Here is a 56354-nt window from a genome sequence, read left to right as displayed (position 1 = left end):
GGCCTGGCTGGCAATCTCTACCTGATCTCGGCCGCCGTACTGGGCGCTATCCTGGTCTGGGCTGCCTGGCAGGTGCTGCGCGGCGAGGGCAACAAGATCTCTTGGCGTATGTACCGCTATTCCAGCATGTACCTGGCGCTGCTCTTCCTGGCGCTGGCGCTGGATGCTTTACTGTAGCGCCTCCTAACCGTCATTGCGAGCCGCAGGCCGTGAGCGACCTGCGCGGTGAGGCTATCTTTAACTTAATGGATCTGCAAATGGGATTGCTTCGTCAGGCTGGCTTTGCCAGCCACGCCTCGCAATGACGTTGTGAGGTCGGGCGAGTCACCTGCCCATAATTTTTTGACTATTCGCGAACCGTTACCGTCACGGTGATGTCTTGCGTATTCTCAAAGTGCAGCACCATCTCAAAGCTCTCGCCCGCCACCAGGTCCTTTTGCAGGTCGATCAACATGATGTGGTAGCCGCCCGGCTGCAGCGTGGCCATCTCATTGTTGGGGATCTCAATACGCTCCACGGGGCGCATGGTCATCACATCACCCTCTTCGTGACCGTGGCCCAGGGCTTCTTCGGCCGCATGGCCACTCATGTCGTGGCCCATGTCATGGCTGCCCTCGGCCTGCATGGCTTGCATGCTTACGTTTTCGTGGATCTCCACGGCGCGCGCTACAGCGCTGCTTATGCCAATCAGGGCATCGTCCGTGCCCGTGCTGTTGTGCAGCTGTAAGTATGCCGCAGCCGTGCTGCCGGCTGGCGTGGCCCGAGCCCAGGGCTCGATCACATGCATTTCACTAGTTGCCGGGGCGCAGGCAGTTAACAAGATAGCCAACACGGCAAAAATCAGCGTTTTTGGGATCTTCATTCCTTACCTTGTGAACGGAGGCGCAATAGCCGGATTGTATCACCGGCTAGAAGACGACGATGCGCGTGCCGTGCCCCGGGTTGGCCATCTTAGGCGGCGAAGCTTCCGGCAGCAGCCAGCGGAACAACCACTTGGCCTCGTCGGTGCGCATGTTTACGCAGCCGCGGCTCATATCATTGCCAAAATTGTCGTGCCACCAGGTGCCGTGGAAGGCCACGCCCCATTCGTGGAAGTACGAGACCCAGGGGACGCCGGGCAGCTCGTAGGCGGCGATGTCGCTGGTCATCTGGCCGTCGCCCATATGGCGCACCGGCATCTTGGAGAAGACGTGGAAGTTGCCTTTGGGCGTATAGGTGGGGATGCCGTTGGTGCTCTGCAGAGTTGGGATGCCGGTGGAGATCTTGGTATCCAGCACCACCGCACCTTCTTCGTAAGCCCACAGCCGCTGTTCGGCGATGCTGACTTCCACGCGCTTCTGCTCCGGCGCCACACGCGTCGAAATCGGCGTCAGTTCGCTGGCTGGAATTTTGCGTAGATGGTTGGCCAGCACACAATATTCGATCTTGAGCAGATCGTCCAAAATACGGTACCAGGTGGCCCCGTCTGGGCCTTCGATGACGCCTGTGACCCAATGGATGGAGCCGTAATACAGGCGATAGAGCTTTTCCCAGCCATAGGTGCGCGTCAGCCGGTAGGATTGGGTCAGCGGTACAGTGACCTCAAAAAGCTCACCCTCTTCATTTTCCACGGGCAGGATTTCATTCAGTCGCGTGTCCACCGGCTGCAAATACGCAGTGTGGGCATAGCCTTCGTCTAGCCGGTACCACATCGGGTTGAAGTCCGGCCCGGTCTCGGACTGAAACTTCTCGTAGACGTACAGCAGTTGGTCGCGCTTGCGCGTGCCCACCACCTTGACCTGGTCGTTGTAACGCGGGTACTGCGGCTGGTCGTAGATCTGGATGCCGTTGATGTTGGCCACCCGCACCAGCCCCTTGGCCTCCGCCGGCTTGTAAAGGTCCAGCGGCGTATCGGTCAGCGCCAGCCCGCTCAGGGCCAAGCCGCCCAACTTGAGAAAATCCCTGCGGGACACCTTCAACATAAGAGAATTCTACCAAGCCCGCCTGAGTACCGCCTTAAAGCCGGAGCGGCGGCCGTCTGGCCCGCTGGTTATTGTCTCGCCAACAGCTATAATCCGCTGGCATGACCATTTCACTGGACTTGGAAAGTTTTCTGTTGACCAGCACGGCCGTGTTGGTTTTCTTTGGGTTGTATACGCTGTGGACTGGGCGGGCACGTATGCAGCAGGCGGGGGAATTGCCCTACCATCGCCTGCGCCAGCAACGCTTGCTGCAGGGCTGGGCCACCGTTTTCTGGGGCCTGGTGCTTTTCGCCTTGGCAGCCTTGCTGCATTGGTTTGGCCGCCCGGTGGTCTACAGCGTTTTCCCGGTCACGCCCACATCCAGCCAAACCAGTACGCCGACCTTGTCACCCACTCCCAGCTTGTCTCCCACGCTCACGTTGACGCCTTCAGAGACCCCTACGCTGCAGTTCACCTATACGCCTTCGCCTACGCTGCCGCCCCAGCTGCCCGATGAAGTGCGCAGCCAGTTCACCTCAGTGGTGACACCCAACCCGGCGGCCGTCTTCAGCCCGCTGACCTTCAGCCGTGATCTCAACTTCCGGACCTACACCGCCATCGAGCCGGGCACGCTGTTTGAGAGCCCGGTCGAGGGCATCTACGCCACGTTCAGCTATGACGGCATGCTGCCGGACTCGCAATGGTCTGCGCTCTGGTACCGGCAGGGTCAGCTGGTGCATTTCGAGACGATGCCCTGGGATGGCGGCACCGGTGGTTTTGGCTACACGGAATGGCTGGCTCCCAGCCAGGAATGGCTGCCGGGCATCTACCAGGTGCAGATCTTTGTGGGCGATCAGCCCAAAGTGGTTGGTGAATTCGAAGTCAGCGGTCCAGCAGGCACACCGACCCCACCGGCCGGTACCCTGACCCCGACCCCTTAGACCCGCGGGGCCTTCCCTTGGTTCACTTCTGGTGCGCGCTTGAAGCTGGCGGGCAGGGGTCTCATCAGTCTGCCGAGTAAGGGTGCTCGTAAATATGGAATACCAAGTCTTGCGGGCCGGTCCTTTGCCCCAGATCATTCAACAAGCGCAGGAGTTGGGCGCGGTGGTCCGTGCCGTGATTGATGACATGCAGCAGCACCTGCCAAACCGTCAGGTCGGCATCTTCCCCGGACAGCGGTTTGTCGGAGAGCATGTCGTCTTGCAGGGTCTCCAGATACTGGCGCATGCCGGCTTCTATTAGGTCCCAGCCGGCGCGGATCTGTTGGCGGTCGGCAGAGCTCATCGGCTCCAGCCACTCGGTCGGGCCGTCCTGCCCGCGCAAGTCACTGAACCAGACGTCGTCCACATCAGCCAGGTGCACCACCTGATCACGCACCGAGCCGATGGAGTACTCGACAGGTTTGGTGAAGTCTTCCTGGCTCAGGGCCATAACGTAATTCCATATTTTGCGGTTTTCTGCGAAGTGGTAATTGTATAAATATCGAAATGCGTCTGCGTTCATGGTTTTACTCCTGACTTTAGTATAACCATCTGGAGGCGTTAGAATTCACTGATCACTATGCTCACCATCGAAACCCACTGTCATACGCATGCCTCGAAGGACAGCCAGGTCAAGCCCGCCGACCTGGTGGCTGCCTGCCGCCGGCGCGGCTTGGACCGCGTGATCATCACTGATCACAACAGCATCAGCGGCGCCTTGGAAGCTCAACAGCTTGACCCGGACCTGGTGATTGTCGGCGAAGAGGTGCTCACCGACAAAGGGGAACTGCTGGCCGCCTATGTCACCGAGCTGGTGCCCAAACGCACTCCCTACCGCCAAGCCATCGCCCAACTGCGCCAGCAGGGCGCTTTCATCAGCGTCTCTCACCCTTGTGACCCGCGCCGCGGCCTGTGGTCCGGCGAGGAGCTGGAGGAACTGGCCGAGCTGGTGGACGCTTTCGAGACCTTCAATGCCCGCAATTTGCGCCCGGCTTACAACCAGGCTGCCGCCCAACTGGCCGCCCGCCACGGGCTGCCCGGCACCGCCGGCTCCGATGCGCACACCCTGCTGGAAGTGGGACGCGCTACGATGCGCCTGCCGCACTTCCACGACGGCGAAAGCCTGCGCCGGGCTGTGGCGCAAGCTGAACTGCACGGCAGCCCCAGCGGCCCGCTGGTGCGCCTGGCCAGCCGCTGGGCGGCCTGGTTCGGATAGAGACGGAGGTTGATGTGCAGCGCATCAAGATCTTGCAAAAATTGGGCGTCTGGATGTTCGCGCTGATGTGGATCCCCTTCACCTGCATCTTTGTGGGCATCATCGGCGAAGAAGGCGGCTGGGGCGCCGATTTTGCCCGCTGGGTGGACCAGCTCCTCCCCGGTTTGCTGATGGGGCGCGGCTCTGGTTTATCCATTCTGGCCACGGTTTCCATGACACTCACGTTCACTATGTCCATCGTCAGCATGCTGTTGATCTTTGGCACTCCGTTCTTGAGCAGCCGCCTCAATAAACGCATTCTGCAAACCGGCAGAGCCGCCACTGCCGAGATCCTTTCTGTCGAGAATACGGGCACTTATATCAACGACGCCCCTGTGGTGCGTTTTGGTCTGGAGGTGCGGCCGCAGGGCGAAACTCCTTTTACTTCTGAGACGGAACGCTTGCTGTCCTTCTCACGTCTTAGTGCTCTGCAGCCCGGCACGATCATCCCGGTGCGCTACGACCCAGAAACCCTGGATGTGGCCATGGAAGAGTAGGGCGGTACTTGCGATAGAATTACGCCCAAGGCGCGGTGGCGGAACTGGCAGACGCAGGGGACTTAAAATCCTCCGAGGGCAACCTCTTGTGGGTTCGATTCCCACCCGCGCTACCTTCAAAGAGAGAATAGCGAGCTCAGCTCGCTATTTTTGTTGGCGCTGCAACCATTCCGCCAGCCCCAGCGTCACCAAGACGAATACCAAAAGCAGCACGCGCAGCTGGCCGCCTTGATCCGGATTGGTCAGACCGGCCTGCGCCAGGAAGGCCAGGTTCAGAGCGAGATAGGCGCCAATCACAGTCAGCTGGCTGGCGCGGGTTTGCGCCTGGCCGCGGCTGCGGGCAGCCAACCAGCCCAGGATGATGAGGCTGGCCGCGATGCGCAGCGGCTCCACCTGCTCTGTAGCGACATGCACGGCAATATCGGCTACCTGCACCAAACCCAATATCGCCTTGCTCCATTTATTTGACATGCCCGCTCCTGCAAACATAGAATGCACAGGAGTATAAACTGACATGGTAGCTATGCTATAATGCCAAAATGCATGCAAGCCTGCTGAACAACAATAACGAGGACAATAACGCCCTTTTCCGGGCGGGATTGACCTTGCTTGGGCACTAAACCCAACCAAGTCTCCTCTCGCCCGGCACCCGCCGGGCGTTTTGTTTTTCTGGGCCGCTGCACACTAAGGAGAACTTATGTATAAGACACACACCTGCGGAGAGTTGACCGCCGCCAACGCCGGCCAGACCGTGACCCTGGCCGGCTGGGTGCACCGCCGCCGCGACCACGGCGGTCTGACCTTTATTGACTTGCGTGACCGTTTTGGCCTGGTGCAGACCGTCTCGGACCCGGAGGCGGCGCCTGAAGCCCACACGGCTTTTGAGCCTGTGCGCAGCGAATGGGTGCTGCAGGTTACCGGCGTGGTGCGCCCCCGCCCGGAGGGCATGACCAACCCGGAGATGAGCACCGGCGAAATCGAAGTGGCGGTCAGCGAGGTCAAGATCCTCAACCCGTCCAAGACCCCGCCCTTTTTGATCAATAAAGAAGAAGAGGTCGACGAGAACACGCGCCTCAAATACCGCTATCTGGATCTGCGCCGCCCGCGCATGCAGGCCAACCTGGAATTGCGCCACCGCGTGATCAAGTTCATCCGTGACTATCTCGACAAGGAAGGCTTTCTCGAAATTGAGACGCCGATCCTGTTCAAGACCACGCCGGAAGGCGCCCGTGATTACCTGGTGCCTTCGCGTGTGCACCCTGGCGAATTTTACGCCCTGCCGCAATCCCCACAGCAGCTCAAGCAGCTGCTGATGGTCGCCGGGTATGAGCGTTACTTCCAGATCGCCCGCTGCTTCCGTGACGAGGACCTGCGCGGCGATCGCCAGGCGGAGTTCACCCAGCTCGACATTGAGATGTCTTTCGTTGAGCGCGATGACGTGATGAACCTGATGGAGACCATGTACACCGCTATGGTGCAGGAACTGCTGCCGCACAAACGCTTGCTGGCCACGCCCTGGCCGCGCCTCAGCTACAAGGAGGCCATGCAACGCTTTGGCAAAGACAACCCGGATATGCGCTTTGGCATGGAACTGCAGGACCTCAGCGGCTGGGCGGCCGGCTCCGGCTTCAAAGTCTTCGAAGATGCCCTGGCTTCCGACGGGCACGTGCGCGCCATCAATGCCCGCGGCCTGGGCGGCTACAGCCGCAAGGAGATCGACGCCCTTACAGATTATGTCAAGGACTTCGGCGCCAAAGGCCTGGCCTACTTGGCGATCACGCCCGAAGGCGAAGAACGCTCCTCGTTCAGCAAGTTCCTCGCCCCGGAGAAGCTGGCCGAGCTCAAGACCCAGCTGGATGCGCAACCGGGCGACCTGCTGCTCTTCGTGGCGGACAAGCCGGAGGTGGTCTTCACCGCCCTGGGCCGCCTGCGCGTGCACCTGGCCGAAAAGCTCAACCTGCTGGACCCCGACCTGCTGGCTTTCTGCTGGGTGATCGATTTCCCCTTCGCCTTCTGGGACGAAGAGGAGAGCCGCTGGGAAGCCAGCCAACACCCCTTCACTTCACCGATGCCGGAAGACATTCACATGGTCGAAAGCGACCCGGCCAATATGCGCGGGGCGCAATACGACATGGTGCTCAACAACATCGAAGTCTGCGGCGGTTCCATCCGTATCCACGAGCGCGAGCTGCAGTCGCGCATCTTCAAGCTGATCGGCCTGACGCCCGAAGTGGCCCAGGAGCGCTTCGGCCACATGCTGGACGCTTTCGAATACGGCGCGCCGCCGCACGGCGGCATCGCCTCCGGCCTGGATCGCCTGGTGATGCTCTTCGCCGACGAGCAGAGCATCCGCGAGGTGATCGCCTTCCCCAAGAACCAGGCCGCCCGGGATGTAATGGCCGACGCGCCGACACCTGCCGACGAGCAGCAGCTCAAAGACCTGCACATCAAGGTGGTGGCGGCCAAGTAACCGCGACACTGCGAACCGAACAAGAGCCTGCATGATCTTCATGCAGGCTCTTTGTTTTAATCCGCGCGTGGGTTGTTTTTAATCTCAGTATGCTATAAAGGAATTGCCCTGCTGTACGTGTGACCTTCTACGTTTGGAACCAACACGAACCACACGGGGGCCGGCTTCCGTGACGAACCATCCCAGGCAACTGCGGACCCTCACGGAGAGGACCCCACTTGCACCATCCGGTTCAAAACCCCGTTGCACGTGCAGCGGGGTTTTATTGTCCAGCTTGTTTGTCGGGCGCCAGGTAGATCAGCGGCAGACTGAGCAGGGTGATGCCGTACTTGACCAGCAAGTTGACCAGGAAGATGCTCCACACTGTGGGCCAGGGCAGCGCCCAGCCAAACGCACCGATCGAGAAGATCAGGTTGTCCACCGGCACGCTGACGCTGTTGCTCAGTAGCACCCGCGCCCATTGGTAGCGCTGCGTAATTCTGGTCACGAACCAGTGATAGATCTCGGTATCCACCAGCTCACTGACCACTTCCGCTGCAATTGAGGCCAGTACGATGCGCCACACTGGCCCCAGCAGGGCACTGAATTCGACGCCCAGGCCCCAGACTGGGTCGCTGGGGAAGGCTGCCGCCCACATCAGGTAGGCGGCCATCAGCAGGTTAATGCCGCCGGCCGCCAGCACCAGGGTGCGGGCGGCCTGGCGACCCAGCACCTTGTGTACCAGGTCACGCAGGGTGAAGGTGATCGGGTAAATGAAGGTGCCCATGTCGACCGCCAGGCTGCCCAGCAGGCCGATCTTGATGCTGGCCACATCCGCCAGCATTTGAGCGGCGATGTAACTGGCGATCACGATGATCGCCAAGGTCGATAAGCTGTTTTGAGTCTCTTTGGTCATCACATGCTCCAGCCAACAAAAAAGCGCCTGTGACAGCGCTGACTTGCTCGATCGCTGGCTCAACCAGCGATCGAGCAAAGGTGCAGTTTTGATCAGCCGGGTGCGCTGCGACCGGCAACTATTTGCTTGTGCGTCACATTATAATCGCCCCAACGTTGCCCTGTTTATGACCAACTCACTGCTTACCCAACAGACCTGTGTGCCTTGCCGCGGGGATGAGTCCTCGCTCAACCCCCAGCAGGCGCAGGAGATGCACACCCAGGTGCCCGATTGGAACCTGGTAGACGAAAAGGACATTCTGCGTTTGCGCCGCGCCTTCAAGTTCAAGGACTTCGCCAGCGCACTAACCTTCACCCAGCAAGTCGGCGAACTGGCCGAGGAGCAGGGCCATCACCCCGTGCTGCGCACGGAGTGGGGTAAGGTCACCGTCACCTGGTGGACGCACAAGATCAAAGGCTTGCATAACAACGATTTCGTCATGGCCGCCAAGACGGATGCACTCTACCTCAATTTGGGTTAGCTGGTGCTGCGTCTGCGTTCTTTCGCCCTGCTAGCCGCCTTGTGTCTGGCGGCCTGTACTCCGCTGAGCTCGCAGACGCTGCCCACGCCGGTGGTCAGTCTGCCCACTGTCGGTTTGCCCACTTTGCCGGGGTTCCCGGCCATTGGCAGCCTGCCTCCGCCCACGGCCAGCCCAAGCCCTAGTCTCACTCCGGGCGGTCCCACACCCACGCCGCTCCCCGACTACAGCGGCCGGCAGGTGACCGTCTTGCACTTCTGCCCGCGGGGTGAACCCTTTGGCCTGGCCTACAGTGGCTGGTCACGGGCGCTGGAGGAGCGCAGCGCGGCACTCAATGCCGCTGGCGGCCTCTTGGGGGCTGAACTGGTTCTGGTGCGCGGCAATGCGGATGGCCCTCCTGAACAGACCGGGGCTGAATTGGGCCTTTTACTCGACCGCCATCCGCAAGCCGTGCTGGCCTTGATCTGCGACCCGGCCAGCGAAGCCGCCCTGGCAGATGGCCTGGCCGAAGCCGGCCTGCCGGCGCTGGGTCCGGGGGCCTTCGGCGGCGATACGCTTTTCCCTCTGGAGCCGGACCCGCAAACTCAGTTGGACTTTGCGCTGCAGGCCTTGTTGGCCCAGTGGCCCAGCCTGCGCCCCCAGGGCGCCGGCCCGGAGCTGCGCCTGGCCCTACTCACCTGGCCAGCGGATGTGGCCGGTGAACTGGCCCTCAGCCCGGCGCCCCTGCCCACGCCGGCGCCCACCGGCGATGGCACGGCGCTGCCGGTGCTGGTTGAACCCCACCTCAATCTGGTGCTGCAAGCCGAGCTGGACGCCGACCCCTTCGCCAATGTATTTGACTTTGTCTTCGCCGCCCGCGAGGCGCATGCCAATGTGATCTACACCAATGCGCGTGGTTTTGGCTTGGCCGCTCTGCTCAACGCGCTGCATGACCTGGGCGTGCGCGATCGCTTTGTGCTGGTCGCCCCGGCTGCGGCCTATAATTTGCAGCTGTACGAATATCTGGCAGACCCCGCTCGGGCGCAGGGCCTCTATCTCACTTCCGCCTGGGACTGGTGGAACCAGTCCCAGCAAGCGGACTTGCAGGCATGGGCCGCCGAAACGGAATTCCTCGATTGGGGTGCCTTGCACGCCGCCGGCGCGCTGGATCTCACCCAGCATGTGCTCGAACAGGTCATGCTGGAGCAGGGGCTGGACAGCCTGACTGCCGTGCGCGTCCAGCGCAGCTTACGAGAGTTGCGGGGGTATGCGATATTGGATGGGCTCAGCCAGTTCGGCCAAGGCCAGGCACAGGGGTTGCGGTTATGGCAGGTGGGTGAAGTGCTGGGGGAAATGCAGCCCGTCTATCCGCCAGAATAGCCAGCCGCCTCTAACGCGCTGCGCAGCACCGCGTCCTTTCGGATCGGATCCCCCAAGCGCACGCTCTCGGCTCCCAGGTACTTGGCGAACTCTTGAATGCACTCGCCTAACGCCACAACCAGAGCAGGGTCTCTTTTGTCTACTCCGGCTTCCCACCACCAGTTCTGAATGACGAAGGTCTTGCTGCTGCGCTCAAAGGCCGGGTCCAGGCGGGCCGCAAAATTTTCCCCGAACAGGACTGGCAAGACATAGTAGGCGTATTGTCTCTTTGGGGCGGGCACATACACTTCCCAGCGGTAATAAAAGTCAAAGACTTTTTCCAGCAGGGTGCGGTCCCAAATCGCATTGTCCAGTGGGGCAATGAAGGCGGCCGCCGGCTGGCCGCCCGCCGCCGCTTCGGCTTTGTGCAAGGCCGCCAGGTCCTGGCTTCGAATATAGAAGGCCTGCTCGGGCCACTCGCTGATCTGCACCTTTCGGATCGCACCGGCGGCCAGCAAGCGTTTCAAGGCTGCTGGGCGCCCGCCAGGCGCCTTGAGCATGGAAAGCCAGTGGTCCGTGCCGGATCCGCGGGCCAGCCCCAGGCTGCCGATGCGGCGCAGCACATGCCAGTCCAGGTAGGCTTCCGGGCTGGGGTGGGGGTCCGGCTGGCTGTGCAGCTCGCCCAGGGCGCGTTCACTCAGCTCAAAGTAGCGCCGGCTGCCCACCCGCCGGTGCACCACCACGTCGCCGCCAAAGAACAGCATGTCCAGGGCCACGCGTGCGGCGCGCATGTGCGTGCCCCAGCCGCCAAAGACCCGGCTGTCCTCTTCCATTTCAAGCGAAGACAGCGGCCCGCGGGTTTCCAATTCCTTACGCACGCCTTCGATCAGCTTAGCCGCCTCGGCGTAGCCGGGGTTGCCCGCATATCGGCTCCCCATCGTGCGGCGATACAGATGAAAATACGGCCAGTCCTCGCTGGGATAAATGCACATGACCTTGTCGAAACCCTCTACCAGGCTGCGTTCCTGGTACAAGGCGGTTTCCAGCATGTCCCGCTTGTAATTGCGGATGCGGGCCTGCAGCACCAGGTGCGGGTTGGGGCCAACCACATTGATCGGGTCGTATTGGATGCTGTTGAGTTGGCGAACGGCCCGGAAGACGGCTTGCTTCCCGGTCAATTTGCGCGCAGGCAACAAACCCTGATAGCCAAGCAGAAAGCGACGCGCCTGGGCCTTGTTAATGGTCAGCGCCGGAACGTTCATGGCAGCCACGGCTCCAGGGCCTCGGCAACTGCCGCGGCGATCAGCGCGTGCCCGTCTGGGGTGGGGTGCAGGCCGTCGCTGGTCAGCGCCGCGGCGCCGCCGGCCTGCTCGAAGCGCGGCTGCAGCGGCACATAACCCCAACCGTGTTCTGCGGCGCTGCGCTGCAGAACAGCGTCATAGTCGCGCCCCGCCGCCTCGGCATAATACAAGTCTTCGGCAATCGGCATGGTGCGGCTTTCGTCCAGCGGTGTCAGGCCCACCACCAGCACGCGCGTCTCGGGCAGCGCCGCCCGCACGCAGGCGGCAAAACGCTGCAGCCCGCCGGCAAAGGCTTGCTGCGTGACTTCAGGCACGCCGGACCAGGTGCGGCTGTCGTTGATGCCCACCGCCAGCACGATGACCTGCGGCTGGTGCGCCAATACATCGCGTTCCAGCCGCTCCAGGATCAGGGTGATCGTGTCGCCGCCCACGCCGGCATGCACGGCCCGCCAGCTGGCCGGCAGCTTGGCTGCCAGCCGGCGGCTCCATCCGCCTATTTCATGGTCTGCGGCGCCCTCAGTGATCGAGTCGCCTACAAATACGATCGTTCTCATCGTTCCAGAACGGTATTATAGTGGCCCTCTACTTCAACAGCCATAAGGATCACATGGAAACCAAACGGATACTCGCTCTCGGCACAGATCTCTTCTTCATGCCCCAGATCGGCGATGCAGCCCAGGCGGCTGGTTTCGGCTTCGACTGGGTAGAAGGCCCTTTAAGCGCCGAGGCTTTTGTGGAAGCTCTGGCTGCCGCACCGACCGCCTTGGTGGTGCTCGACCTGACCTGCACGCTACCCTGGCAGGAGTGGCTGCCGGCGGCCAAAGGCCACCCGGCCACGGGCGACATCCCCTGGATGGCTTTTGGCCGCCACGACAACCCGGCCAGCTTGAAAGAGGCCCGCGCGGCCGGCATGGACAAAGTCGCCGTGCGCGCCCAGCTCGGCAAGGCGCTGAGAGAAACGCTGGCTGAGGTTGGCTAAAATACCGGACAATAAAAAAGCGGCACGCTAGCGTGCCGCTTTTTTATTGTTGTTTTTGCAAAAGAGCTTGGTTTACAGACCCAAACCGGACAGTACCGCGCTGCCGACACCCAAGAGGCCACCCACCACGAAGTTGATGATGAAGATGGCCACCCAGGCGACGATGATGGTCACGATGGTCTGGCCCCATTCCAGGTCCAGCGCTTCCTTCACCGCCACGGCGGAGGCGGCGATGCTCAGGATCGACGCAGCGAACAGCAGCGGGGAGATGGCGCACAGCAGCAGCGGCACAAAGCTGAACAGAATGCCCAGCAGGCCTACCAGACCCCACACATTGGCCAGACCCATGGTGCGCACGACCTCTTCAAAGGTCACGTCGGCTTTGAACATGGTCTTGCCGACCCAGGCCACCACGAAGCAACCCACGGCAAAGGCCACCACGGCAACCAGCGTGCCGGAGATGATATTGAACGGCGAAACCGTCATGTCCAGCGCGCCGAGGTCCGTCTCAGCCAGGAAGTCTGCTGCGGCCGCGCTGGCGGACTGCGCAGCAAAGAAACTGCTGATCTGGTTGACCAGGGCAGTCACCGCCACGATCGCCCAGGCGGTGGTGGTGAAGGAGGTATCCTTCTCAACCTCAGCGTACACGCCCTTCCGGAAAGTAAACGCTCCAATGATACGATCCATCAACATATGAAATCTCCTTTTATGAAATGTGGATTAATATCCTTACTATAAACGAAATGCTTTTCCAAATGCTACTGTTACAAAGGATTGTTTTCCACAAAAAAAGACCTGCCACTGGCAGGTCTTTTTATGAGGCTTGGTTTACCAGCCCTGCTTCTTGACGAAGTCAGTCACCACAGGGATGTTGACCGATTCGCCCTGGAAGGCTTTGTAAGCCCAGTAGAGCTGCGGGATCCAGGCCAACGGAGCCAGGCAGGAAATCAGCCCGAAGGTCACGATGCCCAGCACAAACAGGATGACGAAAAGCGCCACTGCCCAAACCAGGGCTTGCATGTTGTGTTCTTTGATGAAGGGGCGGTTCTTCTTGTCCTCCAACAGCAGGATGATGATGGGGACTACGGGAGTGAAGACATAGGCCAGCGCGGCCCATAACTTGTCGTCACTGCTTACGGTGTTTGAAGCCATAATGAGATCTCCTATCTACAAAGCGATAATTTGGCGAGACGCCTTATTATAAAACGAGATAGGCTTTCAAGTTGCTACAGGTCTTGTAAGGCGGGTACGCCGCCCAGGCCCCAAGCCGTTTGCACGGCCCGTATGACCGCCTGCGCCACCACTTCGGCGGCGAAGGCCCCCACGATGTTCACATCGGCTTTGCGCCGGCCAGTTGCCAGGGTGAAGAGCGTGTCGCCGTCCAGCATGGTGTTGGCCGGCCGCGTGCTGCGCGCCAAGCCGTTCATGGCCATGGCCGCCATTTTGTTGGCGCCGCTCTTGTCCAGCTGGGCGTTGGTCGCCACCACGCCGATGATCGTGTTTTCGCGCTGTGCCGCGCCAAACACGGTGCGGCCCACCTGGCTTTTCATCACCTCCAGCGTGTCGGCGAAGCGGCCCTTGCCGATCTTGATCGGCCCTTTGCGCAGGCTGCGCGCCCCGGCCACGATCTCGCCCGTATGCGGATCGACCACATCGCCAAAGGGGTTGACCGCTATCAGCGCGGCGACCCTCACGCCGCCGCCAATATCCATGGCGGCGGAGCCGATGCCGCCTTTGACCGCCTGGCCGATGCCCAAGATCTTGCCCACTGTGCAGCCGGTGCCGGCCCCCAGGCTGCCTTCCGCCACCGGCTCACGGCTGGCGTTCAGGCAGGCCTGGTAGCCCATCTCGGCGTCCGGCCGGCGCTTGGCGGAGCCGATGCCCAGGTCGAACAAGATCGCCGCCGGCACGATCGGCACGCGCGCCACGCCCACGTTGAAGCCGGCCTTCTTCTCCTCTAGATAGCGCATCGCGCCGCTGGCGGCGTCCAGGCCAAAGGCGGAGCCGCCCGCCAGCATAATGGCGTGGGCCTTGTCCACCAGGTGCATTGGGCGCAGCGCGTCGGTTTCCCGCGTGCCAGGCCCGCCGCCGCGCTGGTCCACGCCCGCTACGGCGCCCTTTTCGCACAGCACCACTGTGCAGCCGGTCACCGCGGCATCGTCTTGGGCGTGACCGACGCGGATGCCGTCGATCGAGGTTAGGGTGTGGTTCTCAGTCATCGTCTTCCAGCTCCTCGCGTTCTTCCTGCAGGCGGCGCAGGAAATCCGGAATCCTGCGCTCGTATTCGGCACGCATCAGGTCGGAGGTGATCAAAAAGTCTGCCGTGGCCCGGTTGGAGGCCGTCGGGATGTTGTGCAGCACGGCCAGGCGCAGCAGGGCCTTCACGTCGGGGTCGTGCGGCTGCGGCTGCAGCGGGTCCCAAAAGAAGATCAGGATGTCAATATCGTTGGTGGCGATCGCCGCCCCGATCTGCTGGTCGCCGCCCAGTGGGCCGCTCAGGAAGCGGCGCACTTTCAGGCCGGTCTCCGCAGCGATCAGCGTGCCGGTGCCGCCGGTGCCATACAGCTTGTGTTTGGCAAGTTCTTCGCGGTTGTGGGTCGCCCATTCCACCAGGTCTTCCTTGCAGCCGTCGTGAGCCACCAGGGCGATGCGCTTTTTCGTGGGCAGGCTTTCGATTGGCATGGCTTATCTCTTCAGGATCAACTCGGTTTGCGGGGTGCTGAGGAACTCGGCGCCGGTCTGCGTTACCACGATGTCTTCTTCGATGCCGATGTAGCCGTAGCCTTCCACCGCCAGACCTGGTTCGATCGTGTACACATGCCCAACCTCCAACGGGACGTTGGGCATCTCGCCATACTTCTCCCACAGCGGGCCCAGCATGCCTGCCCCGTCGTGCACGCTGCGACCCATATGGTGGCCGGTGCCGTACATGTATTCGGGGTAGCCGGCGTCCGTCACGGCTTGGCGGGCGGCGGCGTCCACCTGGTGGCCCAGCGCGCCGGGCTTGATGGCCTTCATCGCCGCTTGCACGGACTTCATGATCGTTTCGAAGCCGCGCTGCACCGGCTCGGGCGCCTGGCTTTCGCCGGGCCGTAGCAGGTACATCACCCGCTGAATGTCGGAACAGTACTCCTCTTCCATCACGCCAAAGTCAAAGTGCAGAATGTGGCCGGGTTCGACGCGGATATCCGTCGGCGCGGCGTGGCCCACCGGGCTGTCTGGCCCGGAATTGACCGCCGGGCAGGCCAGCGCCTCCCAGGCCAACTCAAGGCCGCGCGCCTGGGTCTGGCCCTGCATATAGGCGGCAATTTCACGCTCGGTCTGGCCCACCTGCACAAAATCGAAGGTTTCGGCGTAGATCTCCTCGGCGCTGCGCACGGCTTTCCTGATCCGGCGCAGTTCCTCGGCGGTCTTGCGGCCGCGCACCGCCGACACGATCGCTTCGGCGCTGGTCAGCCGTTCAGCATAGGGCTCCCCCAGGTATTCGCGCAGCAGCTGGTACATGCCGTGGGTCAGGCCATCCGCAAAGGTGTCGTTCCTGGAGGTGTTGACCGCAATGGTCTGTGGGTCCAGCCGTGCCACGCTGTCCCTCAACACCTCACGCACGGAGGTGTGATAGTCGATCACTTGGCTGAAGGCTTGGGTATTCTGGGCTGTGTCGGCTTCGTAATGGCCGACGATGGCAATGCGCTCGCCGTTCTTGCTGATCAGCAGGGCGCTTGGCCAGGTCAGGTCAGTGCCAAACAGCAGCGGCAGCATCGGGTCGCCGCCGGCGCGTGTCTCGCGCACGAAGGTGATCCACAGGTCAATGTTTTGCTCCTGCAGCACAGCCACCGCCTGCTGCACCTTTTCCTGAATCAAGTTCGTCATACTCAACCTCTGTGTGGTTACAAGCCTACCAGGCGTAGGCCTCCGGGGCTGCACCGCCCGGGCCGGGCCAGATCTGGTCCAGGGCTTTCAGGGCTTCCTCGTCCAGCGTGATCTCCAGCGCGTGCAAATTGCCCTTGAACTGCTCGGCCGTGCGCGGGCCGATGATCGGCGCGGTCACTCCCGGCTGGTGCAGCAGCCAGGCCAGGGCCACATCCGCCGGAGACTCGCCGCGTTGGGCGCAGAAAGCCTCGTAGGCTTCCAGCTGTGGCCGGTGCTGCGCCACGATCTTTTCCACGTCGTCCGCCGCGCGGCGGCCGGCCTTGGCCTTTTGCAGCGCGCCGCCCAGGGTGCCCCGGTTCAGCGGGCTCCAGGGGATGATCCCCAGGCCGTAGTGCTGGCTGGCCGGGATGACCTCCAGTTCGATGCTGCGCTCCATCAAATTGTAGAGACTCTGCTCGCTCACCAAGCCCAGGAAGTGGCGGGCAGCGGCCGTCTCCTGCGCCTGGGCAATATGCCAGCCGGCGAAGTTGCTGCTGCCTACGTAGATCACCTTGCCTTGCTGCACCAGCACTTCCATCGCCTGCCAGATCTCCTCCCAGGGCGTAGTGCGGTCGATGTGGTGCATTTGATACAGGTCGATATGGTCGGTCTGTAGGCGCTTTAGGCTGGCTTCGCAGGCTTCCCGGATGTGCAGGGCCGAAAGACGGCGTTGGTTGGGCCATTCGCCCATGCGCCCAAACACCTTGGAGGCAATCACCGTCTTTTCGCGCCGCCCGCCGCCTTGGGCGAACCATTCGCCAATGATCTTTTCGGTAATGCCTTCGCCCATCTTCCATCCGTACACATTGGCGGTATCAAAGAAATTGATGCCGACCTCCAGCGCCTGGTCCATTACAGCAAAACTGTCCTTCTGTTTGGTGTGCGGACCAAAATTCATGGTGCCCAGGCACAGACGGCTGACTTCCAAACCGCTACGTCCCAATTGTGTGTATTGCATGGTTACTCCTTAGGCAATCATAAACCCGCTTGCTTGGGCTGCGTGCGGCGCAACACGCGGTTCAGCATAAAGGCTTCGATCAACAAAGCGATGGTCAAGCCGGCGGCGGCGACTGGCACGCCGGGCAGTCCCAGCCACACGCCGGCCAACTGCACGCCGGCCAGGGCGGCCAGCTCCACCGCCATGGCGATCGCCTGAGGCTGCGTGCGGCGCTGCGCGGTCAGCAGCCCGCGCGAGACGACCACAGAGGCCATCGCCAGCGGCATCAGCAAGGCCACCTGCACGCCCAGCCGGGCCATGGCCGCCAGTTCGCTGGAGACGCCGATCAGCTGGTGGAAATAGATCTCGGCCAGCGGGGTGAAGCTCAGCGTGAACAGGAACACAGAGCAGCCCACGCCGACCAGCCAGCCAAAGCGGCGCATGGCTGCCTGGTGATGTTCCTCATCACTGAGGGCGATCGTCACCTCGGGCAGCGCCATTTCCGGCGCCCGGCTAATGAACAGCAGGCCGCTGGTCACCGGCCAGGCCGCCAGGCTCAGCTCCGGGTGCGGGCTGCGCGCCAGGGCCGCGGCAATGATCGGCTGGGTGAACAGATACAGCAGGTTGCTGGCCGCCAGCGGCCAGTGGAAGTTCAGCAGCTCTTTGTAGCCTAATTCTGCCTGGCGCGGGTTGGCGCCCGGCGCCAGCCGTTCGCGCACAATCGGGGCGCTGAGCCAATGGGAGTACAGCGCTTCCAGCACGACGCCAATGCTCAGGGCCAGGGCGCCTACGGCGATGCCCGGCAGCGGGGTCAGCACGGCCAACAGGGTGGCCGAACCGGCTGAACTGAGCAAGCGCAGGATGCTGCCGCGGCCCACCAGGTTGCTGTGGCCGTAGCGGATCAGAATGCCCTGGCGGAAGCGCCGCCAGGCGATCGCTGCGCTCCAGGGCAGCATCAGTTGCAGGCCCAGCTGCACCGGTTGGTGCAAGCTGGGCGGTGCATTTAGCCAGCCTTTGACGATCACATCAAACAAAGGCGTCCAGGCCAGCAGCGCTTGCAGCAGCGTGGTCAGGATCATGAGGTGCCAGGTGAAACGCCGCAGCATCAGGTAATTCTGGTAGCTGCGCGCCAGAGCGGTCGCCGTGGCCAGCAACGAGATCACCGGGCTTTCGATGGTGATGCTCAGCGAGGCGGCCAGGCCGAAGGCGGCGATCATGCGCTCCGCTTCGTTCATGCGCGCCAATGCAGCGCTGATGTACGGCATCTCTACGGCCATTAACAGCCAGCTGGCCGCCAGTGGCAGCCAGAGGGCAAAAATACGTTTTTGTGAAAGGTCGGGGGAGGGGATTGGGGTGGCTTGCATAGTGGTTGGCATCCAGTCTACCATTCGGCGGGTATCGCCAGCAAACGCACGGTAGAATCAGGCTTCATGTTGTTCACTCGTGAATCCGGCATCTTGCTGCCCGTGTCCGCCTTGCCGGGCCGTTTTGGCATTGGCGACCTTGGCCCCGGCGCGCAGGCCTGGCTGGACTTTGTGGCTGCCACGCGCACGCGTTGGTGGCAGGTGCTGCCGCTGGGGCCTACCGGTTACGGCGATTCGCCTTATGCGTCCTATTCTTCTTTTGCCGGTAACCCCGACCTGATCAGCCCAGAACTGCTGGTGCAAGATGGCCTGCTGGATGAGGCCCATTGGCAAAGTGCGCCCAGTTTCTCCGGCGAGCGGGTCAATTACCAGTTGGTGCATTACTGGAAGCGCAGTTTGTTCCAGGTTGCCTACTTGCGTTTGAAGGACCACGCGCAGCTGCAAGCGGATTTTGATGCCTTCCGTCAGGAACAGTCTGGCTGGTTGGATAACTACACCTTGTTCATGGCGCTCAAAGACCAGGAGGCTGAGTTGCCCTGGTCTGCCTGGCCGGCTGGGGTGCGAGACCGCCGGCCTGAAGCCCTGGCGGAGGCCCGCCAGATCCATGCCGCCACAATTTCGTTCTACGCCTTTGAGCAGTTCCTCTTCTTCCGCCAGTGGAGCGCACTGCGCGCCCGCGCTGGCGAACTGGGCATCGGCATCATTGGCGATTTGCCGATTTATGTCTCCGAAGACAGTGCGGATGTGTGGGCGGCGCGTGAACTCTTCGAGATCGATGAAGCCGGCAAGCCGCTGCGCGTGGCCGGGGTGCCGCCAGACATGTTTTCAGAGACCGGCCAGCGCTGGGGTAACCCGCTCTACCGCTGGGAGACACACAAACAGCAGGGCTATGCCTGGTGGCTGGCCCGCCTGCAAGCGGTATTAAGCTTGGTGGACGTGCTGCGCTTGGACCACTTCCGCGGCTTTGCCAACTATTACGCCATCCCGGCCGATGAACCCACAGCCGTGCATGGGACCTGGGAGTTCGGGCCGGGAGCCGATTTCTTTGAGACCGTGCGCGAACGGCTGGGCAATCTGCCCTTGATCGCGGAAGACCTGGGGGGCGAAGGCGAGCCGATCGTCACCAGCTTGCGCGATCGTTTCCATTTACCTGGGATGCGCGTCTTCCAGTTCGCTTTTGACACCGACATGGACCACATCTTCCTGCCGCACAACTACCCGGTCAACTGCGTCGCCTATACAGGTACCCACGACAATGACACGGTGGTAGGCTGGTTTGCCAAGGCGCCGGAGAGCGAACGCAGGTTTTGCCTGGAATACCTCAACAGCAACGGCATCCATGTTGCCTGGGATATGCTGCACAGTCTGTGGGCCTCCCCCGCTGCTTTGACAGTGGCCCCCATTCAGGATTTTCTGGAATTTGGCACTGAAGCCCGCTTCAACCTTCCCGGTACCTCGTTGGGCAACTGGGCCTGGCGGCTGGACGGCGACCTGCTGACCGCAGACCTGGCCGCCCGCATTGCCGCGCTGAACGCCGAGGGCGAGAGGGCGGTTGGCTGATGCTCATCTGAGACGGAGGCATCCAATGACGCTCAAACCCACAAAGCCCAGCAGCACCGTTCTCGAATGGCTGCTGGATTCCGACCCCTCGCTGCGTTGGCAGGTGATGCAAGACCTGGTCGGTGCGCCGGCAGAGCAGGTGGCTGCCGAGCGCGCCCGGGTAGCCGGCGAGGGCTTCGGCGCGCAGCTGTTGGCCCTGCAAGGTGAGGACGGGGCTTGGGCCGGCGAGGCCTGGAACCAGGGCTGGAATTCCACCATGCATGTGCTGACCCTGCTGCACGCCATGGGCCTCGACCCGGCCAGCGAACAGGCACAGCATGCGCTGGAGCAAGTGCGCGAGCGCGTCCACTGGCGCGGCTGGGATTGGGACGGCAACTGGAATGGCTGGGACTTTGTGGGCAACCCCTATTTTGCCGGCGAAGTGGAGCCGTGCATTAACGGCCAGGTGGCCGCCAGCGCCGCCTACTTCGGCCAGGATATTGGGCGCATCCTCGAACGCCTGCTCAAAGAGCAGCTGGCCGACGGCGGCTGGAACTGCGAAGCAGAGAACGGCTCCACGCGCTCTTCATTCAATACCACCATCTGTGTGCTGGAAGCTTTGCTGGAATACGAACTGGTCCATGGCGCCAGCCCAGAGGTGACCGCGGCCCGCCTGCGCGGACAAGAATACCTGCTGGAGCGCGGCCTGTTTCGCCGCAAGAGCAGCGGCGAGGTGATCGACCCCGATTGGGCGCGCTTCTCCTTCCCCAACTGGTGGCACTACGACGTGCTGCGCGGGTTGGAGTACTTGCGCAAAGCTGGCATCGCGCCCGATGAACGCCTGGCGGAGGCGATTGAACTCGTCGAGTCCAAGCGTGACGCCGAAGGTCGCTGGCTGCTGGAGAACCAATATCCCGGCACAATGCCGGTGGACTTGGGCGAGAGTGAGGGCCAACCCAGTCGCTGGAACACGCTGCGCGCCCTGCGCGTGCTGGATTGGTATTCAGGGCCAGGCAGTGATTAGGGATTGACCTGCATTTTATGCCGTCTTACCTACCTGTTGTCATTCCGAACGAGGGCCTTTAGGCCCGAGGAGGAATTCCTGCTGGGATTGTTCTACAGACAGCTTAGGGGATAAAGCACTGCCAGTCCTATAATCTTTCTCGTGATGCGTACATTCTTCGTGTACATCATGTCCAACAAAGCAGGCATCACTTATGTTGGCGTGACCAATGACATTTTTCGCCGGGTTGAGGAACATAAACGCGGAGTATTGCCCGGATTCTCGCGCCGCGAAAAAACATACAGGCTGGTGTATTACGAAGAATTTGCCTACGTGGAAGATGCCATTCTGCGCGAGAAGCAAATCAAGAGTTGGCGCAGGGAGAAAAAGCGCAAGTTAATCGTTTCGGCTAACCCTAAATGGGAAGACTTGAGCGAAGCTTGGTTTATGGATTGATTGCCTACCCGCAAGCTCGAGCTGTTTATAGCTTTATCAGGAATTCCTCGTCGGGCCTGCGGCCCTCACTCGGAATGACAAGGAGTGTATAGGCTGTTCTCGGATCGTTCATAACTTCCGAAAAGTAAAACGACCCCGTTCGGGGTCGTTTTTTGTAGCTTACTTTTTCTTGGCCGCCGTCTTTGCCGCAGGCTTCTTGGCGGCTGGTTTGGCCGCGGTCTTCTTGGCCGCCGCGGCCTTGGCCGGAGTTTTGGCCTTGCTGGCCGGTTTGGCGGCCGTCTTTGCCGGGGCTTTGGCAGTAGCCTTGGCCTTGGTGGTTGCTTTGGCTGCGGGCTTCGCCGCCGTCTTGGCGGGTGCCTTGGTTGCCTTCACCGCCGGTTTGCTGGCTGCCGGTTTGCTGGCTGCGGGTTTTGCGGTTGCGGGTTTCGCCGCCGCGGGTTTTGCGGCCGTGGGCTTTGCGGCCGCGGGCTTTGCGGCAGCTTTCTTCGTGGTGGCCTTTTCGGCGGCGGCCTTCATGGCCTTCTCCACCTCAGCTTTGGACGGCTTGGGCTTGCTGGCGGCCTGGCGCGCAGCGGTTGCGGCGGCGGGCTTGGCGCCGGCGGCCGGTTTGGCCGCAGGGGCTGCGGCCGCCTGCCGGGTCTCAGCGGGCACTTCCCGCATCAGCTGGGCCATGGCCACGGAGTTCGGGCGCCCACAGCGGGGGCAGTGGGCGTTGTAATACTTGTAATTGTTGGCCTGTACTTCCGCCAAGGCGGCAACTGCGCCTTCCTGGCTGAGGGTGAATGGGGTGTAACAGTGTTTGCAGCGAATTAACATAGCACTCCTTCCTAAGGGTACAGCACAACCGGATTAATTATACTCAGCCACCCTTTTTGGCGCTGGGCTGCACGGTGGCGATGAAAATGCCGGCCAGGATCAATGCGCCGCCCAACAATTCCAACAGCCCGGGCGTCTCCCCCAGCAAAAAGAACGCCAGAATGATGGCGCCTACAGGTTCGCCCAGCAGCGCAATCGATACGAAGGAAGCCGGCAGGTGCGCCAGCGCCCAGTTGAAACTGGAATGGCCCAAGAGCTGCGGCAGCAGGGCCAGTAGCAGCATGTAGAGGTAGATCTCGCTGGAAAAACCGCTCACCGGCAGCCCGGAGAAGGCCAGCATGGCCGCCAGCACCAGCGCCGCCATGCCGTACACCAGAAAGATGTACGGCGTCAGCGGCAGCACGGGGCGCAGCCGCCGGCCGATCAGGATATACCCCGCCCCGGTCCAGGCGCCTACCAGCGCCAAAAAGTTACCCAGCAAGGGCTGGCTGCCGGCCGCCAGATTGCCGCTGCTGCTCAGCCCAACCAACAAGCCGCCGCTCAGGGCCACCAGCATGCCAAGCAGCACCGCTGGGGTCAGGCGCTCTTTGAGGAAGAGCGGGGCCAGCAGGGCCACCCATAGCGGATTGGTGGTCACCAGCACCACGGAACTGGCCACGCTGGTGTACTCCAGCGAGAGGATCCAGCTGGCGAAGTGCAGCGCCAGCAAGCCGCCGCCCAGGGCGGCCAGGCCCAGCTCGAACCGGGTCAGCCGGCGCAGCTCAGGCGCATGACGCGGCAGGGTCAGCGGCAGCAGGATCAGGGCTGAAAAGCCCATGCGAAAGGCCGCGATCACCAGCGACGGCGCCTCACGCTGGGCATAGCGGATCAGCAGCGCCGAGGACGAGACCGCCAGGATGCCCACAAAGAGCACCAAATGCGGCGGAAGTTTGGTGCTAGGGGGCGAAATAGCGCTCAAATTGTGGTTTTCTTGACAAGGGGTAAGGGGCTAATTACAATGAAAGAGTTCGTTCGTATTGTAACGCAGGAGTTTCCTGCCCGTTTTCAGCTTAACCACAACCAACCAAGGAGCTGCAGCTATGGCATTTTCGCTTCCCAACCTTCCCTATGAACCCGCTGCGCTGGAACCGCACATTGATGCGCGCACCATGGAAATCCATCATGGCAAGCACCACCAGGCGTATGTGAACAACCTCAACGCGGCCATCGAGAAGCATCCCGACCTGGCCGATAAGTCCATCGAGGACTTGCTCAAGGATCTCAACAGCATTCCCGAAGACATTCGCACCGCCGTGCGCAACAACGGCGGCGGCCACTACAACCACACCCTGTTCTGGGAGATTATGTCCCCCAACGGCGGTGGGGAGCCGGAAGGCGACCTGGCCGAGGCCATCAACAAAGCCTTTGGTGATTTTGCCAGCTTCCAGGACAAGCTCGCCAAGGCCGGCGTCGGCCAGTTTGGCAGCGGTTGGGCCTGGCTGGTGAAGAAGTCCGATGGTGGCTTGGACGTGGTCTCCACGCCCAACCAGGACACGCCGCTCTCGAGCGGCCACACCCCCATCCTGGGCGTCGACGTGTGGGAACACGCCTATTACCTCAACTATCAGAATCGCCGCCCCGATTACATCACTGCTTGGTGGAACGTGGTCAACTGGGCTGAGGTAGCCAAGCGCTTCGCTGGCTAAAACAGGCTGGTAAGAGTAAAATCAAGCTCAACGAAGGAGTAATCCATGACTCACATCATCACAAGCTTGTGTCTACGCGATGGCGGTTGCGTTGAAGTGTGCCCTGTGGAATGTATCGTTCCCGGCATGCCTCAGGACAAGTATCCGCTCTACTACATCGACCCGGCCACCTGCATTGACTGCGGCGCCTGCATCCCGGAATGTCCTTACGAGGCCATTTTCACCGAGGATGAAGTGCCTGATGCCTACTCCGCCAAAGGTGGCGAGAGCCAGGCCAAGCCGGTTGGCACCCCTGGCTTCGACCAGGTGTTCTCTGGCAGCAATCACCACGGCCATGCGGTGGAGATCGCGAGCACCAAGACCCTGGCAGCTGGCGAGACCGTCAACCTGCGTGATGATGTTCAGTCGAACTACGACTACTTCGAAAACGGCCCGGGTTACTGGGACGGTTGGCAGCAGCACGCCAAGTAAACGTTGCACAGCAAAGAGCCCGCCATTTGGCGGGCTCTTTTTTTATAGCCCTCCGTCATTGCGAGGAGTACAGGCAGGGGGGTGCCGCTGTCCCCTGACAACAAAATCTCTCCAGCCATCCAGCCCGTGTCACCCCTGAAGACCCGGATCCATACCCTCCGTCATTGCGAGGAGTACAGGCAGGGGGCTTGCCGCTGTCCCCTGACAACAAATCTCTCCAGCCATCCAGCCCGTGTCACCCCTGAAGACCCAGATCCATACCCTCCGTCATTGCGAGGAGTACAGGCAGCGGCAGACCTGCCGCTGCCTGACGGACGAAGCAATCTGGTTTTATGCAGCCATCCCAGTGCACGACCCTTACCAGGAGGCGAACCCACCTCCTTGACACGCTCCACCAAACTCACCTCAGCCGCCAAGCCTATGCTTTAATCGGCTTGTCTTGGGCCAGGTTGCCGGGTGCACAACCCAAAGTTTGATTAAACCCCTTGCCCCCCGCACGATTAATATATCTTTTGTCCTGCCCACCTTAACAAATCACCTAGACCGGCACAGTCGCAACTGCGCCTGTAGTTGCCCGCCAGCAGATGCATTAAAATAGAGAGCAGAACCAACTCATTCGGAAAAGGAACCCATGAGCACAGACTTCCGCATTGAAAAAGACTCACTCGGCGAGGTCCAAGTCCCCGCCAATGCGCTCTACGCCGCGCAAACCCAGCGCGCCGTAGACAATTTCCCCATCTCCGGTCTCAAGCCCTGGCCGGCCTTCGTTTGGTCCATGGCCGCCATCAAGCGCGCCGCGGCTGAGGTCAATGCCGACCTGGGCCTGCTGGACAAAGACAAGGCCCAGGCCATCGCCACCGCGGCCGCCGAAGTGATGGACGGCCAGTGGCGCGACCAGTTCGTCGTCGATCCTTTCCAGGCCGGCGCCGGCACCAGCCACAATATGAACGTCAATGAGGTGCTCTCCGCTCGCGCCAACCAGATCCTGGGCGAGAAGTTGGTCAACCCCAACGACCATGTCAATATGGCCCAGTCGACCAATGACACCATCCCCACCGCCATCCGCCTGGGCGCCCTCTGGCGTCTGGAGGAATTGCTGGGCGTGGTGGATGGCTTGACCGCCGCCCTGAATGCCAAGGCCAAGGAATTCGACGATATCGTCAAATCCGGCCGCACCCACCTGCAGGATGCGGTACCGGTGCGCCTGGGCCAGGAATTTGGCGGGTATGCCAAGGCCGTGGAACGCGATGCCGCCCGCATCCGGCGCAGCGCCGAAGGGCTGCGCCGCCTGGGCATCGGCGGCACCGCCACCGGCTCCGGGCTCAACGCCCACCCTGACTATCATGCCGGCATGGTCAAGCAGCTTTCCGAGATCACCGGCCTTGAACTGCACACCTCGGACGACCTGTTCGAAAGCATGCAATCCCTGGCCGATGCGGCCGATTTCTCCGCCAGCCTGCGCACCCTGGCGGTGACCCTCACCCGCATCGCCAATGACTTCCGTTTGCTTTCCTCCGGCCCCTCCACGGGCCTGGATGAGATCCGCCTGCCGGCCCTGCAGCCTGGTTCCAGCATCATGCCGGGCAAGGTCAACCCGGTCATGGCTGAAATGCTCAACATGGCCATGTACCATGTGATGGGCTGCGACACCACGGTGGCCCTGGCCGCCGCCGCCGGCCAGTTGGAGCTCAACGTGATGATGCCGATCATCGCCCACAATCTCTTTGAGGAGATGCAGGTCATCATCGGCTCGGTGCGCGCCTTTACCGACAAATGTGTGGTCGGCCTGACTGCCAACCGCGAAAAGGCCGAGGGCTGGCTCTCACGCAATGCCATCATCGTCACCGCCCTCAACCCGGTCATCGGCTACCAGGCCGGCGCCGCGCTGGTCAAGCAGGCCTTGAAAGAAGACCGCACCGTGGGCGAAGTCGCCGTGGAGCAGGCCGAGGCCGGCGCGCTGAAGCACGTCAGCCAGGACCGCCCCGTAACCGGCGCCGAGATCCAGGCCGCGCTGAGTGACCTGCGCAAGCTGACCGACGGCGGCATCGTCAAGTAGGCGGCATGACTGGAGAGATGCTCCCCGAAGTCCAGCAGACCTTGCAAACGCTGGAGCGTATACGCGGCCAGGTGGGCGGCATCATCCACAGCACGCCGCTGGCAGGCCTCAATTGGCGGCCCGAACTGCCGGAGGGTGCCGATGGGGTCAATTCCCTGGCCGTGCTGGGCATGCACACCGCCGGCTCGGAGCACTTTTGGATTGGGGAGCTGATCGGCGGCCTGCCGCACACCCGCCGGCGTGAGGCGGAGTTCGCCTTCGTCGCCGGTTCAGCCGATGAGATCCTGGAGAGGCTGGCCGCTGTGGCTGCCCAGAGCCACCAAGTGCTGTCCGCTTTGGATGCAGAGCGGCTCGCATCCAGCCTGACCTATGACGGGCATGTCCACCCGGTGCGCTGGATCCTGCAGCATGTCATCGCCCATTACAGCTTGCATGTCGGCCATATGCAATTGACCTACCAATTGTGGAATCAGGGCAAAGCCAATACGGCTCCGCCCTGGTCACCCAATTCTTGAACATAAAAGGCCCGCCAATCGGCGGGCCTTTATGTTTAGGAACACAGACAGCTAGGGGATATGGTAGCTCTGCATCTCGACGACCGAGTTCATCGCCTCGCCGCCTTCGATGGCCAGGCCGCTGTCACTGCGCACCCAGCCCACGTTGCGAGCCAGCCAGGATGTGGTTTGCGAGTCGATGCTGAAGGGCAGAGTGACGCCCATCAGTTCAACTTGCAGTTGCAGGTTGGTCTCCACCAGAATCCGGATGGTCTGGAACTCGCCGGCGGGCACCGTGACCGTCTCTTCCGCCTGGGCGGTGTAGATATGCGTGACCAGACCGGTGGTATTGGCGCTCAGCCCATCGGCCATGTTCATCACACCTTGGATGTTGTAGCTCTGCTGCCAGGTATCACCGATGTGGATCGTGTTCGGGAAGCTATAGCCGCTGGAACCGGTGGTTTCGAAAGTGGCATCCACTCCGGTGGCCATCACCGAGGCTTCCGGGCCGCCGCCAAACTGCAGGGCAGCTACACCTTCATTGGTGCAGCTCCACTGCTGGGTGGCAACCACGGTGTCGCCGTCCACGTTAAAGGTGTTGGTGAGGGTGAAGCCGTTGTCGCTCACGCCGCTCATGCTGGCCGTCCAGGTGTAATCCCCGGTGCTGCCAGTGCCGGCATAGGTCCAGGTGGCCCCTTCCGCTACGGGGTAGTACTCATTGGCGCACTGGCCGCCACCGATTACTTCAGGTTCCGCCGGTTCAAGCGGCTGGCTGGTGGCTTCGCCTGCTTCAGGCGCCACGGCTTCCTCAGCGGGGGCCGGGCTGCCACCACAGGCGGCCAACAGCAACATCAGCGCCAGCAGGGCGCTCCAAACAGCTTTACGCGATCTCAGCATTTTCATCGTCTTCAGGTTCTCCTTGTAGGGATAAAACGAACAGCGCCACAGAGTATCACGTACTGAAACAAGCTGCAATCGAGTTTGCCCTTGACGTTGCTCTCTATCCGCTTTACGCTTTCCAGCATGCCCATCCAAGTGCTGCCTGATGAGTTGGCTTCCCAGATCGCTGCCGGCGAGGTGGTGGAGCGGCCGGCTTCGGTCGTCAAAGAACTGCTGGAAAACGCCCTGGACGCGGGCGCCAGCCAGATCAGCATCCGGGTTCTGGGCGCCGGCCAGGAGCTGATCGAAGTCAGCGATGATGGCCGCGGCATCCCGGCGGATGAATTGCCGCTGGCCTTGCAGCGCCACGCCACCAGCAAACTCAGCCGCGTGGAAGATTTGGCCGCCATCCGTACCTTGGGCTTTCGCGGCGAAGCGCTGGCCGCCCTGGGTTCGGTCGGCCGGCTGACGCTGATCTCCCGCCCCGGCGACAGCGCCGGCGGCGCACAAGTGCAAGCCGACGGGGGCCGCCTGGGCCAACTACAGGCCATGCCTGCCGCGCCCGGCACGGTGGTGCAGCTGGCGGATCTGTTCTTCAACACGCCTGCCCGGCGCAAGTTCCTCAAAAGCGAGCCCACTGAGCGGCGCCACATCAGCACCCTGGTGGCTTGCTATGCATTGGCCTATCCCCAGGTGCGTTTCTCTCTGGAGTTGGAAGGTCGTCCCACCCTGCACACCAGCGGCAACGGCGACCGGCGCGAGGTGCTGGCCGTGCTCTACGATGCCCAGCTGGCCCGCCGCATGCTGCAAGTGGATGCGCCCCAGGGCGCCATTCATATCGAAGGCTTCATCAGTCCCTTGGATGTCACTCGTTCCAACCGCTCGGAGATGACCTTCTTCGTCAATGGCCGTTGGGTGCATGATCCGGCGCTCTCCAGCGCCGTCCTGCAAGCCTATCGCGGCATGCTGATGGTGGGGCGCTTCCCGCTGGTGGTGCTCTTCCTTCAATTGCCGCCGGAGATGGTGGATGTGAATGTACACCCCACCAAGGCCGAAGTGCGCTTTGCCGACCGCGATGCGGTCTTCAGCGCCTTACAGCGCGCCGTGCGCCGCGCGTTGCTGGCTTACTCGCCGCTGCCCACCCTGGAACCGGTGCAGGCTGGCTTGGCCTGGCGGCCGCTGCCGGCCCAGCCAGAACCACTGATGGAAGAGCCGGTCTCGTTGGGCTTGGCCGCCCCCGAAGACGGCCAAGCTCCCCCGCAGGCGCAGCCGGCCCTGCCGGGCAGCGGCGTGCCCTTGCTGCGCCTGGTGGGCCAGGTAGGCGCCGCTTACCTGGTGGCCGAAGGGCCAGATGGCCTCTACCTGGTGGACCAGCACGCCGCCCATGAGCGCGTGCTCTTCGAGCGCTTCCAGGCGCAGAGGACGCAGATCGCCTCGCAGGCTTTGCTGGAGCCGGCCACAGTGCAGCTGAGCCCGGCCCAGGCACAGCTGCTGGATCCGCAGTTGGATGTGCTCTCCGGCCTGGGCTTTGAGATCGAGCCTTTCGGCCCGCAAACCTACCGGGTTCGGGCTATTCCGGCCCTGCTGCTGGGCAGTGACCCTGAAGCCGCCTTGCGTGCTGTGGTCGAGGACTTCGAGGAAGATGAAACCCCACTGGAAAAAGAGATCGAAGCTCGCTTGATCGCGCGGATTTGCAAGCGCGCCGCCGTCAAGGCCGGGCAGTCACTCTCCCCCGAGGAGCAGCGGCAATTGTTGTTGGACTTGGAGGCCTGTCAGGCGCCGCGCACCTGTCCCCACGGGCGCCCGACGATGATCCACCTGGCGATCGACATGCTCGAGCGCCAGTTTGGGCGGCGCGGCGCGCGCTAGTTGCGCGGCACGCCCTGAGTGAGCAGCTTGGCCAGCTTGTCGGCTTGCTGGCTGGTGAAGCTGGCGCCCTCCAGGCTGACCATCGGCTGGTGAGTGCGGGCGGCCTGGTAAGCCAGTTCCGGGGCGGGGGTGAACACCGCTTCCAGCTCGATCCCCAGTTCTTTTTGCGCCTCGTTGGCGTTCATCATCATTTCGGTGCGCACCCGGCTCATCAAAACGCCCAAGATGCGCGATTTGGAGATGCCCAGGTCCAGCAGATCTTGCAGCAGCGCTTTGGTCTGCGGCATAGTGTGCACATCCGGCTCCACCACCAGCAGGACCCGGTCGCAGAGCTGCACGGCGCGCTGAATGCCGAGGGGCATGCCCACGCCCAGGTCCAACACGGTGTGGGCGGCCAGCTTGGGCAGTTGGCTGACCACCGCCTCCAGTTGGGCATGGGCGTTGATCAGGCTGGCGTCGCTGGGGCGGTTGGAAGCCAGCAGCAGTTTGAGGCCGGATTTGTAGGCCACCAGGGCTTGTTCAACCCGGCTGGCGGTGATCATTGAAGGCTCTATGCGCAGCAGGTCGTTCATGCCCTGGGCGTTGGTGTAGCCCAGCCAGGCACTGATGTCGCCATGGCCCGGGCGCATTTCCGCCACGATGACGCCCTGCTCGCTGTATTGCTGGTGCAAGGTGGCCCCGAGGTTGATGCTGAGGCTGGAGACGCCCTGGCCGCCCTTGGCCGCAATCACGCCATACATTTGGCCGCGGCCGCTGTCGAAGTGAGCCGGCGGCAGGCTGCTTTGCAGTGGCGCAGGCGCAGCCGCAGGGCTTGGCGCGCCGCCCGTGCTCTGCTTGAGCAGGCTGCGCACGCGGGCCACCAGCTCGGCCGGGTGGGTGGGCTTGGTCAGATATTCGTTGGCGCCGGCTTCCAGGCCGGCGACCTTGTCGTCTACCTGGGCTTTGGCGGTAAATAAAATGATGGGGGTCTTTGCTGTGCGCGGTTCCTGGCGTAAGCGGCGGGTGACCTCATAGCCGTTGATGCCAGGCATCATCACATCCAGCAGGATCAGGTCTGGGGCGTCGATTGCGGCGCGTTCCAAGGCTTCCACGCCGTCTTTGGCGGGAATGATCTGGTAGCCCTGTTTTTCCAGGGTAGTGCCCACCAAACGCAGGGTATCCAAGTCATCGTCCACGACCAGGATCTTGTAAACCGCTTGTTCAGAACTCATAGATTTTTGTTGTGCGTATTTTAACCTGCCTAAGTATACAGGCGGCCGCGAGATTCTGCCCACAGCTATAATTTGAGCCATGCTGCTGCCACAGGTTCTGCAAAGCCTCACAGACCAGGGCGTTGGCCCCGCCGACCGGCTGCTTTTGGGCTTTTCGGGCGGGGTGGACAGCCTGGCCCTGCTGCACGCCCTGCGGGCGGCAAACCAGGCTGTGCTGGCTGCCCACCTGGACCACGGCCTGCGCCCCAGTTCGGCGCAGCAAGCCCGCCAGGCCGGGGAGCTGGCCCGCAGCCTGGGCGCCGGCTTCATCACCCGCCGGGAGGATGTGGGCGCATACGCTGCAGAGCACAAGCTCTCCATCGAAGAAGCGGCCCGAAAACGGCGCTATGCTTTTTTGTTTGAGGCAGCCGCCGCTGAAGGCGCGGCGGCTGTGCTGAGCGCCCACCAGGCCGACGACCAGGCCGAAACCGTGCTGATGCACTTGCTGCGCGGGGCCGGGCCGGCGGGCCTGCGCAGCATGCAGCCCCGCTGGCTGCCCAACCCCTGGAGCGAAACGATCCCCTTGCTGCGTCCTTTGCTGGGCGTGACGCGTGCCGAGCTGGAAGCCTATTGCCTGGCTCATGATCTGACCCCCATAGAAGACGAATCGAATGCGGACACGCGCTTCTTCCGCAACCGCGTGCGCCATGAACTGTTGCCTCCCCTGGAGGCGGCTGCCCCTGGGGCCGCGCGGCGTCTGACCCAGACTGCTGACCTGCTGGCCGCCGAGCAGGCCGTGCTGGATGCGCTGAGCCAGGCGGCCTGGCAGCGCAGCCTGGCGGCGCGTGGCGCAGAGTACCTGCGCCTGAGCCGCGCCGCTTTGCGCGGCGAGCCGCTGGCATTGCAGCGTAGCCTGCTGCGCCGCGCCTGGAGCGAACTGGGCGCGCCGGGCGAGCTGAGCTTTGAGACGGTGCAGGCCAGCCTGGAGCTGGCCACTGGTCCCAGCTCGGTCGGCCGGCTGGACTGGCCAGGCGCCTTGCAGCTTTGGCTGGAAGGCGATGCGCTTTGGCTGGCGGCTCCCGAAGCCGACCTGCCCCTGGAGTGGCCGCAAGCTGAGGCACAACCGCAGCCACTGCCGGTGCCCGCGGCGCTGGACCTGCCGGCTGGCTGGCGCCTGCAGGCGGGCTGGGCCGCCGCCCCGGCGGGCTGGGCCGCTGCTGACGGCTTGCAAGCCTGGCTGGATGCGGATACTTTGCCTGGTCCGCTGACTGTGCGCCGCCCGCAGCCCGGCGACCGTTTTCAGCCGTTGGGGCTGAAGGGTGGCCATCAAAGGCTTTCGGATTTCTTCATCAACGCCAAGCTGCCCCAGCGGGCGCGGGCGGCCTGGCCGCTGGTTTGCAGCGGCGAAGCGATCGTGTGGGTGGCCGGCTACCGCCCTGCGCACCCGGTGCGCTTGCAGGCCGCCAGCCAGCGGGTGCTACACTTGCAGCTCACGCATTCCATGCCATAAAGGTCGCCCATGCATATTGTGATCCATTCCTCCAAGGCCATGCGGACGGATCCGCAGGCCGGCTTGCGCAAGCCCCAATTGATCGCCCAGGCGCAGGAGCTGGACCGCTACCTGAAAGGCATGCCCGCCCAGCAGCTGGCGGCGATGATGAAATTGTCGCCGGCGCTGGCGGAGAAGACCCAGGCGCTGATCGCTGACTGGCATGCCGACCCCGGCGCACAGACGGCGGCGATCGACGCCTTTATTGGCGATATTTACAGCGGCATGCAAGCCCCGACGCTGGATGCCCGGGAGCGGGCCTATGCGGACGAGCACTTGCACATTCTCTCCGGCCTGTATGGCGCCTTGCGGCCGCTGGACGGCATCACTCCCTACCGTCTGGAGATGGGCTACAAGTTACCCGGCTTGGCCGTCAAGACCCTGTATGCCTATTGGGGTGAGCGCATCGCCGCTTTGCTGCCCGCCGCTGGCCTGTTGGTGAACCTGGCGGCCGCCGAATACTTTGATGCGGTCGGCAAATATGTCGATATGGAACGCGTGGTAGCCCCCAAGTTCCTGACGGTAAGCCCCAAGACCGGCCAGCCCGGCTTTGTGGTGGTGCATGCCAAAGTTGCACGGGGCGCCTTTGCCCGCTGGCTGATCACCCACCAGGTGGCGGACGCCCAGAGTTTGCAAGACTTTGCCGAGATCGGCTACCGCTTCCGACCGGAGTTGAGCACCCCGGCGGAACCTGTATTTGTCTGCGAGGAATTTGGCGGCATCGGGCTGAGCATCCGCATGCAGGACAAAGACTAGGCGTTAGAGCAAGCTGAGCTGCTCATGTCCGCGCAGCTGGTGCAGTTTCATGCCCAGTTCGCGCCATTGGATCTCAGACACACCCAATTTTTGGCGAATTTTGTTCTCTTCCATGCCGGCGCGCAGGTCATTCAGCGCGCAGGTCCAACGGCACATCAGGAAGGACAGCTGCGCGTCCAACCCGGCAGATTCACCCAGGTCTTGCAGCAAATATTCCAGGCGGCGCGGCGACCAGGGAAACAGACGCTCGCTGAGGTCGTATTGGCCGCGGTATTCCTGATAGGCTTCGACCCAATCGGCGGGCAGGGCGATCTTGCGTTCTTTGTAGCGGTCGTTGGGATTGGCGTAGCGCACGAAGACCAGCGGGCCGTTGGCGGCTTCCAGGTCAATGTGATTGGTGGTCAGCGCCAGGGTTTCGCCCTTCTTGATGCCGGTGCTGAGCAAGAGCGAGAGCAGCACATAGCTGCGCGCGTCCGGCTTGCGGCCGCGGCGCAGACGTCCGGCGGCCTTGAGCACCTGGGCCTGCTGCTCCTCGGTCAGCACGCCCGGCAGCGGGCTGAGCACAGATTTCTGCACCACGGCTTCGGCCGGGTCCGCCTGGGTCACGCCGGCGGCCTGCAGCCAACGAAAGAAGGCTTTGAGGGAGGTGATGCGGCGGGCAAAGGTCTTGGGGCTGCAGGGCACGCCGCGCTCGGTTTGCATCCATTCCAGGAAGTTGTCCAAATCCTTGGTGCTGATGCCGCCCAGGCTCTGGTCTGCCGGCAGCCAGGTGGCCAGCAGGCGCACATCTGCGGTGAAGGCCTTGACTGTGTGGGTGGAGGAGCCCTGGTCTTGCAGGTAGAGCGCCCAGGCAGCGATGGCTGGCGGCAGCGGGCTGCGGGCGGTGAGCGATTCGGCGTTGCGTATAGTCATGCTTGCGAGTGTAGAGGGGGTGGTTGCGATTGTCAAATGCTTTTGCGGGCCGGTTGTCAAAAAGATATATTAACGCGCTGGGGGGCGGGGGTTTTGGGCCGATTAATATATCTTTTTGGCGGTGAGTGGTTGGCTAGGCGGATTATCGCACGCGAGAGTGCAAGTACGCGAGAAGGTGGGCAGGATGTCAAGCGTCTTGCAGAATGAGGCTGGTTGGCTGGGAGGGTTGCAGAGCTTTTTGCGAGCCGGGCTTGAAGGAGCCATTGGCACAGTGGGGTTCCTTCATAACGCCTACGCCGTTCAGGATGAGGTGTGTAGAAAGATCCTTCGCTGCGCTCAGGATGGGGAGTGCGGAATGCTGAAGGCTAATTGCTGCTGGCGGAGGCCACGTTGAGCGACTGGCGCATGATGTTGAGTACTTTGGCGCGGTCGGGCAGCAGCACGGCGGCGCCGGTGGAGGTGCGGAAGCTGCTGACATCCTCCGGCCCGACGGCGTAGTGGCCGGAGTGGCCGCCGCCGGCGCCGAGCTTGGCGGCCAGAGGCAGCAGCGGCAGGATGTGGCTGAGGCTGACATCTGTGGTGACGCTCTGGCGGTATTGATCGTAGAGCTGGGGGGCGCGGGCGATGGCGTCAATGCTGATCATGCGGTAGAAGATGGCCTGCAGCACTTCCTGCTCGCGGCGAGTACGGTCAAAGTCGCTGCTGGTGGCGCGTGAGCGCACATACCAGAGGGCGGTCTCGCCGTCCATGAAGACGGACCCGGCCGGCACCGAATAGATGCCGTGGCCGTCACGCTGGTCGCTGAGCCCGCGGGCAGACTGCACGGTGATGCCGCCCAAAGTGTCGACGATGGATCTGAAACCCCAGAAGGTGGCGAGCACATAATGGTCCGGGCGCACGCCAAAGTTGTATTCCATCGTGTCGGCCATCATTTCGAAGCCGCCGCGCACGAAGGCGGCATTAATGCGGTCCATTTTCCAGCCTGGCACATAGACATACAGGTCGCGCGGGAACGAGGTGAGGTTAACCAGTTCACCGGCCGGGTTCAGGGTGGCCAGCAAGATCACGTCAGTGCGAAACCCGCCGTCATTGGGCCGTTGGTCAGAGCCGAGCAACAGGATATTGACCTGCCCTTCCGGTTGGATGAAGCGGCCCACCGGATCCGGCAGGGCGATGTCCGACTGGGCAGTGGGGGCGGGGTAGTTTTCAAAAGGGATGGGGATCAGGTCACGCGTGTCTGGCGTGGGGCTGGTTTCAGACCCGGCGGGCTGGCCGGCAAAGTTGGGCAGAAAAGGCGTGGCGGTCGGCGTGGCCTGGGGACCCAGCGGGCTCATGCCTGGGGCGCAGGCGGCCAAAAGCAGACAGAGCAAAATGCTGGCAAAGAGACGCGTCTTCATCATTGGGGTGCGATGCAATAATCGGGCCACTTAATAACCATAACGTATCGACAGGGAAAATGGTTCCCTGCGGAATTATGCGTTTGCTTGGGGGTTGAGGGGTAGCAGGATGCTAAAAGTGGCGCCCACGCCGCTTTCGGTTTCCACCCAAATGCGGCCGCCCAGGGCCTGGGTCAGCGTTTCGGCGATGGTCAGGCCCACGCCGGTGTCGCCTACGCCGGGGATGACCGGGTTGCTGGCGCGGTAGACGCGTGAGAAGACGCGCGGCAATTCCTCTTCGGGGATGCCGCCGCCGCTATCGCTGACTTGGAGCAGGGCAAAGTCGCCCAGTTCCACCTGGCTGTCCACCAGGGCGCGCAGGGTAATCTCCCCGCCGCTGGGCGTGGCGGCATCGGCGTTTTGCAGCAAATGGTAGAGGATCTGCTGCAGCGCGTCCCGGTCGGTGTTGAGCTCGGGCAATTGATCCGGCAGGTCCACGCGCAGGGCGATCTGTTTTTCTTGCAGGCGGGGGCGCATCTGACTGATGGCGTCGTCGATCACGCTGCCCAGTTCGACCGGCTTGCGCTGGGTGCTGTAGCCGCCTTCATCCAGCTCGGCAATGTGGATCAGGTTGTCGATCAGTGTGTTCATGCGCTCGGTGGAGTGGCGCACGCGCTCGAGGAACTTGCGCTGCAACGCCCCGAGGATGCCCACCGATTCGCCGAGCAGGAGGTCGGTGTAGCCAACCACTGAGGAGAGCGGCTGGCGCAGCTCCTGGGCGATCGAAGCGATGACCTCCATCTGCTTGGCGTTGATCGGCTGCGCGGGCAGCCCGGCTGGCAGCAGGGTGGTTTGCTGCGCGTGGGCCAGTTCCTCATGCAGTGCAGCGATCTCTTGCAAGGCGAGGCGCAGTTCTTCGCGGGCCTGGCGGGTTTCGGGCGTGTCGTCGCTTTGCGCTTCGAGGGTGGACCGGTTGGCGGCCAGCGACTGTTTCAGGGTTTCGTTCTCTTGCTGCAGGGCCGCCACCAGCTCATTGCTGTGCAGCGCCTGGGCATCTTCTTGCACGCCCTCGTTTTGCAGTTCGTCAATATGAGTCAGCAAGCGCTGCACGTCCTGGCGGTAGCGCTCATTCTCATGGCTGAGGTTTTCCAACTGGCTCAGCAGAGTTTCGACCTCTTCACTGGCGGGGGCGGGCAGCAGCTCCACCGCAGGGCTGGCGGCCCGCAGGCCGTAGTGCTGCAGGCTTTCGGCCAGGCGATCCGCCAGTTCACCGGCGTCGCTTTGCAGGGCGCGCTCATCTTCGGGCTGCCAGGCGCTGGTCAGGTTCAGAAGCAGAGCGGTCCATGGCTTGGCGTCCAGCAGGCCAGCCAGCGGTTGGGCCATGAGAAAGGCAGGGAAGGACAGGCGCAGGGCCTGGGAGAGCGCGGTGAGCTCTTCCGAATCCGTGTCTACGGAGAGTGTGAGGGGCTTGCTGTTCAGCAGGGCGTCGGTCAGCAACGGCATCTCCACCAACGGCAGATCGGCAGGCTGGGTGGCCTGGTCGCGCAGCAAGTTGTAGCCGCTGACCAGCTCCAGGTAGCTGTCTTCGGTATTGGTCTGGGCGAAGACGCATAAGTCCGCTTTGTAAGCTTCGGCCACCTGCCTGGCTAGATCTTCCAGGTTGAGCGGGGCTGCCGCCAGGCTTGCAGGCTCTTCGGGGACGGGGGGCAGCTCAAACCCTTCTGGGATGTATTCTTCGATCTCAGGAGAGGGCTCCAGCACCAGGCCTTGCGGGGCTGGGGTTGCTGCCGGGGCAGGCAAGCGGCTGAGCGCCAAGAGGCTGAGCAGGTGCGCCGCCTGGGTAATGAAAGGCATATTGCCGAATGGCTCGGCGAGAAGCATGTGCAGCACCTGACCCAAGGTGAGCAGCACGACAATGCCCAGCCCGGCGCGCTTTTCCTGACGCCAGACCAGGGCGGCAGCCACGGCCAGCGCCAGCAGGCTGGCGGCGCTCCATATGTAGTCCAGACCCGAATAATTGAAACGGGCACCCTCCGGCGCGTTCATCCAGCTGGCCATTAAGCCACCTGCCACGGCGACGGCCGCCAGCAGGCCCACGGCCAACCAGCGTGACCGCGGCTGCCTGGCCCACAACCAGGCCAGCGCCACCAGGCTGATCAGCTGCACGCCGCGTTCCAGCGCCGGCAGCGCCCAGGCCGCAGTAGGCTCACCCCACCAGGCGGTTGCGGACACGACGGCCTGCAGCAGGCGCAGGGCCATCAGCCAGCCAAAGGCGCGGCCGGCCCCGGCGGAGAAAACCTGCTCCCGGTGGCTTTGCAGCCACAGGCTGCTGCCGGTGAGCAACAGAAGCGCCAGCAATACGTAGACTGTGCTGGCTAAGGGGCTTTCCAAGAGGGCGGCGATGCTGGGCCAGGAAAATTCCATCGCTTCAAATTATAGACCAGGTATTTTCGCGGCACAGGCAGCGCGGGCCAGGCAGTTTGCCAGGATATGTTGACAGGCGGCACATTCCGGTTAGAATATCGCCTCCAGCCGAAGTGGCGGAACTGGCAGACGCGCTACGTTCAGGGCGTAGTGAGCGAAAGCTCGTGTGGGTTCGACTCCCACCTTCGGCACACAGCGGGCGCATTTTGCGCCCGTTTTTGTTTCCAGCTGGCCTGCAGCTTGCACCTGCTTGTGCAGCAAGGTAGACTTCTGTCGTGGAAAAGATCGTCAAGTTCGTACAGCGCTTTCCGCTGGTGGTAGGCGCCATGCTGCTGGTGTTCGTGCTGCTGGCCTTTACACAGCGCGTTTCAGAGTACCTGCGGCTGAGCGAGCAATTGGAGAACCAGCAGGCGCGCCTGACCGAGCTGGCTGCCACGCAAACCAGCCTGGAAGACCAGATCGCTTATGCCACCTCCCAGGCCGCGGTGGAGGAGTGGGCCCGCGAGGATGCACGCTGGTCACGCGACGGCGACTTTGTGGTGATCCCCATCGCGCCGGCGGACGCAACTCCGGAGGCGGTGGTGCAATTCCAGGCCACTCCGGCTGTTTCCAGCCCCTGGGATGCGTGGATGAACTGGCTTTTTTACCCAGGCCCTTGACGCAGTCCAAGGGGACGTGATAATATCTTTGTCTGCCGCGGGGTGGAGCAGTGGCAGCTCGTCGGGCTCATAACCCGAAGGTCGCAGGTTCGAGTCCTGCCCCCGCTACTCGAAAAAACAGCCAGCCTTCATGCGCTGGCTGTTTTTGCACATACGTCAGGTATTGCTGTTTTCTCTAGGTGATTTAATGCAGCTCGATTCATTCCTCGCCCACCCTGCCTACCGTATTGTAGCGTTTGTGCTCAAACGCAGCCTGACGGTAGGACTCACCGTATTTTTTGGCATATGCCTGACTGTGATTGTTGCCAACACCAACGGAGTGCTCGAGGCCAACCTAGCCCGGCAGATTGAACTGCAGGCCACGCGTGAGTTCCGCGCACAGACATTTTCTCAAGACCGCGTGGAGTTGCAGGTGATCGAAGCTCACCTGTTGGACGAAGCGGGCTTTAATGACCCTTATTTAGTACGCCAGGTGCGCTTGGCTGTTCGAGCGCTGACCCTTGACTGGGGCGAGATCACTCACCGTCAGCTGCGAGCCCAGCTGCCCACCAATTCTCAGGCGACCTCGGTCAACGCGATCGTGAAGCAGGCCCTGCCCAATACGCTGCTTCTGGTGGGTCTTTCAAACCTGATCGTATTTTTTGTCGGCCTGCCACTGGCCTTGCGCTTGTCCCGCCAGCCCGGCTCCAGGCTGGACCGCGTGATCTCCTTCCTGGCCCCGCTGTCTACATTTCCCAGTTGGGTGATTGGCCTGCTGCTGGTGCTGATCTTTGCCGTGCAATTGCGCTGGCTACCTGCCTCCGGCATGGGGCGGGTGGTGCCTGGGGCCGACGACTGGCAATTGTTTACCTCCAACCTGCGCTACTTTGTGTTGCCAGTCAGCGCGGTTGTGATCAACCTATTCTTCCAGTTCGTGTATACCTGGCGCTCTTACTTGCTTTCCTTCGCCCAAGAGGATTATGTGGAGCTGGCCAGGGCGCGCGGCTTGCCCAACAGAGTATTGGAAAGAACGCATATTCTGCGCCCCTCGCTGGCTTTCATTATCACCAGCTTCATGCTGTCCGTGGTGGGCTTCTGGCAGATGGCGATAGCACTGGAAGTGGTCTTCGAGTGGCCGGGCATCGGCTTGCTCTATGTGGATTCGCTACCTAACTTCTGGGGCGAGTCGATGTTCCCTGGGGATATGGTGATCACGGTGGCCCTGGTGACCGTGTTTGCCTACCTGCTGGGCGTCACGGTTGTCTTGCTGGAGGTGTTCTACGCCCTGGTGGACCCGCGGGTGCGGGTGGATGAACCGCTCCGTTTGCGCCTAGCTCGCCCGCGGCAATCTTCAGTGCCGGTGGAGGTGCGACGGGCGGGCCAACCCAAGCGCACTTTGGGGTTGGCCGCGCTCTGGCAGGGTTTCCGGCACTGGGGACGAGATCTACCCCGCCAGCTAAGCAGCATGAGCAAGCAGGTTTGGTCGGTTGTAGTGCAGTTCCGCGAGTTTCCCGCCGCACTGGCCGGCTTGGTGATCATTGTTTTCCTGGTGGCAGGCTCACTCTATGCGGCAGTGGCCCTGCCGCTTAATAAAATTGGCCTGGAGTGGTACAGCAACTCTGTGACGGGTCGTACCTATCGTCCCAAGGCGGCCATGCCCACTTGGGCCAATTGGCTGGGCGGCGGTAAACCGTATCTCTCCCATATCTTGCTGGACAGCCAGGAGGAAGGCCCAGGCGTAATCAAAACTTTGGCCACGGATGCTGACGGCAACCGGATCGTCAAGATCGTATACGAGTTTGACTTCAATTACCGCCAGATGCCGGAGGAAATCTTCCTGTATTTTGAGTCGCAATACACCAGTAAGCGCCCCTTTATTTTGTGGACCTGGTCCACGCCCGATGGGCGCGAATTGGATCTGGTCGCCCTGGGTGACCCCGGCTACCTAAAGGTGCCGCTCACCGACAAGGTCTTCACTGGCCCCAGCGCGGCGCGGCGGGCCAGTGCCATTTACCCAAACCTGGACAACCTGAAGCCGGAACAGTTGGCTTTGTATTATTTGTTCACTGATCCGGAGAGCGCCAACGCGACCCCAGTAAACGGCCTCTACCGTTTAGAGATCGAGGCGCGCTTATTTGAGCCGGAAGCGGACCTGAACGCTCAGCTGGTCATGCTGGGACAAGTGTATGGCGCAGGCGGCACCGATGGCTATCGCCGCGATCTGCTGGTTCCGCTGGTGTGGGGCATGCCATTTGCGTTGCTGTTTGGCCTGGGCGCGGCCATCTTTTCGGTATTTGTGGCCCTCTTTTTGGGGGCTGCCGCCGTTTGGTATAGCGGGTGGATCGATTGGTTTGTTCAGCGCCTTTCGGACTTGAATATGGTCTTGCCGGTGCTGGCGATTGGTGTGCTCTTCTATTCTTTCTATGGGTTGAGCATCTGGTCTGTGCTGTTTGTGATCGTGCTGTTCAGCTCGTTTGGCAGCCCGGTGAAGACGTTCCGTTCAGCCTTTTTGCAGCTCAAGCAGGCCGGCTACATCGAGGCGGCGCGCACTTATGGTGCGTCGGATGGACGCATTATCTTTCGGTACATGATCCCGAAGATCATGCCGCTGCTGATCCCGCAGCTGATCTATCTGATCCCGACGTTCGTTTTTCTTGAAGCGACCCTGGGGATGTTCAATATCCGCATGATCTATCCCACCTGGGGCCGCATCATTTATGAGGCCTTGAACTCCGGGCTGTTGTATGGGTCACGCTTCTGGGTATTGCAGCCGCTGGGCCTGGTCTTTCTAACTGGCATGGCTTTTTCGATGGTGGGCTTTGCCTTGGACAAGATCCTGAACCCGAAAGTCGGGTCCAATCTGGGCCATTAAGCCTGTTCGTAAGCCTGCTTTAGCCAGCTGTGTACTTCGGCGTCGAAATCTGCGGCGCTGCCCAGGCGCACTTTATGTGTGCACATGCCGCCCCAGGCTTCCAGACGGCCGGCGGGCGGCACGCCCTTAAGGATCAAGCCCAGGTCAATGCGGTCCTTGGCGCTGACCTGCACTAGGCCGAACTGTTTGCTGCGCCGCAGGCTGACGTAGGTCTTCTTGGGCGAGACGTCCACATCACTGCCCAGTCTCTGGCTGGCTTGAATGATCTGCTCGTATAACGGCTTCATCGCCGCTTTCGGACCGCTGAAGTAAGCCGCCACCAGGTCCTCGTCGGCACTCGGACCGCCCTGGGCCTGCTGGCGGTAGAGGATGGCGATGGTGTTGGCAAAGCCGTGGCTGACGCCATGTTCACCCTTGAGTAGCTTCATGATCTCGCCGTGCGCTTCAAGCCCGTTGGATTGAATCAAGGCGAACCACTCCTGCAGGCTCTTGCCAGTCTTCTCGGGCATATTATTGATCATGCTTTGGATTTGTTCTTCAGGTGAAGTAGCCATGATGCCTCCATAGATATGGGTGATTGTAGGGCAAAGGTTTGAGCGAGTATTGTAAAAAATTCACCGTTGGCCATCAAAAAATATAACCAAAATAAAGCGATCAAGATGCACCACTGACCCGATGTATAATTTTTGTTTATGACTGAGCTTAGCCAAATTAGCGTAATCATCCCTGCTTATAACGAGGAAATTGGATTGGCGACTGTGCTGGCTGCGCTGACGCAGCATTCTGCATTGCAGAGCGCTGAAATTATTGTTGTGGATGATGGCTCGAAAGATAAGACAGCTGAGGTTGCTGCGCGAAATCCTAAAGTACAGATAACACGTCGAGAGATCAATATGGGATACGGCGCATCTATCTCAAGAGGTATCCGGCTAGCGACCCGACCCTATGTAATTTGGTTTGATGGAGATAACCAGCACCGAGTTGAAGACTTGATTCTGGTCGCCCAAACGTTAATCGCTCAAGACCTGGACTATTGCATTGGTGTGCGTACCGGTGATTCTTACCAGGAGCCATCTCGCTGGCTCGGCAAGCTCGTTTTGCGTTGGGCGGTTAACTATGCGGTGGGCTCATCTGTCGCCGATTTCAACTCAGGTTTACGGGGTTTTCGGCGCTCGGTGATCCTGAAGTATCTGAATTTCCTGCCCAAAGGCTTTGGCGCGTCTACGGTGACGACCTTGTTGATGTTGGAGCGCGACCATGTGGGTGCGGAAGTGCCGATCGTGGTGCATGCTCGCCAGGGCCGTAGCCAGGTGAAACAACTGCGGGATGGCTCGCGCACTTTGCTGATCATTTTGCGAATTTTTTTGTTGTTCAAACCACTGCGTTTCTTTGGGGGTATTGGCGCTGCCTTGATCTTGCTTGGCCTGGTTTATGGCCTGTATCGGGCATTTGCCGAGGGGTTAGGCTTCCCCACGTTGGGACTGTTGTCTATCGTGGCTGGTTTGCAATCCTTCTTCTTTGGCCTGCTCGCCGACCAGATCAGCATGGCGCGGCTGGACAATTTAGATTGACCAATTTGGCATGACCCAATTGACCTGCCGGCTGTGCGAGCACGGTGACTTGAAGGAGCACTTTGTAGCCAAAGGGTTTCACTTGTTGGCTTGCCATCGCTGTGGCTTTGTCCAAGTTGCAGAAGCCCCCCAAGAGCACAATATTGCCCTATACGATCAGGAGTATTTTTCGCACAACAAATACCAGGATCTGGATATTCTGGAGCGGGAGAACCGGCGCAGGCTGGATTTGCTGAAACGCACTTTGCCCTTGGAAGGGGCGCGGGTCTTGGATGCTGGTTGCGGCGTGGGTGATTTTGTGGCCCTGGCGGCTGCGGAGACCGGTGCAGAGTTGGTGGGCACAGATATTGCTGAAGCTGCCATTCGCATCGCGCAGGAGAGTTACCCGCATTTGGACGCGCATTTTCATGCGGGTTTGCTTGAAGAACAGGACTTCGCCGCAGAGAGCTTTGATGTGATTTGCAGTTGGGACGTGATCGAGCATATTTGGCAGCCTGTCGCCACCTATCAGCGTCTGTTCAAATTCCTAAAACCAGGCGGGTCACTGTTGCTCTCAACGCCCAACATTGGTGCCCCCATCGCCCGAGCGATGGGCCGTTATTGGGCTTTCATGACCCCGCCGGAGCACCTAAGCTTCTTCAACAAGCAATCCATGCGCTGGTTGGCCGAAGAGACTTTGCGGGCGGAAATGACAGACTGGTTCAGCCGAGGCAAGTGGACGAATGTCGGCTTTCTGGTGTATAAGGCCCACCGCGTGCTGCCATCCGCTTGGCTGGCCAAGCTGCGAGACTTTTTGCATCACAGCCCACTCGGCAAGCTGCCAATTTACGTACCCACAGGGGACGTTCAGTACGCGGTGATTAGGAAACCCCAATTAGCAGGGCTTGAGCTAGAATTGCGGCCTTGAGGCAGGTATGTGCGGCATCTTCGGTTTTTTAACCACTACAACTTCAGAGTTTAACCAGGCGAAAAATCATCGGGTTGCGGATTACTTCTTGAAGCTTTCGGAGGCGCGCGGCAAAGATGCTTCTGGCCTGGCCTTGATCGATGCCGAAAAAACCCGCGTGCTTAAGCGGCCGGTGCGCGGACGCGATTTGTCCCGCACGCATGAATATCGCGAATTGTGGCAGCACAGCCCAAGGCTGAACGGCTTTCTTGGTCACGCTCGCATGGTAACCAATGGCAGCGAAGAGACCCACGACAACAACCAGCCGGTCTTGAAAAGCGGCTGTTTGTGTTTGCAGAACGGTATCTTTGTGAACGATAGCGATATTTGGCCCCGTTTCCCAGAGCTCCGCCGCGAACACGAAGTGGATACGGAAGTGCTGATTAGCCTGTTCCAGCACTTCCGCTCCCAGGGGCACCTGCCTGTTTCAGCCCTGGTTCGTTCGTTTCGGGAGACCAAAGGCGCTAATTCCATTGCACTAGCTTGTGAGGACCTGGATGGTATTCTGATCGCCACCACTAATGGATCGCTGTATTTCGCCCTGGGTCACTCAGGCCAGGAATTGATCTTTGCCTCAGAAAAATATATCCTCAAAAAAATTATCTCTCACTCTGCCGTAGCCCAGTACTTTTTAGGCGTGCAGCCAGTTCAAGTTCGCCCCGGTGAGGGTTATGTCATCGCCTATGACAATTTGTCTCCCCAATTGTTTGGGCTGGATGATGTGCAGCCCACAGTGGAGCTGAACGCTACTAGCCCGCGCCAGCTGGTTGACCTGCGCCCAGCCGTAGAGGCTGCACCCCGTCGGCCGGACCACAGCGGAAAATTGTTGGCCTACGAAAAACTGCTAGCGATAGACGAACGCCCCATATTGGCGTTGCGCCGTTGCAGCCGCTGTCTATTGCCGGAAACATTCCCGTTCATCCAATACGATCAGGAAGGCGTGTGCAATTTTTGCCACAACTATGCTCCTTATAAACCCCAGGGGCATGATGCTCTGCAACAGTTAGTAGACAGCCTGCCGCGCAAGGGTTCAGATTCCCCCAATGTTTTGGCTCCACTGAGTGGCGGGCGGGATAGCTCATACGCGATCCATTATATGAAAACCAAGTTGGGCATGAACCCAGTGGCCTATACCTATGATTGGGGGATGGTCACTGACCTCGCCAGGCGGAATGTGTACCGGGTTTGTGGCGAGCTGGGGATTGAACACATTTTGATTTCAGCCGATATACGTGGCAAGCGGCGTAATATTCGGAAAAATGTGTTGGCCTGGCTGCACCGCCCTGAATTGGGAACCGTTCCGCTGTTCATGGCGGGGGATAAACAGTTCTTTTACTACGCCAACATGCTCAAAGAGCAAATGGATCTTGATCTGATCTTGTTCAGCATGAACCCCCTGGAACGTACAGACTTCAAGTCCGGCTTTACCGGCACCAATGAGAATTATTCCAAGCAAAAGCATTACCATCTCTCGGCGCGCAGCCAAATGCAGCAAGTTTTCTATTACGCCAAGCAAGTGGCGTTAAACCCAGCCTTTATTAATAGCTCAGTGGCAGACACCTTGTTTGGCTATGTGTCTTACTATCTGATCCCCCACGAGTATGAAATCTTTTATGACTACATTCCTTGGGATGAAGCCGAGATCGAGCAGACGTTGCAAGCAGAGTTGGATTGGGAAACGGCCAGCGATACGGAAACAACCTGGCGAATTGGTGATGGCACTGCTTCGTTTTACAATTACATTTATTATCGTATGGCGGGTTTTACCGAGAACGACGCGCAGCGTTCAAATCTGATCCGGGAAGGTGTGCTCTCCCGCGATAAGGCTTGGGAGTTAGTGCACCGGGATAACCAACCACGTTTGGAATCGATACTTTGGTACTGCGATACGATAGGGGTCGATTTTGCGCATGCAATCGAGCGGATCAATGCCGCGCCGCGGTTGTATTGAAATGGATAATAAGGCAGACTTCAGCCGGAAGGTTCGACCCCGCTCTGATATGGCCAACACGCGAAACTACATCTTGCACGGGTTGTTTTTTCTGCTGTATTCGCTGTTCAAGTACTGGTCTTTTCCCTTCTCCAATCTCTTTCGTTTTGCCGTGATTAGATTATTTGGGGCAGAGATTAAGTCCACTTACATATCGGATGGAGTCACGATTTGGTTTCCATGGCTGGTTAAGGTGGGACGGAATTGCTCGCTAAACCAAGGCGTGAACATAGATGGATATGGCGGTGTTACATTGGGTGACGGTGTTCGAGTGGCTGCTTATGTTTGCATCAATTCGTCAGACCATGATTTCTCGCAGCCCGATGTGCCGATCAGCGAGCAGGGGATGATCACCGCCCCTGTGGTCATTGAGGATGATGTTTGGATCGGCAACCATGTGGTCATCAATCGAGGAGTGCGTATTGGCCGGGGCTCGGTGATCGGTAGCTCTTCTGTGGTCACGCGTGATATTCCTCCCTATTCAGTGGCGGTTGGCGCGCCCTGCAAAGTCATCCGCTCTCGCAAGCCGGCTAAAGCCTGATTGCAAACAAGCGTTTTGCTGCAAGTCGCAGGTATAACGCTTCAAGCAGATAAGTAGTCGCGGTTACGATTGCCGCGCCAGTTACTCCCAACCAAGGGATGAAGCCCAAATTCATCAGAGCGTCGCCAGCCACTAGCGCCACGATTACCAGCGTATACATTTCCGGGCGTCCGCCTTGTAACAATATGCCGCCGAAAGAGCGATAGCCGGCACTGATAGTGACCGCTACTATCATGATGGCGAAGAGTTGCCAACCTAGGGTGTCTACATTGCCGTCGACAAGCCAGGAAAGAGCGGGAAATGCAGCCATTCCCAATAGGCCCGCGGCAAGGGACCATGGAAACAGTTGCCGCCGAGTAACTCGGGAGAGCTCTTCTATTTCGGTGGGTTCACTTTTTGCAAAGTGCTGTCCCAGCTTGGGGTCTATGCTCCAGCGCACTGCGATGGGTATTTGAGCAAAGCCCTCCGCCAATGTTGAGGCGAAGCTGTAAATGCCGACCAAGGCATCGCTGGTGAAATAGCCGAGCATCAGCACATCAATCCGCGTGTTTAGGTCGAGCAATACACCGCTTAGCACTCCTCGGGCACCGAACGAGACATGTTGGTGTAGCCAATGCCTAAAATTGCGCAGCGGTTGGGCTTTGAGCAGCCGGCCAAAAACAAAAATCAGCAGGCTGCAAAAAACTGTGATCTCGGTCAGGGTTAGCGCGAAGGCAAACTGATCCGCCGGCTGGTCTTGAATAACAAAAACAAAAACTACCAGTGGCAGCAAGATGAAGCGCAGCGCTCTGAAGACCGAGTTTGCCTTGATTTTATCCAGGCCGTTGACCACGTTTATTAGGACTTTGTTGAGCCCAAAGAACAACAGGCCTGGTGTAGCCAGGCGGATACCGACGGCTACTGCATCGCTGTTGAGGAACGCGCCGATTGGCTCGGCCAGCAGCCACAGTGCGACAACCACCGGCAGCATGATCAGGGCCACCAGCAGTAGGGCGCTGAGAGTGATCTCCCAACATGCGGATAGATCATCGCTGGCGTGCGATACGTGCTTTAGTGTGGAGAACTGCACCCCGCCTACGCCAATCTGTGAGAGGATGATGAAGACAGCGTACACCTGGTTGAACACGCCCAGGGTCTCAGCACTGTGCCAGCGCAGGAGCGCCACCAGTAGCAAGCCGCTTACTGCCATGATGCCCAAGCTGACCACGCTCCAGGTGACATCATTTGACAACAACTTGTGCAGTTGTCCCATCATGTTTTTCAAAACGCCAAATCCTTGATTGATACGTAAGTATACTTTGCAACAATTGACAAGCCGCAAATGCTAGCATTCATGCGAACTTAATGCGACTCTGTTACATTGAATGCGTTTAATCCCTTTATTGATTGGAGAACTAATACATGCGTACTGTTGTTAAAGTTGTACTCGGCTTGGCTGCCGCTGCTTTGGTGGCGATGGCGGCATTGGGGGTTTGGGTGCTGGGCCCGACTGCGGCTCCCAGCGGCGAGATCACCGCTATCCCCATTGAAGCAACCCTGCCCCAGGCGGAAGTGATCCAACCCACCGAAGTGGAAAGCGGTTCCGGAGAGTCCGCTGCCGCAGACGGAGCGACGACCTTTGAGCTGGTGCAGACGGAGACCGAAGCCCGCTTTTTGATTGATGAGATCCTGAGTGGGTCACCCAAGACAGTCATTGGTGTAGCCAGCCAGGTGGCGGGCCAGATCCTGATCGACCCGGCCAACCCGGCCGCGACCCAAATGGGGCCGGTCACGGTCAATGCACGCACTTTTGCGACCGACAACGGCAACCGCAACCGCGCCATTCAGAACGCCATCCTGCAGACTGGCGCCTTTGAGTTCATCACTTTCACCCCCAAGCAATTGCTGGGATTGCCGGCAAGTGTGGCCGTGGGCGACACGTTCACTTTCCAGGTCGTGGGCGACCTGCAGATCAAAGACCAGGTCAGCGAAGTGACCTTTGATGTGACCGTTCGCGTGGAGTCTGAGACCCGCCTCAGTGGCCAGGCCAGCGCCACAGTGGCCCGCGAGCAGTTCGGTCTGGGGCTGATCCAGACCCCGCCCCAGGTGGCCTCGGTGTCGCCGCAGGTTATTCTGGAACTGAACTTTGTGGCTGTTTCCCAATAGGTATCCTGCAGTTAACGGCGCACGGCTGTGCACCTTAACAAGACGAAGATAAAAAGCGCCGGCTTCTGCCGGCGTTTTTTATTGAACAGGAACTTCCATCAACGGGCGCTTTTCCGTCTGCGGGGGAGAGGCGACCAGGGTGGAGAGCACCTCCAGCAGGCGGGCGCGCCAGCCTGCTCCCTCCAAGCCCGCCAGCCAGACGACATGCTTGCTGGTGCGCACTCCGGCGCCCAGGTTGGGGTAGCGCTTGGGCGGGTCTTTGGGCGCGGGCAGAGGATAGCGCAGAGCCAATTGCTTGTTCTCGATGCTGATCGATATGACCCCGGCTTGCTCGGCCAACACACGCACTTTGAGCTGGTAGAGCAGGTTCTGCACTTCCTCCGGCAGCTTGCCAAAGCGATCCGTGAATTCCTCTTCCAGTGCTTCGATCTCGTTCAGGTCGTGAATGTCTGCCAGGCGGCGGTAGAGTTTCAAACGCATGGCCTTGTCGTCTACATAGGCGGCGGGGATGCCGACTTCGATGGGCAGATCCACATTGATGATGGGGTGATAGAGGCTAATCTGCGCCGCGCCAGCGCCGGTGGGCAGCTTGCCGCTGCGTTTGAGGTCCATGACGGCTTTGGAGAGCAGGCGAGTGTAGAGATGGAAACCGACGGCGGCGATGAGGCCGTGCTGGCGGTTGCCGAGCAGGTCGCCGGTGCCGCGGATTTGCATGTCGCGCATGGCCACGGAAAAGCCGGCGCCCAGATGCGTGTTCTCGGCAATCGTATCGAGGCGCTGGCGGCCTTCCTGCGTGGTGGCGCGCTGGCCGTGGCGGAAGAAGTAGGCGTAGGCGCGCTGGGCGCCGCGGCCCACCCGGCCGCGCAGCTGGTAGAGCTGGGCCAGCCCGAAGGTGTCGGCCCGGTCCACGATGAGCGTGTTGGCGTTGGGGATATCCAAGCCAGACTCGATGATGGTGGTGGTTAGCAAGACATCCACCTCGCCGCGGGTGAAGGCCGCCATGCGCTCGGCCAATTCGTGCTCCGGTAACTGCCCGTGGGCCACGGCAATGCGCAGGTCTGGCAGCAGTTTGGTCAGCTGGCGGCGCATGCCCTCAATGGTTTGCACGCGGTTGTGCACGAAGAAGGCCTGCCCGCCGCGGTCGAGCTCACGCAAAATCGCCCGGCGCACCAACTGCTCCGAATAGGGGCCGACATGCGTGACCACCGGCAGGCGCTCTTCCGGCGGGGTACTGATGGTGGAGATGTCGCGCACGCCGGTGAGCGACATGTATAGGGTGCGCGGGATGGGCGTGGCGGTCATCGTGAGCACGTCCACTTCAGTGCGCATCTTCTTGAGATATTCCTTATGGGTCACGCCAAAACGCTGTTCTTCGTCAATGATCAGCAGGCCCAGGTCTTTGAACTGCACATCTTTTTGCACCAGGCGGTGGGTGCCAATGACGATATCCACCTGTCCGGCGGCCAGCCTGCGCAGCGTATCAGCCTGTTCGCTGCTGGTGCGGAAACGGGAGAGCATATCCACTGTGACCGGGAAGGCTGCCAGGCGTTGCTGGAAAGTTTCGTAGTGCTGCTGGGCCAACACGGTGGTAGGCACCAGCATGGCGACCTGCTTGCCATCTGCCACGGCTTTGAAGGCGGCGCGTAAGGCGACTTCGGTCTTGCCGTAGCCGGCGTCGCCGCAGACCAGGCGGTCCATCGGGCGGCTGCTTTCCATATCACGCTTGACCTCTTCCAGCACGCGCAGTTGGTCCTCGGTTTCCACATAGGGGAAGCTGGCTTCCAGCTCGCGCTGCCAGGCGCTGTCTGGGCCGAAGGCGTGTCCCTGGGCCATCTCGCGGCGGGCGTAGAGCTCCAACAAGTCTTCGGCGATGGCCTCCACAGCCCGGCGCACGCGCGCCTTGGAGCTGCGCCATTCCGTGCCGCCCAGGCGGCTGAGCAGCGGGGCTTCACCACGGCCGCCCACATAGCGGGTCAGCCGGTCCGCCTGGTGCACGGGTACGTAGAGCTGATCGCCGCCGGCGTATTCCACACGCAGGAACTCACGGGCGACGCCTTCGATCCTGGCTTCGACCAGGCCTTTGAAGATGCCGATGCCGTGGTCAATGTGCACGACCCACTCGTCGTTCTGCAGGTCGACATAGGGCGCCTCGGGGGATTCACGCTCCGGGCGCGGCTGGCGGCGGGGTTGCGGGCGGCCCCAGCCGAAAATCTCGCCATCGGTCAGCAGGTGCACCACAGGCTCCCTGGGCTGCTGCAAGCTCCAGCCGTCGCCCAGGGTGCCATCGGTGAAGATGGGAGGGTTTTCGCGCTGGCTGGCGAAGCTGCGCTCCAGCCAGAGGTCGTGCAGACGGGGTGCCTGGCGCGAGACCAGATGCACCTGCTCTCCGTTGTCCAGCAGGCGTTCGATGTGGTCGATGGCCAGCTTGAGTTGGCCGCCAAAGCGCGGCCCAGGGCGAAACAGGCTGGCCAGGCCGTCAGCTTCTTCCAGCGATTCGGCCGGCCCCAACTCCAGCAAAGGCCGATCGGACAGTTGGTCACGAATCTCGTCCAGGGTCAGGTAGGGCAGGGCATGGGCTTCAGTCAGCAGGCCGGTGACCAAATTCTCCTGACGGATGCTGAGCGCCTGGGTTTCCAGGTCGCTGATCTGCTCCTGCAAGGCTTCCATGTCATCGACCAGCACCAGGGTGTCGACGGGTAGGTAGTCCAGCAAGCTGGCGGTTTCGGCGTGCAGCAGGGGAATATGAAATTCGTTGAGGTCTTTGGCCTCCAGCCCGGTCTCGGCCTGGCGATCGAGCAGATATTCGCGGGCTGGGCTGATCTGGGCCAGTTCAACCTCTTCCACCGTGCGCTGGCTGCCCGGTTCAAAGCGGCGCAGGCTGTCGACCTCGTCGCCAAAGAATTCCAGGCGGATGGGCAGCGGGTCTTGCATGGCCCACAGGTCTAGAATGCCGCCGCGGCGGGCGAACTGGCCGGGGGCGGTGACGCTGCTGGCGTTTTCGTAACCGCTGCGCACCAGTCGCTCGGCCAGGGCCAGCGGGTCCTGGCGGCTGCCACTATGCAGGCTAAGGCTGGCTGCCAGGAAGTCGGGCTTGGGCAGAGTGCGCGCCATGAGGGCGCGACCGCTGGCAAGGATAAAGGGCGGAGGCAGGTCTGGATTGGGCAAGGCCAGACCGGCCAGCACGGCCAGGCGCTCGCGGCGGGCCGTCTCACTCCAGGCGGCGTTCTCGTAGAACAGCGAGCTGGGCTCGGCAAAATATTGGCGCATGAGCTGCGGCGCCCAGAGGCCGAGTTCCTCCAGGTAGGTCAGCGCCCGGTCACGGCGCTGGGTGAGCAGCAGGGCAGGGCGGCCGTTGGCTGCGGCCAAGGCGGCCGCCAACGGCAGGCGCGCGGCGCGGATCAGCCCGAGCTTGCCAGCCCGGTCTGGGCGCGCCGCCAGTTCCTGGAAGGCGGGCAGCTGTTGGATAGTGGTCAGTAAAGCTTCCATGTGCTTAGAAATCAGTAATTGGGGATCCCTAATTTACTGATCACTCATCACTTTCATGCGCGTTGTACTTGTTCATGGCGGTGACGATGCCGTCACTGACAAAGCTGAGGCCAGCTTCGGCGGCGCGCTGCAGCACGAAGGGCAGTTCTTCGCGTTCCTGCCGGGAGAAATCTTGCAATACGTGGTCGGGTGTGCGCATGCGGCCCTTGGGCCGGCCCACGCCCACCCGCAGGCGCGCAAAGTCCTGGCCGCCGAGGTTCTCGATGATCGACTTCATACCCTTTTGCCCGGCGGAGCCGCCCTCGGCGCGCAGGCGCAGGCTGCCAAAGGGCAAATCGACGTCGTCATAGAGCACCAGCAGTTTTTCCAACGGCGCCTTGTAGAAGCGCAGCAGCCCGCGCACAGCACTGCCCGAGCGGTTCATGTAAGTGCGCGGCTTGGCCAGCACCAGGCGTTCTTCGCCATGACGGGCGCTGGCCACCAGCGCCTCGGACTGCATGCGGCTGAAGGTGGTTTCCAGCTGACGGGCCATCTCGTCCACGGCCAGGAAACCGGCATTGTGCCGGTTCAGCGCGTACTCAGGCCCGGGGTTGCCCAGGCCGACGATGACGAAAGGCGGGTTGTCGTTGATTTCTTTCTTTTTACGCCAGAACATGGTTCTCCGAAGGCTTAAAATGCATATGAGCTTTTAAAAGCGCTAGGCCACCGCCGCGGGTGCGGGGGTGGTAAACTGCACAGATATTCTAGCAGGTTCCAGAATATCAAGGAAACAGAGAAAAACCGGATGGATGAACTTTCTTTCACACATCGCTTGCGACGTTTGTGGAATAAGCTGCGTATTTTAGGGCTTCAACGCGCGGTAAAGAGCCTGTACCCTCGCAAAAAGGCAGATATCCCCTTTCCTTTGGCCGGGGCGGACCCCGACCTCCTTCTGGCGCCGGGGATTACATCCATTAGAGATTATGCGCGCAAGCGGAGTGGACAAGCCAAAAAGAGCGAAGCAAGCAAAGATCGTAGTACACAGTTTCCTTTGATTTATCAGCATGCTAGTGGCGATACGATGCGTTATGCTCTCTTTCCCGCCTTGGCTGAATCAAAGGGCCTGATCACGATATTTCATGGCTATCTTGGCTTTGAGATTGAGGATATTCGCTACAGCTGGAGGCAGTTTGATCTTTTGTTGCCGTTGGATAGTTATGGTTATAAAAATCTGGGGAGTTGGTTTTGGGGGGAAAAGGGTGATAACCATGTTGAGAAGCTGACAAATGCCTTAATCAGGAAAGTCCAAGCAGAACGAAACCCCTCTCACTGGTTTACTTTAGGAACCTCCATGGGTGGGTTCGCTGCTTTGTATCATGGTATTAAGTATCAGGCGGATGGAATTTACACGATGACCCCAATCATAGATCTGAAGAAAAAGGCTGCCGAATACTATAAACGCGGGATTGAAACGAGTTACACTGCCCTGGCGCACCCTGATGACCTTGAGTTTAGAGGCCTGCCAGATGTATGCCTGGAAGCAGAACGCGCAGAAGCTTTGCCCCCACTCTTTCTGATCCAGAATCAATATGATCGTTCAAACCCTTTTGGTGAGGACACTTTGCCATTGGTTCAGAGCTATACCAAGAAGAAGGGATGGCTTGGTTTGCGCGTCCATCCGGCGATTGGTCATCAAGGACATGATGGTAGCTATGAAGAGGCGCGATATTTCTTCAGTACGATTGTCGAGAAATCACCGCCCAAAGTGGTGGATTTTTACGACCAAGATGATGGAGGCTAATACCTTGTGAAATAAAAGACGCCGCACGGAGTGCGGCGTCTTTTTTGTATATAGCTTCGGGTTAGACCGTGCCTTCTTCCCAAGAGTTGAGGTATTTCTCCTGTTCGGGAGTGAGCACGTCGATGTGAATGCCCATGGCTTCGAGCTTGATGCGGGCAATTTCCTTGTCGATGTCTTCCGGCACGGAGTAGACCTTGTTCTCCAGCTTGTCGGCGTTGCGGGCCATGTATTCGGCGGCCAGGGCCTGGTTGGCGAAGGACATGTCCATCACGCTGGCCGGGTGGCCTTCGGCGGAGGCCAGGTTGATCAGGCGGCCTTCACCCAGGATATGGATCTGGCGGCCATCCTTCAGCTGATATTGGTCCACGAAAGGACGCACTAAGCGTTTGTCTGTGGCCATCTTTTCCAGCGCGTCGATGTTGATCTCCACATTGAAGTGGCCGGAGTTGGAGACGATAGCGCCGTCTTTCATGGCTTCGAAATGGTGCTTGTCGAGTACATTGATATCGCCGGTGACCGTGCAGAAGATGTCGCCGATCTTGACCGCTTCAGCCATGGGCATCACGCGGAAGCCATCCATCACGGCTTCGAGAGCCGGCATGGGGTTGATCTCGGTCACGATCACGTTGGCGCCCATGCCGCGGGCCCGGTCGGCCAGGCCGCGGCCGCACCAGCCGTAACCGGCCACGACGAAGGTCTTGCCCGCCAGCAGCACATTGGTGGCGCGGATGATGCCGTCGATGGTGGACTGGCCGGTGCCGTAGCGGTTGTCGAAGAAGTGCTTGGTCATGGCGTCGTTGACGGCGATGACGGGGAATTCCAGCGCGCCGTCGGCGGCCATGGCCTTGAGGCGGATGACGCCGGTGGTGGTCTCTTCGGTGCCGCCCACGATGGTCTCAAGCAGCTCGCGGCGGTTCTTGTGCAGCTCGCTGACCAGGTCCGCGCCGTCATCCATGGTCAGGTGCGGCTTGTGGTCCAGCGCCACGCCGATGTGGCTGTAGTACGTGGCGTTGTCTTCGCCCTTGATGGCGAAGACGGGGATCTCGTCGTGGGCCACCAGCGAAGCGGCCACGTCGTCTTGGGTAGAGAGCGGGTTGGAAGCCACCAGCACCACATCGGCGCCGCCGGCCTGCAGGACGCGGGCCAGGTTGCCGGTCTCGGCGGTGACATGCAAACAGGCGGAGAGGCGCAGACCCTTGAGCGGCTTCTCTTTTTCGAAGCGCTCCATGATGGTGCGCAGCACCGGCATTTCGCGCTCGGCCCAGTTAATGCGCCGGCGGCCGCCTTCGGCCAAGCCAGCGTCTTTGATATCGAACTTTTCCATGATTTACTCCATTCCTTATAACGTGCGGATCAATGACTGGGGATCAGCGCATGCAGCGCGCTGGCGTCTTTGTAAAACTCTTCGTAGCGGGAGAGGAACTGCTGCGGGGTGAAGTGGTGGGCCTGCGGGCCTTCGTTTTCCAGGCAGTAGGTGGCCGCTAAGGAGCCGATCTGGGCGCAGATGTCCCAATCCAAGCCCATGCGGTACCCGGTGAGGAAGCCGCCGCGGAAGGCATCGCCGCCGCCGGTGGGGTCTACGATGTGCTCGGTGGGGAAAGCCTCGACCGGTTTTTCTTCACCGTCCACATACACCAGGGCGCCCTTAGGACCCATGGTGATGGCCATGAACTTGAGGTGTGAGAGGATCTCATCGGCAGACATCTTGGTCTTGTCCTTGATCAGCTCAAACTCGTATTCATTGGCGAACAAGGCGTGTGCACTCTCCACGCCGGCGCGCAGCACATCACCTTCGAAGCGGATGATCTGCTGGCTGGGGTCGTAGATATAGGGGATGCTCAGCGCTTTGCATTCGTCGATATAGCGCTGCATGGCGCCGGGCTCGTTGGGGGAGACGATCACCATTTCTGGGCGCGGCCCTTGCAGTTCGTGCAGGGAGAGCTCGCCGGCATGGGCCATGGCGCCGGGGTAGAAGCTGGCCACCTGGGCGTTGGAGCGGTCTGTGGTGGCGAAGAACGAGGCGGTGTAGGTGCCCGGCACCACCTGGATGTTGGCGGTGTCCACACCGTGCTCTTCGAGGAAGGCGCGGTAGTCGGCAAAGTCTTCGCCCACGGTGGCCAGCACGCGCGGCCGCCCGCCCAGTAGCGCCAAGGTATAGGCGATGTTGGGGGCGATGCCGCCACGGCGGCGCACCAGGCTCTCTACCAGGAAGGAGAGGCTGATCTTTTCGAGATGTTCGGGGAGGAGGTGCTCTTTGAAATGACCGGGGAAGGTCATCAGGTAGTCGTACGCGACTGAACCGGTAACAAGAATATCCATCAAGTTTTCTCTCGCCACACTAAAAGACGCTCTCGGCGAGAGCGTCCTCCCGTTCTGACGGGTTGCGAAGCGAGGCGAAGTGTACTATATGCCCAACAGAATGTCAAAATGGGCAACCGTGGGGACAAGCCACTATAATGAGCCTATGGACTTGCAAAGCTTGGGCACTCTGGCGGGGGCGCTCTCTGTATGGGGGGCCGCTTTCCTGC

General features: G+C 61.0%; 54 protein-coding genes and 3 tRNA genes (2 of these 57 cut by a window edge). 31 read left to right on the top strand and 26 right to left on the bottom strand.

Going from position 1 to position 56354, the window contains the following annotated elements; genetic code table 11:
- Nucleotides 1-177 carry the final stretch of a heme o synthase gene (locus KF885_00525; protein MBX3047638.1) on the top strand. Its footprint begins 1659 nt before the window's first position, so only the last 177 of its 1836 coding nucleotides appear in the window; the start codon falls outside the window, past its left edge; its stop codon occupies nt 175-177.
- A 169-nt stretch (nt 178-346) separates the two neighbouring features.
- Here KF885_00525 and KF885_00520 read toward each other — a convergent pair whose 3' ends face one another.
- Entirely contained in the window at nt 347-862 is a 516-nt protein-coding gene (locus KF885_00520; GenBank protein MBX3047637.1) for a copper chaperone PCu(A)C, read from the bottom strand.
- Nucleotides 863-908: 46 nt separating this feature from the next.
- Entirely contained in the window at nt 909-1961 is a 1053-nt protein-coding gene (locus KF885_00515) for a L,D-transpeptidase (GenBank protein MBX3047636.1), read from the bottom strand.
- Between the two features lie 101 nt (nt 1962-2062).
- Here KF885_00515 and KF885_00510 point away from each other — a divergent pair, with 101 nt between their 5' ends.
- Nucleotides 2063-2881, top strand: a complete 819-nt coding sequence (locus KF885_00510; protein MBX3047635.1) for a hypothetical protein — start codon at nt 2063-2065, stop codon at nt 2879-2881.
- 64 nt (nt 2882-2945) lie between these two features.
- On the opposite strand, the gene KF885_00505 is transcribed toward KF885_00510, so the two are convergent.
- A complete protein-coding gene (locus KF885_00505; GenBank protein MBX3047634.1) occupies nt 2946-3443 on the bottom strand; it encodes a DinB family protein in 498 nt (165 codons plus the stop codon).
- Between the two features lie 57 nt (nt 3444-3500).
- Here KF885_00505 and KF885_00500 point away from each other — a divergent pair, with 57 nt between their 5' ends.
- From KF885_00500 to KF885_00490, 3 genes are all read left to right on the top strand, one after another.
- Nucleotides 3501-4136: a PHP domain-containing protein gene (locus KF885_00500; GenBank protein MBX3047633.1), complete on the top strand. Its 636-nt coding sequence runs from the start codon at nt 3501-3503 to the stop codon at nt 4134-4136.
- A gap of 14 nt (nt 4137-4150) precedes the next feature.
- The gene (locus tag KF885_00495) at nt 4151-4672 is read left to right on the top strand and encodes a hypothetical protein (GenBank protein MBX3047632.1); all 522 of its coding nucleotides are present in this window, start codon (nt 4151-4153) and stop codon (nt 4670-4672) included.
- Nucleotides 4673-4701: 29 nt separating this feature from the next.
- A tRNA-Leu gene (locus KF885_00490) sits at nt 4702-4785 on the top strand.
- Nucleotides 4786-4816: 31 nt separating this feature from the next.
- On the opposite strand, the gene KF885_00485 is transcribed toward KF885_00490, so the two are convergent.
- Nucleotides 4817-5143: a hypothetical protein gene (locus KF885_00485; protein ID MBX3047631.1), complete on the bottom strand. Its 327-nt coding sequence runs from the start codon at nt 5141-5143 to the stop codon at nt 4817-4819.
- 226 nt (nt 5144-5369) lie between these two features.
- On the opposite strand from KF885_00485, the gene aspS reads away from it, so the two are divergent.
- The gene (gene aspS, locus KF885_00480; GenBank protein ID MBX3047630.1) at nt 5370-7142 is read left to right on the top strand and encodes an aspartate--tRNA ligase; all 1773 of its coding nucleotides are present in this window, start codon (nt 5370-5372) and stop codon (nt 7140-7142) included.
- A gap of 262 nt (nt 7143-7404) precedes the next feature.
- Here the strand turns inward: aspS and KF885_00475 are convergent, their stop codons facing one another.
- A complete protein-coding gene (locus tag KF885_00475; GenBank protein ID MBX3047629.1) occupies nt 7405-8037 on the bottom strand; it encodes a queuosine precursor transporter in 633 nt (210 codons plus the stop codon).
- 166 nt (nt 8038-8203) lie between these two features.
- Here KF885_00475 and KF885_00470 point away from each other — a divergent pair, with 166 nt between their 5' ends.
- Both KF885_00470 and KF885_00465 read left to right on the top strand, forming a co-directional pair.
- Nucleotides 8204-8557, top strand: coding sequence for a 4a-hydroxytetrahydrobiopterin dehydratase (locus KF885_00470; protein ID MBX3047628.1), 354 nt, complete (start codon nt 8204-8206; stop codon nt 8555-8557).
- A 3-nt stretch (nt 8558-8560) separates the two neighbouring features.
- Complete coding sequence (locus KF885_00465) at nt 8561-9913, top strand: hypothetical protein (protein ID MBX3047627.1); 1353 nt, start codon at nt 8561-8563, stop codon at nt 9911-9913.
- Here KF885_00465 and KF885_00460 read toward each other — a convergent pair.
- Nucleotides 9898-11154, bottom strand: coding sequence for a YcaQ family DNA glycosylase (locus KF885_00460; protein ID MBX3047626.1), 1257 nt, complete (start codon nt 11152-11154; stop codon nt 9898-9900). The two genes, KF885_00465 and KF885_00460, sit on opposite strands and share 16 nt — an antisense overlap.
- Nucleotides 11151-11747 (bottom strand): hypothetical protein, encoded by a 597-nt coding sequence (locus KF885_00455; protein MBX3047625.1) that lies wholly within the window; start codon nt 11745-11747, stop codon nt 11151-11153. Before KF885_00455 ends, KF885_00460 begins: the two co-directional genes overlap by 4 nt.
- Nucleotides 11748-11800: 53 nt before the next feature.
- On the opposite strand from KF885_00455, the gene KF885_00450 reads away from it, so the two are divergent.
- Complete coding sequence (locus KF885_00450; GenBank protein MBX3047624.1) at nt 11801-12172, top strand: hypothetical protein; 372 nt, start codon at nt 11801-11803, stop codon at nt 12170-12172.
- 72 nt (nt 12173-12244) lie between these two features.
- On the opposite strand, the gene KF885_00445 is transcribed toward KF885_00450, so the two are convergent.
- From KF885_00445 to KF885_00415, 7 genes are all read right to left on the bottom strand, one after another.
- A complete protein-coding gene (locus KF885_00445; protein ID MBX3047623.1) occupies nt 12245-12865 on the bottom strand; it encodes a hypothetical protein in 621 nt (206 codons plus the stop codon).
- 135 nt (nt 12866-13000) lie between these two features.
- Entirely contained in the window at nt 13001-13324 is a 324-nt protein-coding gene (locus tag KF885_00440) for a DUF4870 domain-containing protein (GenBank protein ID MBX3047622.1), read from the bottom strand.
- A gap of 74 nt (nt 13325-13398) precedes the next feature.
- Entirely contained in the window at nt 13399-14391 is a 993-nt protein-coding gene (locus KF885_00435) for a P1 family peptidase (GenBank protein MBX3047621.1), read from the bottom strand.
- Nucleotides 14384-14854: a methylglyoxal synthase gene (locus KF885_00430; GenBank protein ID MBX3047620.1), complete on the bottom strand. Its 471-nt coding sequence runs from the start codon at nt 14852-14854 to the stop codon at nt 14384-14386. Before KF885_00430 ends, KF885_00435 begins: the two co-directional genes overlap by 8 nt.
- A gap of 3 nt (nt 14855-14857) precedes the next feature.
- Nucleotides 14858-16042: a M24 family metallopeptidase gene (locus tag KF885_00425; GenBank protein ID MBX3047619.1), complete on the bottom strand. Its 1185-nt coding sequence runs from the start codon at nt 16040-16042 to the stop codon at nt 14858-14860.
- A gap of 25 nt (nt 16043-16067) precedes the next feature.
- Nucleotides 16068-17039: an aldo/keto reductase gene (locus tag KF885_00420; GenBank protein ID MBX3047618.1), complete on the bottom strand. Its 972-nt coding sequence runs from the start codon at nt 17037-17039 to the stop codon at nt 16068-16070.
- A 17-nt stretch (nt 17040-17056) separates the two neighbouring features.
- The gene (locus KF885_00415) at nt 17057-18382 is read right to left on the bottom strand and encodes a hypothetical protein (protein MBX3047617.1); all 1326 of its coding nucleotides are present in this window, start codon (nt 18380-18382) and stop codon (nt 17057-17059) included.
- 66 nt (nt 18383-18448) lie between these two features.
- Between KF885_00415 and malQ the strand changes: the two genes are divergently transcribed.
- From malQ to KF885_00395, 4 genes are all read left to right on the top strand, one after another.
- On the top strand, nt 18449-19942 hold the full coding sequence (gene malQ, locus KF885_00410; GenBank protein ID MBX3047616.1) for a 4-alpha-glucanotransferase: 1494 nt from the start codon (nt 18449-18451) through the stop codon (nt 19940-19942).
- A 25-nt stretch (nt 19943-19967) separates the two neighbouring features.
- Nucleotides 19968-20945: a hypothetical protein gene (locus tag KF885_00405; protein MBX3047615.1), complete on the top strand. Its 978-nt coding sequence runs from the start codon at nt 19968-19970 to the stop codon at nt 20943-20945.
- 144 nt (nt 20946-21089) lie between these two features.
- The gene (locus KF885_00400; GenBank protein ID MBX3047614.1) at nt 21090-21380 is read left to right on the top strand and encodes a GIY-YIG nuclease family protein; all 291 of its coding nucleotides are present in this window, start codon (nt 21090-21092) and stop codon (nt 21378-21380) included.
- A gap of 169 nt (nt 21381-21549) precedes the next feature.
- A complete protein-coding gene (locus KF885_00395) occupies nt 21550-22098 on the top strand; it encodes a hypothetical protein (protein MBX3047613.1) in 549 nt (182 codons plus the stop codon).
- 141 nt (nt 22099-22239) lie between these two features.
- Here the strand turns inward: KF885_00395 and KF885_00390 are convergent, their stop codons facing one another.
- Nucleotides 22240-23154 (bottom strand): DMT family transporter, encoded by a 915-nt coding sequence (locus tag KF885_00390; GenBank protein ID MBX3047612.1) that lies wholly within the window; start codon nt 23152-23154, stop codon nt 22240-22242.
- A gap of 121 nt (nt 23155-23275) precedes the next feature.
- Between KF885_00390 and KF885_00385 the strand changes: the two genes are divergently transcribed.
- From KF885_00385 to KF885_00370, 4 genes are all read left to right on the top strand, one after another.
- Nucleotides 23276-23881: a superoxide dismutase gene (locus KF885_00385; protein ID MBX3047611.1), complete on the top strand. Its 606-nt coding sequence runs from the start codon at nt 23276-23278 to the stop codon at nt 23879-23881.
- A gap of 45 nt (nt 23882-23926) precedes the next feature.
- Nucleotides 23927-24352 carry a ferredoxin family protein gene (locus KF885_00380; protein MBX3047610.1) on the top strand — a complete coding sequence of 142 codons (426 nt, stop codon included), beginning with the start codon at nt 23927-23929 and terminating at the stop codon, nt 24350-24352.
- Between the two features lie 631 nt (nt 24353-24983).
- The gene (locus KF885_00375) at nt 24984-26408 is read left to right on the top strand and encodes an aspartate ammonia-lyase (GenBank protein ID MBX3047609.1); all 1425 of its coding nucleotides are present in this window, start codon (nt 24984-24986) and stop codon (nt 26406-26408) included.
- Between the two features lie 5 nt (nt 26409-26413).
- Complete coding sequence (locus tag KF885_00370) at nt 26414-26923, top strand: DinB family protein (protein MBX3047608.1); 510 nt, start codon at nt 26414-26416, stop codon at nt 26921-26923.
- A gap of 51 nt (nt 26924-26974) precedes the next feature.
- Here the strand turns inward: KF885_00370 and KF885_00365 are convergent, their stop codons facing one another.
- Entirely contained in the window at nt 26975-27805 is an 831-nt protein-coding gene (locus KF885_00365) for a hypothetical protein (protein MBX3047607.1), read from the bottom strand.
- Between the two features lie 120 nt (nt 27806-27925).
- Here KF885_00365 and mutL point away from each other — a divergent pair, with 120 nt between their 5' ends.
- Nucleotides 27926-29650, top strand: a complete 1725-nt coding sequence (mutL, locus tag KF885_00360; protein ID MBX3047606.1) for a DNA mismatch repair endonuclease MutL — start codon at nt 27926-27928, stop codon at nt 29648-29650.
- On the opposite strand, the gene KF885_00355 is transcribed toward mutL, so the two are convergent.
- Entirely contained in the window at nt 29647-30861 is a 1215-nt protein-coding gene (locus tag KF885_00355; GenBank protein ID MBX3047605.1) for a response regulator, read from the bottom strand. The genes mutL and KF885_00355 overlap by 4 nt on opposite strands.
- Before the next feature lie 79 nt (nt 30862-30940).
- Between KF885_00355 and tilS the strand changes: the two genes are divergently transcribed.
- A complete protein-coding gene (tilS, locus tag KF885_00350) occupies nt 30941-32350 on the top strand; it encodes a tRNA lysidine(34) synthetase TilS (protein ID MBX3047604.1) in 1410 nt (469 codons plus the stop codon).
- A 9-nt stretch (nt 32351-32359) separates the two neighbouring features.
- On the top strand, nt 32360-33145 hold the full coding sequence (locus KF885_00345; protein MBX3047603.1) for a YaaA family protein: 786 nt from the start codon (nt 32360-32362) through the stop codon (nt 33143-33145).
- A 3-nt stretch (nt 33146-33148) separates the two neighbouring features.
- On the opposite strand, the gene KF885_00340 is transcribed toward KF885_00345, so the two are convergent.
- The 3 genes from KF885_00340 to KF885_00330 form a co-directional block, all read right to left on the bottom strand.
- Nucleotides 33149-34057, bottom strand: a complete 909-nt coding sequence (locus tag KF885_00340; GenBank protein ID MBX3047602.1) for a site-specific integrase — start codon at nt 34055-34057, stop codon at nt 33149-33151.
- 365 nt (nt 34058-34422) lie between these two features.
- Complete coding sequence (locus KF885_00335) at nt 34423-35457, bottom strand: LCP family protein (GenBank protein MBX3047601.1); 1035 nt, start codon at nt 35455-35457, stop codon at nt 34423-34425.
- A 72-nt stretch (nt 35458-35529) separates the two neighbouring features.
- On the bottom strand, nt 35530-37857 hold the full coding sequence (locus KF885_00330; protein ID MBX3047600.1) for a HAMP domain-containing histidine kinase: 2328 nt from the start codon (nt 37855-37857) through the stop codon (nt 35530-35532).
- Between the two features lie 107 nt (nt 37858-37964).
- Between KF885_00330 and KF885_00325 the strand changes: the two genes are divergently transcribed.
- From KF885_00325 to KF885_00310, 4 genes are all read left to right on the top strand, one after another.
- Nucleotides 37965-38048: transfer RNA gene (locus KF885_00325), tRNA-Leu, on the top strand.
- A gap of 84 nt (nt 38049-38132) precedes the next feature.
- A complete protein-coding gene (locus KF885_00320) occupies nt 38133-38516 on the top strand; it encodes a septum formation initiator family protein (GenBank protein MBX3047599.1) in 384 nt (127 codons plus the stop codon).
- Nucleotides 38517-38552: 36 nt separating this feature from the next.
- A tRNA-Met gene (locus KF885_00315) sits at nt 38553-38624 on the top strand.
- A gap of 79 nt (nt 38625-38703) precedes the next feature.
- Nucleotides 38704-41367 (top strand): ABC transporter permease subunit, encoded by a 2664-nt coding sequence (locus KF885_00310; GenBank protein MBX3047598.1) that lies wholly within the window; start codon nt 38704-38706, stop codon nt 41365-41367.
- On the opposite strand, the gene KF885_00305 is transcribed toward KF885_00310, so the two are convergent.
- Entirely contained in the window at nt 41364-41921 is a 558-nt protein-coding gene (locus KF885_00305; GenBank protein MBX3047597.1) for a DUF4287 domain-containing protein, read from the bottom strand. The genes KF885_00310 and KF885_00305 overlap by 4 nt on opposite strands.
- 138 nt (nt 41922-42059) lie before the next feature.
- Between KF885_00305 and KF885_00300 the strand changes: the two genes are divergently transcribed.
- From KF885_00300 to KF885_00285, 4 genes are read left to right on the top strand one after another with little or no spacing between them, the layout of a single operon-like run.
- Complete coding sequence (locus KF885_00300) at nt 42060-42938, top strand: glycosyltransferase family 2 protein (GenBank protein ID MBX3047596.1); 879 nt, start codon at nt 42060-42062, stop codon at nt 42936-42938.
- Nucleotides 42939-42948: 10 nt separating this feature from the next.
- Entirely contained in the window at nt 42949-43845 is an 897-nt protein-coding gene (locus tag KF885_00295) for a class I SAM-dependent methyltransferase (protein MBX3047595.1), read from the top strand.
- Between the two features lie 7 nt (nt 43846-43852).
- Nucleotides 43853-45835, top strand: a complete 1983-nt coding sequence (locus tag KF885_00290; GenBank protein MBX3047594.1) for a hypothetical protein — start codon at nt 43853-43855, stop codon at nt 45833-45835.
- Entirely contained in the window at nt 45813-46415 is a 603-nt protein-coding gene (locus tag KF885_00285) for an acyltransferase (GenBank protein MBX3047593.1), read from the top strand. The genes KF885_00290 and KF885_00285 overlap by 23 nt, the downstream gene beginning before the upstream one ends.
- Here KF885_00285 and KF885_00280 read toward each other — a convergent pair.
- On the bottom strand, nt 46405-47679 hold the full coding sequence (locus tag KF885_00280; GenBank protein ID MBX3047592.1) for an oligosaccharide flippase family protein: 1275 nt from the start codon (nt 47677-47679) through the stop codon (nt 46405-46407). The two genes, KF885_00285 and KF885_00280, sit on opposite strands and share 11 nt — an antisense overlap.
- 137 nt (nt 47680-47816) lie before the next feature.
- Here KF885_00280 and KF885_00275 point away from each other — a divergent pair, with 137 nt between their 5' ends.
- Nucleotides 47817-48560 (top strand): YceI family protein, encoded by a 744-nt coding sequence (locus KF885_00275; GenBank protein MBX3047591.1) that lies wholly within the window; start codon nt 47817-47819, stop codon nt 48558-48560.
- Between the two features lie 78 nt (nt 48561-48638).
- Here KF885_00275 and mfd read toward each other — a convergent pair whose 3' ends face one another.
- Together mfd and pth are read right to left on the bottom strand one after the other, a co-directional pair.
- Nucleotides 48639-52046: a transcription-repair coupling factor gene (gene mfd, locus KF885_00270; protein MBX3047590.1), complete on the bottom strand. Its 3408-nt coding sequence runs from the start codon at nt 52044-52046 to the stop codon at nt 48639-48641.
- A 40-nt stretch (nt 52047-52086) separates the two neighbouring features.
- On the bottom strand, nt 52087-52701 hold the full coding sequence (pth, locus tag KF885_00265) for an aminoacyl-tRNA hydrolase (protein MBX3047589.1): 615 nt from the start codon (nt 52699-52701) through the stop codon (nt 52087-52089).
- Nucleotides 52702-52830: 129 nt separating this feature from the next.
- On the opposite strand from pth, the gene KF885_00260 reads away from it, so the two are divergent.
- Nucleotides 52831-53826 (top strand): hypothetical protein, encoded by a 996-nt coding sequence (locus tag KF885_00260; protein ID MBX3047588.1) that lies wholly within the window; start codon nt 52831-52833, stop codon nt 53824-53826.
- A gap of 61 nt (nt 53827-53887) precedes the next feature.
- On the opposite strand, the gene ahcY is transcribed toward KF885_00260, so the two are convergent.
- Nucleotides 53888-55150, bottom strand: coding sequence for an adenosylhomocysteinase (gene ahcY / locus KF885_00255; protein ID MBX3047587.1), 1263 nt, complete (start codon nt 55148-55150; stop codon nt 53888-53890).
- Nucleotides 55151-55179: 29 nt separating this feature from the next.
- Nucleotides 55180-56145 carry a carbohydrate kinase family protein gene (locus KF885_00250; GenBank protein ID MBX3047586.1) on the bottom strand — a complete coding sequence of 322 codons (966 nt, stop codon included), beginning with the start codon at nt 56143-56145 and terminating at the stop codon, nt 55180-55182.
- 145 nt (nt 56146-56290) lie between these two features.
- On the opposite strand from KF885_00250, the gene KF885_00245 reads away from it, so the two are divergent.
- A protein-coding gene (locus KF885_00245) for a hypothetical protein (GenBank protein ID MBX3047585.1) crosses the window boundary here: on the top strand, nt 56291-56354 show its beginning. It continues 224 nt past the right edge of the window; only the first 64 of its 288 coding nucleotides appear in the window; it begins with the start codon at nt 56291-56293; its stop codon lies beyond the right edge, outside the window.

The organism is Anaerolineales bacterium (assembly GCA_019637805.1).
Lineage (GTDB): Bacteria > Chloroflexota > Anaerolineae > Anaerolineales > UBA11579 > JAMCZK01.
This window is presented reverse-complemented; position numbering and strand designations above follow the sequence as displayed.

Excerpts from the sequence above, each read along its gene's own strand:
- KF885_00285 (MBX3047593.1), top strand. The coding sequence starts at position 45,813 with ATGCCGCGCCGCGGTTGTATTGAAATGGATAATAAGGCAGACTTCAGC.
- tilS (MBX3047604.1), top strand. The coding sequence starts at position 30,941 with ATGCTGCTGCCACAGGTTCTGCAAAGCCTCACAGACCAGGGCGTTGGC.
- KF885_00515 (MBX3047636.1), bottom strand. The coding sequence starts at position 1,961 with ATGTTGAAGGTGTCCCGCAGGGATTTTCTCAAGTTGGGCGGCTTGGCC.
- KF885_00295 (MBX3047595.1), top strand. The coding sequence starts at position 42,949 with ATGACCCAATTGACCTGCCGGCTGTGCGAGCACGGTGACTTGAAGGAG.
- KF885_00435 (MBX3047621.1), bottom strand. The coding sequence starts at position 14,391 with ATGACTGAGAACCACACCCTAACCTCGATCGACGGCATCCGCGTCGGT.
- aspS (MBX3047630.1), top strand. The coding sequence starts at position 5,370 with ATGTATAAGACACACACCTGCGGAGAGTTGACCGCCGCCAACGCCGGC.
- KF885_00455 (MBX3047625.1), bottom strand. The coding sequence starts at position 11,747 with ATGAGAACGATCGTATTTGTAGGCGACTCGATCACTGAGGGCGCCGCA.
- KF885_00520 (MBX3047637.1), bottom strand. The coding sequence starts at position 862 with ATGAAGATCCCAAAAACGCTGATTTTTGCCGTGTTGGCTATCTTGTTA.
- mfd (MBX3047590.1), bottom strand. The coding sequence starts at position 52,046 with ATGGAAGCTTTACTGACCACTATCCAACAGCTGCCCGCCTTCCAGGAA.
- KF885_00440 (MBX3047622.1), bottom strand. The coding sequence starts at position 13,324 with ATGGCTTCAAACACCGTAAGCAGTGACGACAAGTTATGGGCCGCGCTG.
- KF885_00475 (MBX3047629.1), bottom strand. The coding sequence starts at position 8,037 with ATGACCAAAGAGACTCAAAACAGCTTATCGACCTTGGCGATCATCGTG.
- KF885_00470 (MBX3047628.1), top strand. The coding sequence starts at position 8,204 with ATGACCAACTCACTGCTTACCCAACAGACCTGTGTGCCTTGCCGCGGG.
- KF885_00430 (MBX3047620.1), bottom strand. The coding sequence starts at position 14,854 with ATGCCAATCGAAAGCCTGCCCACGAAAAAGCGCATCGCCCTGGTGGCT.
- KF885_00365 (MBX3047607.1), bottom strand. The coding sequence starts at position 27,805 with ATGAAAATGCTGAGATCGCGTAAAGCTGTTTGGAGCGCCCTGCTGGCG.
- ahcY (MBX3047587.1), bottom strand. The coding sequence starts at position 55,150 with ATGGAAAAGTTCGATATCAAAGACGCTGGCTTGGCCGAAGGCGGCCGC.
- mutL (MBX3047606.1), top strand. The coding sequence starts at position 27,926 with ATGCCCATCCAAGTGCTGCCTGATGAGTTGGCTTCCCAGATCGCTGCC.
- KF885_00305 (MBX3047597.1), bottom strand. The coding sequence starts at position 41,921 with ATGGCTACTTCACCTGAAGAACAAATCCAAAGCATGATCAATAATATG.
- KF885_00375 (MBX3047609.1), top strand. The coding sequence starts at position 24,984 with ATGAGCACAGACTTCCGCATTGAAAAAGACTCACTCGGCGAGGTCCAA.
- KF885_00260 (MBX3047588.1), top strand. The coding sequence starts at position 52,831 with ATGGATGAACTTTCTTTCACACATCGCTTGCGACGTTTGTGGAATAAG.
- KF885_00330 (MBX3047600.1), bottom strand. The coding sequence starts at position 37,857 with ATGGAATTTTCCTGGCCCAGCATCGCCGCCCTCTTGGAAAGCCCCTTA.
- KF885_00310 (MBX3047598.1), top strand. The coding sequence starts at position 38,704 with ATGCAGCTCGATTCATTCCTCGCCCACCCTGCCTACCGTATTGTAGCG.
- KF885_00385 (MBX3047611.1), top strand. The coding sequence starts at position 23,276 with ATGGCATTTTCGCTTCCCAACCTTCCCTATGAACCCGCTGCGCTGGAA.
- KF885_00500 (MBX3047633.1), top strand. The coding sequence starts at position 3,501 with ATGCTCACCATCGAAACCCACTGTCATACGCATGCCTCGAAGGACAGC.
- KF885_00290 (MBX3047594.1), top strand. The coding sequence starts at position 43,853 with ATGTGCGGCATCTTCGGTTTTTTAACCACTACAACTTCAGAGTTTAAC.
- KF885_00380 (MBX3047610.1), top strand. The coding sequence starts at position 23,927 with ATGACTCACATCATCACAAGCTTGTGTCTACGCGATGGCGGTTGCGTT.
- KF885_00275 (MBX3047591.1), top strand. The coding sequence starts at position 47,817 with ATGCGTACTGTTGTTAAAGTTGTACTCGGCTTGGCTGCCGCTGCTTTG.
- KF885_00485 (MBX3047631.1), bottom strand. The coding sequence starts at position 5,143 with ATGTCAAATAAATGGAGCAAGGCGATATTGGGTTTGGTGCAGGTAGCC.
- KF885_00415 (MBX3047617.1), bottom strand. The coding sequence starts at position 18,382 with ATGCAAGCCACCCCAATCCCCTCCCCCGACCTTTCACAAAAACGTATT.
- KF885_00370 (MBX3047608.1), top strand. The coding sequence starts at position 26,414 with ATGACTGGAGAGATGCTCCCCGAAGTCCAGCAGACCTTGCAAACGCTG.
- KF885_00510 (MBX3047635.1), top strand. The coding sequence starts at position 2,063 with ATGACCATTTCACTGGACTTGGAAAGTTTTCTGTTGACCAGCACGGCC.
- KF885_00340 (MBX3047602.1), bottom strand. The coding sequence starts at position 34,057 with ATGACTATACGCAACGCCGAATCGCTCACCGCCCGCAGCCCGCTGCCG.
- KF885_00250 (MBX3047586.1), bottom strand. The coding sequence starts at position 56,145 with ATGGATATTCTTGTTACCGGTTCAGTCGCGTACGACTACCTGATGACC.
- KF885_00420 (MBX3047618.1), bottom strand. The coding sequence starts at position 17,039 with ATGCAATACACACAATTGGGACGTAGCGGTTTGGAAGTCAGCCGTCTG.
- KF885_00505 (MBX3047634.1), bottom strand. The coding sequence starts at position 3,443 with ATGAACGCAGACGCATTTCGATATTTATACAATTACCACTTCGCAGAA.
- KF885_00335 (MBX3047601.1), bottom strand. The coding sequence starts at position 35,457 with ATGATGAAGACGCGTCTCTTTGCCAGCATTTTGCTCTGTCTGCTTTTG.
- KF885_00460 (MBX3047626.1), bottom strand. The coding sequence starts at position 11,154 with ATGAACGTTCCGGCGCTGACCATTAACAAGGCCCAGGCGCGTCGCTTT.
- KF885_00355 (MBX3047605.1), bottom strand. The coding sequence starts at position 30,861 with ATGAGTTCTGAACAAGCGGTTTACAAGATCCTGGTCGTGGACGATGAC.
- malQ (MBX3047616.1), top strand. The coding sequence starts at position 18,449 with ATGTTGTTCACTCGTGAATCCGGCATCTTGCTGCCCGTGTCCGCCTTG.
- KF885_00405 (MBX3047615.1), top strand. The coding sequence starts at position 19,968 with ATGACGCTCAAACCCACAAAGCCCAGCAGCACCGTTCTCGAATGGCTG.
- KF885_00425 (MBX3047619.1), bottom strand. The coding sequence starts at position 16,042 with ATGACGAACTTGATTCAGGAAAAGGTGCAGCAGGCGGTGGCTGTGCTG.
- KF885_00300 (MBX3047596.1), top strand. The coding sequence starts at position 42,060 with ATGACTGAGCTTAGCCAAATTAGCGTAATCATCCCTGCTTATAACGAG.
- KF885_00450 (MBX3047624.1), top strand. The coding sequence starts at position 11,801 with ATGGAAACCAAACGGATACTCGCTCTCGGCACAGATCTCTTCTTCATG.
- pth (MBX3047589.1), bottom strand. The coding sequence starts at position 52,701 with ATGTTCTGGCGTAAAAAGAAAGAAATCAACGACAACCCGCCTTTCGTC.
- KF885_00445 (MBX3047623.1), bottom strand. The coding sequence starts at position 12,865 with ATGTTGATGGATCGTATCATTGGAGCGTTTACTTTCCGGAAGGGCGTG.
- KF885_00400 (MBX3047614.1), top strand. The coding sequence starts at position 21,090 with ATGCGTACATTCTTCGTGTACATCATGTCCAACAAAGCAGGCATCACT.
- KF885_00345 (MBX3047603.1), top strand. The coding sequence starts at position 32,360 with ATGCATATTGTGATCCATTCCTCCAAGGCCATGCGGACGGATCCGCAG.